General features: G+C 65.2%; 49 protein-coding genes and 3 tRNA genes. 33 read left to right on the plus strand and 19 right to left on the minus strand.

Annotated features, from left to right (window positions below):
- The first annotated feature begins 114 nt into the window (after positions 1-114).
- Entirely contained in the window at positions 115-375 is a 261-nt protein-coding gene (locus EKH81_RS08855; protein ID WP_132059403.1) for a hypothetical protein, read from the plus strand.
- A 44-nt stretch (positions 376-419) separates the two neighbouring features.
- On the opposite strand, the gene EKH81_RS08860 is transcribed toward EKH81_RS08855, so the two are convergent.
- Positions 420-1,388, minus strand: a complete 969-nt coding sequence (locus EKH81_RS08860; RefSeq protein ID WP_132059402.1) for an aldo/keto reductase — start codon at positions 1,386-1,388, stop codon at positions 420-422.
- Between the two features lie 143 nt (positions 1,389-1,531).
- Positions 1,532-1,828, minus strand: a complete 297-nt coding sequence (locus tag EKH81_RS08865) for a DUF8028 family protein (protein WP_132059499.1) — start codon at positions 1,826-1,828, stop codon at positions 1,532-1,534.
- A gap of 363 nt (positions 1,829-2,191) precedes the next feature.
- Between EKH81_RS08865 and EKH81_RS08870 the strand changes: the two genes are divergently transcribed.
- Positions 2,192-2,452 (plus strand): hypothetical protein, encoded by a 261-nt coding sequence (locus EKH81_RS08870; RefSeq protein ID WP_132059401.1) that lies wholly within the window; start codon positions 2,192-2,194, stop codon positions 2,450-2,452.
- A gap of 50 nt (positions 2,453-2,502) precedes the next feature.
- On the opposite strand, the gene EKH81_RS08875 is transcribed toward EKH81_RS08870, so the two are convergent.
- Positions 2,503-2,653, minus strand: a tRNA-Met gene (locus tag EKH81_RS08875).
- Positions 2,654-2,830: 177 nt separating this feature from the next.
- On the opposite strand from EKH81_RS08875, the gene EKH81_RS08880 reads away from it, so the two are divergent.
- Positions 2,831-3,967 carry a DUF7115 domain-containing protein gene (locus EKH81_RS08880; RefSeq protein ID WP_132059400.1) on the plus strand — a complete coding sequence of 379 codons (1,137 nt, stop codon included), beginning with the start codon at positions 2,831-2,833 and terminating at the stop codon, positions 3,965-3,967.
- Here the strand turns inward: EKH81_RS08880 and EKH81_RS08885 are convergent.
- The 8 genes from EKH81_RS08885 to EKH81_RS08920 all read right to left on the minus strand — a co-directional run bounded on the left by EKH81_RS08885 (position 3,951) and on the right by EKH81_RS08920 (position 10,676).
- Positions 3,951-4,364, minus strand: coding sequence for a DUF5830 family protein (locus EKH81_RS08885; RefSeq protein ID WP_132059399.1), 414 nt, complete (start codon positions 4,362-4,364; stop codon positions 3,951-3,953). The two genes, EKH81_RS08880 and EKH81_RS08885, sit on opposite strands and share 17 nt — an antisense overlap.
- A gap of 449 nt (positions 4,365-4,813) precedes the next feature.
- Entirely contained in the window at positions 4,814-5,449 is a 636-nt protein-coding gene (locus tag EKH81_RS08890; RefSeq protein ID WP_132059398.1) for a reverse transcriptase-like protein, read from the minus strand.
- Positions 5,450-5,617: 168 nt separating this feature from the next.
- Positions 5,618-6,841 carry an HD domain-containing protein gene (locus EKH81_RS08895; protein WP_132059397.1) on the minus strand — a complete coding sequence of 408 codons (1,224 nt, stop codon included), beginning with the start codon at positions 6,839-6,841 and terminating at the stop codon, positions 5,618-5,620.
- A gap of 98 nt (positions 6,842-6,939) precedes the next feature.
- Positions 6,940-7,182, minus strand: coding sequence for a hypothetical protein (locus EKH81_RS08900; protein WP_132059396.1), 243 nt, complete (start codon positions 7,180-7,182; stop codon positions 6,940-6,942).
- 80 nt (positions 7,183-7,262) lie between these two features.
- A complete protein-coding gene (locus EKH81_RS08905; RefSeq protein ID WP_132059395.1) occupies positions 7,263-8,051 on the minus strand; it encodes a 7-carboxy-7-deazaguanine synthase QueE in 789 nt (262 codons plus the stop codon).
- 1 nt (position 8,052) lies between these two features.
- Complete coding sequence (locus EKH81_RS08910) at positions 8,053-8,469, minus strand: 6-pyruvoyl trahydropterin synthase family protein (RefSeq protein ID WP_132059394.1); 417 nt, start codon at positions 8,467-8,469, stop codon at positions 8,053-8,055.
- A gap of 367 nt (positions 8,470-8,836) precedes the next feature.
- The gene (locus EKH81_RS08915; protein WP_132059393.1) at positions 8,837-9,121 is read right to left on the minus strand and encodes a DUF3006 domain-containing protein; all 285 of its coding nucleotides are present in this window, start codon (positions 9,119-9,121) and stop codon (positions 8,837-8,839) included.
- On the minus strand, positions 9,111-10,676 hold the full coding sequence (locus tag EKH81_RS08920; protein ID WP_202935097.1) for a lamin tail domain-containing protein: 1,566 nt from the start codon (positions 10,674-10,676) through the stop codon (positions 9,111-9,113). Before EKH81_RS08920 ends, EKH81_RS08915 begins: the two co-directional genes overlap by 11 nt.
- Before the next feature lie 212 nt (positions 10,677-10,888).
- On the opposite strand from EKH81_RS08920, the gene EKH81_RS08925 reads away from it, so the two are divergent.
- Positions 10,889-11,779 (plus strand): DUF7982 domain-containing protein, encoded by an 891-nt coding sequence (locus EKH81_RS08925; protein WP_132059392.1) that lies wholly within the window; start codon positions 10,889-10,891, stop codon positions 11,777-11,779.
- A 30-nt stretch (positions 11,780-11,809) separates the two neighbouring features.
- Here EKH81_RS08925 and EKH81_RS08930 read toward each other — a convergent pair whose 3' ends face one another.
- Positions 11,810-12,085 carry a DUF8044 family membrane protein gene (locus EKH81_RS08930; RefSeq protein WP_132059391.1) on the minus strand — a complete coding sequence of 92 codons (276 nt, stop codon included), beginning with the start codon at positions 12,083-12,085 and terminating at the stop codon, positions 11,810-11,812.
- Positions 12,086-12,258: 173 nt separating this feature from the next.
- Here EKH81_RS08930 and EKH81_RS08935 point away from each other — a divergent pair, with 173 nt between their 5' ends.
- From EKH81_RS08935 to EKH81_RS08945, 3 genes are all read left to right on the plus strand, one after another.
- Complete coding sequence (locus EKH81_RS08935; protein WP_132059390.1) at positions 12,259-13,320, plus strand: DUF1616 domain-containing protein; 1,062 nt, start codon at positions 12,259-12,261, stop codon at positions 13,318-13,320.
- 223 nt (positions 13,321-13,543) lie between these two features.
- The gene (locus EKH81_RS19315; RefSeq protein ID WP_202935098.1) at positions 13,544-14,698 is read left to right on the plus strand and encodes a polysaccharide lyase; all 1,155 of its coding nucleotides are present in this window, start codon (positions 13,544-13,546) and stop codon (positions 14,696-14,698) included.
- Between the two features lie 193 nt (positions 14,699-14,891).
- Complete coding sequence (locus EKH81_RS08945; protein WP_132059389.1) at positions 14,892-16,982, plus strand: glycosyltransferase family protein; 2,091 nt, start codon at positions 14,892-14,894, stop codon at positions 16,980-16,982.
- A 50-nt stretch (positions 16,983-17,032) separates the two neighbouring features.
- Here the strand turns inward: EKH81_RS08945 and EKH81_RS08950 are convergent, their stop codons facing one another.
- Complete coding sequence (locus EKH81_RS08950; RefSeq protein ID WP_132059388.1) at positions 17,033-17,593, minus strand: metal-dependent hydrolase; 561 nt, start codon at positions 17,591-17,593, stop codon at positions 17,033-17,035.
- Between the two features lie 411 nt (positions 17,594-18,004).
- On the opposite strand from EKH81_RS08950, the gene EKH81_RS08955 reads away from it, so the two are divergent.
- The 5 genes from EKH81_RS08955 to EKH81_RS08975 all read left to right on the plus strand — a co-directional run bounded on the left by EKH81_RS08955 (position 18,005) and on the right by EKH81_RS08975 (position 24,019).
- A complete protein-coding gene (locus tag EKH81_RS08955; RefSeq protein WP_132059387.1) occupies positions 18,005-19,405 on the plus strand; it encodes a nucleotide sugar dehydrogenase in 1,401 nt (466 codons plus the stop codon).
- A gap of 1 nt (position 19,406) precedes the next feature.
- On the plus strand, positions 19,407-20,537 hold the full coding sequence (locus tag EKH81_RS08960) for a glycosyltransferase family 2 protein (protein WP_132059386.1): 1,131 nt from the start codon (positions 19,407-19,409) through the stop codon (positions 20,535-20,537).
- Positions 20,534-21,655 (plus strand): DUF354 domain-containing protein, encoded by a 1,122-nt coding sequence (locus EKH81_RS08965; protein WP_132059385.1) that lies wholly within the window; start codon positions 20,534-20,536, stop codon positions 21,653-21,655. Before EKH81_RS08960 ends, EKH81_RS08965 begins: the two co-directional genes overlap by 4 nt.
- Positions 21,652-22,512, plus strand: coding sequence for a polysaccharide deacetylase family protein (locus tag EKH81_RS08970; protein ID WP_132059384.1), 861 nt, complete (start codon positions 21,652-21,654; stop codon positions 22,510-22,512). The genes EKH81_RS08965 and EKH81_RS08970 overlap by 4 nt, the downstream gene beginning before the upstream one ends.
- Before the next feature lie 73 nt (positions 22,513-22,585).
- A complete protein-coding gene (locus EKH81_RS08975) occupies positions 22,586-24,019 on the plus strand; it encodes a hypothetical protein (RefSeq protein WP_132059383.1) in 1,434 nt (477 codons plus the stop codon).
- Between the two features lie 42 nt (positions 24,020-24,061).
- Here the strand turns inward: EKH81_RS08975 and EKH81_RS08980 are convergent, their stop codons facing one another.
- Positions 24,062-25,528: a flippase gene (locus EKH81_RS08980; RefSeq protein WP_132059382.1), complete on the minus strand. Its 1,467-nt coding sequence runs from the start codon at positions 25,526-25,528 to the stop codon at positions 24,062-24,064.
- A 434-nt stretch (positions 25,529-25,962) separates the two neighbouring features.
- Here EKH81_RS08980 and EKH81_RS08985 point away from each other — a divergent pair, with 434 nt between their 5' ends.
- Complete coding sequence (locus EKH81_RS08985; protein ID WP_202935099.1) at positions 25,963-27,036, plus strand: GNAT family N-acetyltransferase; 1,074 nt, start codon at positions 25,963-25,965, stop codon at positions 27,034-27,036.
- Positions 27,037-27,050: 14 nt separating this feature from the next.
- The gene (locus EKH81_RS08990; RefSeq protein WP_132059381.1) at positions 27,051-27,767 is read left to right on the plus strand and encodes a class I SAM-dependent methyltransferase; all 717 of its coding nucleotides are present in this window, start codon (positions 27,051-27,053) and stop codon (positions 27,765-27,767) included.
- 15 nt (positions 27,768-27,782) lie between these two features.
- Here EKH81_RS08990 and EKH81_RS08995 read toward each other — a convergent pair.
- From EKH81_RS08995 to EKH81_RS09005, 3 genes are all read right to left on the minus strand, one after another.
- A tRNA-Glu gene (locus EKH81_RS08995) sits at positions 27,783-27,857 on the minus strand.
- A gap of 103 nt (positions 27,858-27,960) precedes the next feature.
- Positions 27,961-29,181: a helix-turn-helix transcriptional regulator gene (locus EKH81_RS09000; protein WP_132059380.1), complete on the minus strand. Its 1,221-nt coding sequence runs from the start codon at positions 29,179-29,181 to the stop codon at positions 27,961-27,963.
- Positions 29,182-29,323: 142 nt separating this feature from the next.
- Complete coding sequence (locus EKH81_RS09005; RefSeq protein WP_132059379.1) at positions 29,324-30,478, minus strand: metal-dependent hydrolase family protein; 1,155 nt, start codon at positions 30,476-30,478, stop codon at positions 29,324-29,326.
- A gap of 171 nt (positions 30,479-30,649) precedes the next feature.
- Between EKH81_RS09005 and EKH81_RS09010 the strand changes: the two genes are divergently transcribed.
- The 18 genes from EKH81_RS09010 (at position 30,650) to EKH81_RS09095 (ending at position 49,209) form a co-directional block, all read left to right on the plus strand.
- Positions 30,650-31,249, plus strand: a complete 600-nt coding sequence (locus EKH81_RS09010) for a DUF7500 family protein (RefSeq protein WP_132059378.1) — start codon at positions 30,650-30,652, stop codon at positions 31,247-31,249.
- A gap of 151 nt (positions 31,250-31,400) precedes the next feature.
- On the plus strand, positions 31,401-31,961 hold the full coding sequence (locus tag EKH81_RS09015) for a chemotaxis protein CheW (protein WP_132059377.1): 561 nt from the start codon (positions 31,401-31,403) through the stop codon (positions 31,959-31,961).
- 91 nt (positions 31,962-32,052) lie between these two features.
- A complete protein-coding gene (cheY, locus tag EKH81_RS09020) occupies positions 32,053-32,415 on the plus strand; it encodes a chemotaxis protein CheY (RefSeq protein ID WP_132059496.1) in 363 nt (120 codons plus the stop codon).
- Positions 32,412-33,449 carry a chemotaxis-specific protein-glutamate methyltransferase CheB gene (gene cheB / locus EKH81_RS09025; RefSeq protein ID WP_132059376.1) on the plus strand — a complete coding sequence of 346 codons (1,038 nt, stop codon included), beginning with the start codon at positions 32,412-32,414 and terminating at the stop codon, positions 33,447-33,449. Before cheY ends, cheB begins: the two co-directional genes overlap by 4 nt.
- Before the next feature lie 6 nt (positions 33,450-33,455).
- Positions 33,456-35,636 (plus strand): chemotaxis protein CheA, encoded by a 2,181-nt coding sequence (locus tag EKH81_RS09030; protein WP_132059375.1) that lies wholly within the window; start codon positions 33,456-33,458, stop codon positions 35,634-35,636.
- Positions 35,637-35,688: 52 nt separating this feature from the next.
- Positions 35,689-36,300, plus strand: a complete 612-nt coding sequence (locus tag EKH81_RS09035; protein WP_132059374.1) for a chemotaxis protein CheC — start codon at positions 35,689-35,691, stop codon at positions 36,298-36,300.
- Positions 36,297-37,466, plus strand: coding sequence for a chemotaxis protein CheC (locus tag EKH81_RS09040; protein ID WP_132059373.1), 1,170 nt, complete (start codon positions 36,297-36,299; stop codon positions 37,464-37,466). The genes EKH81_RS09035 and EKH81_RS09040 overlap by 4 nt, the downstream gene beginning before the upstream one ends.
- A gap of 2 nt (positions 37,467-37,468) precedes the next feature.
- Positions 37,469-37,975 carry a chemotaxis protein CheD gene (locus tag EKH81_RS09045; RefSeq protein WP_132059372.1) on the plus strand — a complete coding sequence of 169 codons (507 nt, stop codon included), beginning with the start codon at positions 37,469-37,471 and terminating at the stop codon, positions 37,973-37,975.
- The gene (locus EKH81_RS09050; RefSeq protein WP_132059371.1) at positions 37,972-38,796 is read left to right on the plus strand and encodes a CheR family methyltransferase; all 825 of its coding nucleotides are present in this window, start codon (positions 37,972-37,974) and stop codon (positions 38,794-38,796) included. The genes EKH81_RS09045 and EKH81_RS09050 overlap by 4 nt, the downstream gene beginning before the upstream one ends.
- A 118-nt stretch (positions 38,797-38,914) precedes the next feature.
- Positions 38,915-40,270: a FlaD/FlaE family flagellar protein gene (locus EKH81_RS09055; protein WP_238392149.1), complete on the plus strand. Its 1,356-nt coding sequence runs from the start codon at positions 38,915-38,917 to the stop codon at positions 40,268-40,270.
- On the plus strand, positions 40,254-40,709 hold the full coding sequence (locus EKH81_RS09060; RefSeq protein ID WP_132059370.1) for an archaellum stator protein ArlF: 456 nt from the start codon (positions 40,254-40,256) through the stop codon (positions 40,707-40,709). Before EKH81_RS09055 ends, EKH81_RS09060 begins: the two co-directional genes overlap by 17 nt.
- Positions 40,710-41,162 (plus strand): archaellum stator protein ArlG, encoded by a 453-nt coding sequence (locus EKH81_RS09065; RefSeq protein WP_132059369.1) that lies wholly within the window; start codon positions 40,710-40,712, stop codon positions 41,160-41,162.
- Positions 41,159-41,926 carry an archaellum protein ArlH gene (locus tag EKH81_RS09070; protein WP_132059368.1) on the plus strand — a complete coding sequence of 256 codons (768 nt, stop codon included), beginning with the start codon at positions 41,159-41,161 and terminating at the stop codon, positions 41,924-41,926. The genes EKH81_RS09065 and EKH81_RS09070 overlap by 4 nt, the downstream gene beginning before the upstream one ends.
- An 8-nt stretch (positions 41,927-41,934) precedes the next feature.
- Entirely contained in the window at positions 41,935-43,716 is a 1,782-nt protein-coding gene (locus EKH81_RS09075) for a type II/IV secretion system ATPase subunit (protein ID WP_132059367.1), read from the plus strand.
- Positions 43,717-43,989: 273 nt separating this feature from the next.
- The gene (flaJ, locus tag EKH81_RS09080) at positions 43,990-45,717 is read left to right on the plus strand and encodes an archaellar assembly protein FlaJ (protein WP_132059366.1); all 1,728 of its coding nucleotides are present in this window, start codon (positions 43,990-43,992) and stop codon (positions 45,715-45,717) included.
- A 69-nt stretch (positions 45,718-45,786) separates the two neighbouring features.
- The gene (locus EKH81_RS09085) at positions 45,787-46,641 is read left to right on the plus strand and encodes a CheF family chemotaxis protein (RefSeq protein ID WP_132059365.1); all 855 of its coding nucleotides are present in this window, start codon (positions 45,787-45,789) and stop codon (positions 46,639-46,641) included.
- A gap of 101 nt (positions 46,642-46,742) precedes the next feature.
- A complete protein-coding gene (locus tag EKH81_RS09090) occupies positions 46,743-49,028 on the plus strand; it encodes a PAS domain S-box protein (protein WP_132059364.1) in 2,286 nt (761 codons plus the stop codon).
- Positions 49,029-49,124: 96 nt separating this feature from the next.
- A tRNA-OTHER gene (locus tag EKH81_RS09095) sits at positions 49,125-49,209 on the plus strand.
- 715 nt (positions 49,210-49,924) lie between these two features.
- On the opposite strand, the gene EKH81_RS09100 is transcribed toward EKH81_RS09095, so the two are convergent.
- Positions 49,925-50,872 (minus strand): polysaccharide deacetylase family protein, encoded by a 948-nt coding sequence (locus tag EKH81_RS09100; protein ID WP_132059363.1) that lies wholly within the window; start codon positions 50,870-50,872, stop codon positions 49,925-49,927.
- 78 nt (positions 50,873-50,950) lie between these two features.
- A complete protein-coding gene (gene glmS, locus EKH81_RS09105) occupies positions 50,951-52,771 on the minus strand; it encodes a glutamine--fructose-6-phosphate transaminase (isomerizing) (RefSeq protein WP_132059362.1) in 1,821 nt (606 codons plus the stop codon).
- Positions 52,772-53,183: 412 nt separating this feature from the next.
- On the opposite strand from glmS, the gene glmU reads away from it, so the two are divergent.
- Positions 53,184-54,398 (plus strand): bifunctional sugar-1-phosphate nucleotidylyltransferase/acetyltransferase, encoded by a 1,215-nt coding sequence (gene glmU, locus EKH81_RS09110; RefSeq protein WP_238392151.1) that lies wholly within the window; start codon positions 53,184-53,186, stop codon positions 54,396-54,398.
- The last annotated feature ends 131 nt before the right edge of the window (positions 54,399-54,529 follow it).

Genomic DNA, 54,529 nt, shown 5'->3' on the forward strand with positions numbered 1-54,529 from the left:
CAAGGCCGCCGCCCGTTCCGCCCCCGACCCCCCCCCCCCGGGGCGCCCACCCGGCGGGTCGTCGCCCGACAATTCTCCACAAGGGCTATACGCTCCCCACCGACAGCACACCCGATGGCCGATTGGAACACCGATTCGACGAGGTCGCCGACCGAGCGCGGGTCGCGCGCGCAGCGCGACCCGCGCGGTCCGGGCCGTCCGCACGTTCCGCGCCGCCTGTCCGCTCCGCGAACCGAAGCCGCGTTCGCTATCGGGGGCGGCGCGGTCGCGGTGAACAGTTCGCTCTACTTCTTCGGCGTCGAGGCGCTGTCGCACCCCGTTCTCACCGTGGTCGGGGTCGCGCTGCTGGCGGCGCTGTACGTCGAAATCGAGTAGCGAGCGCGTCGAAATCCGTAGCGTGCGACGGCCGAAAAGCGGCGCTACTTCGCGTTCGCGAGTCGGTCGAACTGCTCGTCGGTGAGGTCGATTTCCGTAGCGACGAGGTTCTCTTCTAACTGTTCGACCGTGCGCGCGCCCACGATGGGCGCGGTGACCTGCTCGTGGTGGGTCAGCCACGCGAGGCTGACCTGTGCGGGCGTCGCGTCCACTTCCTCGGCCACGGCTTCGGCGGCTTCGAGCGCGTCGAAGTTCTCCGGGGTCAGATACGAGTCGCGGAACTGCTGGTCGGTCGCGCCGCGGGTCCCCTCCGGCGGTTCCTCGTCGCGGCCGTACTTGCCCGTGAGGAAGCCGCCCGCGAGGGGACTCCACGGGACGACGCCCACGTCGTAGTCGGCGCACATGTCGAGGTAGTTCCCCTCGATTTCGCGGTTCGCGAGGTTGTAGCGCGGTTGGGCCAGCGTGAACGGTTCGTAGCCCCGCCTGTCCGCGATTTCGTTGGCCTTCGCGACCTTCCACGCGTTGGGTTCGAGCGTCGAGGTGCCGAGATAGTTGACCTTGCCGTCGCGCACGAACTCGTTCAGGGTTCGCATGAACTCCTCGGCGGGCGTCTCGTCGTCCCACCGGTGGATGTAGAGCAGGTCCACGTAGTCGGTACCGAGTCGGTCCAGAATCTCGTCGAGGTTGTTCCGGAGGTGCTTGCGCGAGAGGCCCCCGCCGTTCGGGTGGTCGGCGGTCGGCCAGTAAATCTTCGAGGCCACCACGAACTCCTCGCGGTCGCGGTCGGCGAGCCAGTTCCCGATGTACTCCTCGCTCCGGCCGTCGCCGTACATATCGGCGGTGTCGATGAAGTTCCCGCCCGCCGCGGCGTAGGCGTCGAGGAGTTCGTGGGCGCGCTTCTCGCGGATTTCTATCTCGCCCGCGTCGTTCTCGTGGCCGAATCGCCACGTCCCGAACGCGATTTCGCTGACTTGCGTGCCGGTCGGTCCGAGCGCCACCGTGTCGAGTCCCATAGTCCGATTTTCTCGGACCGGAGGGTTAAACGCGTCCATCTTCGAAAGCCGACCGGAACGGAGGACTCGAATCGGAGTCCGAGGAAATGGAGGGACGAAGGATTGAGACGACCGAAAGATTCGGCCGGGAGGGCCGAGCAGGCTCAGTCGCGGTTGTAGCCGTGACCGGCCAGCAGCGCCGCGACGTTGAGCGCGAGCAGACCGAGGAACGTAACGAGTTCGGCCTCCGAGGAGATACCGGTCGCGAGCAGCGGGAGGTAGAGGAACGGCAGCGCGACTGCCGCCCAGAAGCCGACGGCCTCGACCGGCGTCGTGAGCGCGTGCTCGTGGTACCGGTCGAACAGCGCTGCGAGCTTGTGACGCCCTGCGGTCGCTTCACCGGCGTCAGCAGGGGAACCAATGGCGGAGTTGTTTTCGTTTTGAAGGGACGGTTCGGACATCGTGGCGGTCACCTCGTCTTCAATCACTCGTTACACGGCAGGGGACATATAAGCGGGAGAGCGTTAGCGCAATTTCAAATCAGTTCATCCGAAACGCCGATTTTCGAAACGTTTCAAAAACGCCTTAGGGAGGGCTATAAAATTTAAAACCGGTTTTGAGGGTTTTTCCCGTCTTCTCGGTGGGTGTTTAAATATTGTCTCTCGCCTGCTCCAAGCGGGGTAATCAGGCGTTGCTTTCACTCGAATAGGCCGCGATACCGAACTGCTCGGAGCCGATTCGACTTCCCGTCGGGGGCGTCCGACGCCCCGGCGAACGGTTCTCCCGAGAGAAAAGCATGAGTGCGCTCGGCGGCAAGGGCACGTATGCGCGAGGGGGCGAACTGGATGCATCCGGAGGACGACCACCTGCTCGCCCTGCTACGTACCGAACGAAAGGACACGTTCAACACCATCGCCGAGCAGTTGCCGCTGACCGACGACCAAGTCGCCGAGCGGTGTCGGACGCTCGCGGACCACGGGCTCGTCGAACACCTCGGAAGCGACATCTACACGATTAGCTCGCTCGGAAAGCGGTATCTGGAGGGCGAGGTGAACCCGAGCGAACTCAACCGGGAAGAAGGATGACTCGACCCGTGGAAGGGAGCGTCGTAACTACCACGACAAATTTCGAAGAATGCCCGGGGAGGGCTCCGAACCCTCGATCTCCGCATGTCCCAGGTTCGAGGCTCGGCAGTCCTCGTCGGACATGGGGAGGCTTCCAAGGCCTGAGCACCGAATCTCAGAACCCTATGAGTGCGGCGCTATGTCCAGCTAAGCCACCCGGGCTCGACTTACCGTAGACGCGAGGTAGCCTTTAAAGTTCTCATCTCGACGCGGTGGGCCACCCGGTCCCACGGTAATTTCGGTCGGCGAAATCGCGGTGCGTCGCCGCCGCCGACCGTCGGATTCGAACCGGGGGCCGCACCCGGCGGATTTAAGCCGAGGGGATTAACATACCTGAGCATGAGCGTTCCCGGTATCGTGCAGTCCCGACTCGACGGCGAACAGGTCGCGGCCCAAGTCCCTCTCGGGGGCGAAGACGTGCTCTTCGTCACTCCGAGTCGAACTCTCATCTACCGCGCAGACGGCTTGCTCAGCGACGAGTCGGTCGAGGAGTACTCCCACGACGCGGAGCGAATCGAAATTTCCGACGGACGCCGGAAAGCCGCCGTCCAACTCGATTTCGGCATCGACGGCACCGAGAAGTTCAAGGTTCCGTCGAGTCGCCTCTACGAGGCGCTCCACCCCGTACTCGCTGGCGTCCTGAACGCCGCGGGCGTGACCGGTCCCGACGAGACGGTCACGCAGACCTACCAGTTCAGCGAACTCACGCTGGTCATCACGAGCGACCGCGTCGTCAAACACGTCGGCGCGGCGGTCTGGGACGAGGATTACGAGGAGTTCCGATTCGAAGACGTGACCCGCCTCGACGTGGAGGAGGGGAACGTCTCCTCCCAGATAATCATCGAGAGCGCGGGCCGTCCGCAGCGAATCAAGACGCCGAGCGACCAGACTCGCGAGGTGCGCGAGCGCATCGAACGCGCGCTCCTCGACTATCACGGCGTCTCCTCGTACGAGGAGTTCGCCCGCGAAGTTCGGGACCCCGAGACCGAGTCGGACGCCGAAACCGAGGGCGAAGTCGAGTCTGCGAGCGGCGACGACCGGGCCGACCCGCTCGCGGGCGGCGTGGACCCCATCGAAGCGAACCCGCCCGAACTCGACGACGACGGCGCGATTATCGACGACGACGCGGGCGTGACGACCGGCGAGCGACCCGGCGATGAACCGACGACCGACCCGACACCGAGCGGAGAACCGGTCTCGGCCGAGGCGGACTCGGATGATGCGGTCGCGCACGCCAACGAGACTGAGAGCGCCACAGCAGACGCGAGCGTGGACACCGACGGCTGGAGCGAGGAGACGACCGCCAGCGGCTTCGCGGACTCGGGCTTCGAACCCGCGAGTTCGGAACTCGAAGCCGACGACACCGACGTCCGTCTCGAAGCCCTGACCGAAGCCGTCGAGCGACAGAACGAACTGCTGGCCGCCCAACAGCGAACCCTCGAACAGTTGGTCGAGGAACTCAGTCGCGGCCGGTGACCTTCCGGATGCACTCCGGGCCGAACGCGCCGTGTTCCCCGGCGTCTAATTTGATGAAGTAGCCGGTCGAGATGCCCGCGCCGCATCGCCGACACGAGAACTCGCCTTCCTTGGTAACGACCTCGCTCTGGAAACTGACGTAGCCGCCGCCTTTCGGTCGAATAATGCCTTGCTCGCGCTCGATGACCCCGCGCTTTTCGGCCTCGTCGAGAATCGTCCGCGTGGTCGCGGGGTGGGTCGTGACCGTCTCGATGCGGTCTACCGCCTCCGCGACCGATAGCTCTGGGTCTTCGAGCTTCGAGAGGAGTTCGACGCCGACCTCGACGGGGTCCGGGTCGGCGGTCGAGTCGGCCGCTTCGCGCGTGCGGTCGGCCGCCCCGGGAGCGTCGTCTGCCATCGACTCGGACTCCCTCGTGCGACGAATTAAAGCTTGCGCGCAGACCGTCGGAGCGGTTCGACGCGGGCACGGAAGCGACCCCGAGACCTCGCGAACATTTAAATACAAAAACGGGTCCAACTCGGGGCGTGACGACCGCTCGTTGGCGAGCCTCGGTCCTGTCGCTCGTTCTCGTGGCGTTTCGAGGACAACGGCTCGCCCAAGCTTTACGCCGGTTCACGGCGTGGTTCCTCGCATGGGGGACCACCAGCGATACGTCTGCGAAGCGTGTGGGGACGAGTTCGAGACCGAGGCAGAACTCGAAAAACACGTCTACTGCGTGGGTCTGGTCGACTAAGCCGCCGCCGCGTGACTGTCAGGTGCCAGTGGGCGACTGATAGCCAACCGCCGTCGAGCGGCTAGTACATCTGTGGGGAACCGCCACCCGCGAGCGACTGACCGCGATGCGGTCAGTCGCTCGCACGTCGGTCTGCGCGCGACGGTGGCGGAATCTGGGCCTCGCTCGACCCGGAGTCGTCCGGTAAGACGCATCGCTCGGTCTCGGCGTTGACGTGGGCGTACTCGTCGGGCGCGTTCGCGAGCGCGTGGGCGGGGTTGGTATCGCTCGCCACGACCGCCGCCCGAACCTCCCGAAATCCACAGATTCGCGCCCGGATTCCGCGCCAGTGGTGTCGATTCGCGTCGGGAACGCGGAGCGTTCGCGGCGGGACGCGGTCGCTTCGGCGGGTCGCCAGCGACGCGCTGTTGACGTTCGCGGCGAGGTCGTCGTGGTCCACCACGACGCCGACGCGGGCGTCTGGCGGGGCGCGAGCCGTCAGCACGTCGAGTCCGAGATGGAGCGCCCGATACTCGGCGGCGTTGTTGTCGGCGACGGTGTCGTCGGGGAGGGCGAGACGGGCGACCCGTCGCCCGTCTCGCGTTTCGATGATGACGCCGAGACCGCCGTCGCCGGTGTTGAGGCTGTACGAGCCGTCTGTGGCGACGTAGAAATCTCGGTGGTGGGTCCGAGGCGGATGGGCGATGTGCGGCGTCGGCGATTCGTCGAACAGTGCCCGGAGTTGAGAGGGACGGCCGTACACGGCCATATTCCCCGGTTCGCTCCGGGTGGACTTAAACGTACGGCCGTTTCGAAACGCTGGGATTCATAGTGATTGCTGTGAGTATTTTCAGCATCCTTCAGAAATTTCGAGGTATCGAGGGGTGACTTCGTCGGTCTGTGACCGCTTGGTGGTACAGAGTCACAGCAATCACTATCAGAACTCGTCCAGCGTCGTCCGGGTCCCCGGCGACCGAACCTCGCTGACGAGCGCGCCGTCGGTTTCGAGTTCGAGTACCGACTCCGCGGCGTGACCCACCGCGTCGGTGGCGTCGGCGGGCGCGTACACCCCGAGTCGCCACTGCTCGCGCTGGACCTGCCGGAGCGCCGAGACGAGCGTGGACTGCTGGCCGAGTCGGCGAATCTCGCCGTTGACGATGACTCGCGTCGCGGATTCGGTCATGCTGGGCCTGTCGAGTACGTCCACGATGACCTCGTCGCCGTCCACTCCGGCGTTGACCGCGATTTCGGCCTCGTACTCGCGGATGTCGTCGTGGCCGGCGTCGATAATCTCTTCGGGCACGTCGTCCATCTCTGCCCAGACTGCGCGCTTGTAGAGGTCGCGGTCGCCGAGTCGCCGGGCGAACTCCCGCGTTTCGGGCGTGGCTCGGAGCGCCGAAAACAGGTCGTGGTCGTCCATCCGCCGGAGTTGCTCGGGTGCGACGTCCCCGTCGGCGAGCAGGCGCTCGCTCGCACGCTGGAGGATTCCCCGACAGATGCGGGTGACGTGGTGATTGTAGACTGTCGGATTCATAAGTGCTCGTGCGAGCAGGAGGCTCTCGGCGGTCGGGACGTTGCCCTCCGCGAGGACGAGTTCGCCGTCGATGAGCGTGAGTTCGCGCACGAGCCGCGCGTGGTCGATAGTGCCGTACGGAACGCCGGTGTGGTGGGCGTCGCGCACGAGGTAGTCCATCCGGTCTACGTCGAGTTCGCCCGCGACGATTTGGCCGAGGTTGGTCTCGCCCGCGATGAAGTCGGCGATAGTGTCGGGGTCGAGGTCGTGGTCGGCGAGCACGCCGCCGACCGTCCGCTCGTCGAGTAGGTCGTGAACGTCGTCGTGGTACTTTCCGGTGTGACGGTGAATGACCTCCTCGATGGTGTGGCTGTACGGGCCGTGGCCCACGTCGTGGAGGATGGCGGCGGCTTTGACTCGCTCGGCGCGCTTGCCCTCGATTCCGAGGTGGTCGAGCGCCTCGCACGCCAAGTGGTAGACGCCGATGCTGTGTTCGAATCGGGTGTGATTCGCGGACGGGTAGACGAGATGTGCGGGTCCGAGCTGCTTGATGCGGCGGAGTCGCTGGACTGCGGGCGTATCGAGGAGCGCGCGAGCGACGCCCTCGACCTCGATGTGGTCGTGGACGCTGTCCTTGATAGTCTTCATATTCCACAGTTCGGCGTCTTGGTATAAAAACCGCCGGACGACGGGACTCGGGGACTCAACTGGGAAGAGGGTGTCGCGCCCGGTGGCGCGAGTCGCGCTCAGTGTCGCGAGACGTGATAGAGGACGCCCCAGACGAACGCCAACCCGGTGGCGATGAACACCTGTCCGACGAACTCCGGGGCGAACTCGACACCGGTCGTCGTGACGAGTACGTCGCCCGCGAGTCGGGACATTCTCGCGAACGACGGCGCGGCCTCCCAGACGTACTTCGAGATGATTGCGGCGACGACCATGCTACCGAACGCCGAGAACGAGTGGGACCCGCCGGATTTCACTGGCATCTGTTACGTTCCTCCCTCGTACTACTCCGAGGGAAGTGCGCCCAATTAAATGTATCGCAAATCGGAGATATTCGGGGCGGCTACGTGCCCGGCGCGTCGTTCCACAGCGTGACGTGGAGCCGAGGCGTGTACCGAAAGCCGAACTCCTGGGCGAGTTCGGCCGCGACCGGTCGCGTCTCTTCGAGTCGGTCGCGAGTCGCGCCCTCGGGCATCAACAGCACGCTCGCGTCGGGAATCTCCGCGTCGGACACCTCCCGGAGTCGCTCGACGAGGCCGATGATTTCGTCCATCTCCGTCCGGTCGGACACCACGAACTTGAGTTGGAAGTCGTAGGCTTCCACCAGCGCCGCGAGCGCGTCGAGGTCGATGCGCCGGTCGTCGTGGCGCTCGGCCCACTCGCCCTCGCCTTTCGGGTCCGTTTCGGGCGTGGGCGTGCTCGACGCGAGTTTCGGGCTGACGCTCGCGAGGTCGATTGGGGCGTCCCGGTAGACGGTTCCGTTCGTCTCGACCGTCGTGTGATACCCCCGTTCCGACAACTGTTCGAGGAGCGAGACCACCGAGTCGTGAATCAGCGGTTCGCCGCCCGTGACGACCACGTGGTCCGCGCCGAACGACTCGACTTCCGCGAGAATCTCCTCGACGCCCATCGTCGCGTGGGTCGGCTCCCACGAGGTGTGGTACGAGTCGCAGAACCAACACCGGAGATTGCACCCCGAGGTTCGGACGAAGACGCTCGGCACGCCCGCGAGTCGGCCCTCGCCCTGCAACGATTCGAACAGTTCGTTTATCGGGAGGGAGTCGCGAGCCGGGTTAGCATCGCGGGTCGCGCCGGCGTCCTCGGTTGCTTCGACGTCACTGTTCACCGGCATCTCAGAACTCCGACCCGCCGCAGAGTTCGGCGGTCTCGCTCACCTGCACGCGAATCTCGGAGACGGTGTCGGGGAGCGCGTCGGCGAGTCTGCGCTCCAACACGACGCTCATCATCTCGGCGGTCGGCGGGGCGTCGAGAACGACCAACGAGTCGCCGTCGCCGCTCGACTCGAACGCCTCCACCAGCGGGTCGCCGTCCTCCAGCAGGAACATGTGGTCCCACTCGGATATTATCGAGGTAATATCTCCCTTATCCACGACCCACCCTTCTTCGCGGAGTTCACCTTTGACCTTCACGGCGATTTCGTAGTTGTGACCGTGCGGACGGCTACACTTCCCGTCGTGGTGGAGGAGTCTGTGGCCCGCGGAGATGCGAATCGGACGGTCTCGGCCGACGTAGAGGGTTCGCTCAGTCATACCTGAAGATTCTCTTGGGCGTACTTAAATTCGTTCGAACGACCTGATGCCCAGAGTGTATCCAGAAAGTATCGACTGCTTCGAATCGCAGGCGACAGAAGCAGAACTACTTCGAAAGCCCCCGCGCGTTCACGGTCGCTGACGCGGGATATTCGGCGTCTCTCGGCGCCGGAAGACAAACCGCGTCTTCCGAGGTCACACTCGCTTCGCTCGCGTGACCACCGCCCGACGCCGAATAGTGGCCCGCGCAGGCGACCACGCAAGCGTGATCGCGCGGCCCCTTTCATTCCACCCCCACGGCGGTCCGTCTCACCGGCGGTTTCCCGGTGGTCTGTGTCACCGGCCACAACGGAATCGGAACACGGCCTCACTCCTCGGAATCGTCGTCGGGCCTACGGGCGAGCCTATCGAATCGGCTCTGCGCCTCGGAGCGTCGGCGCTCGGACTCGTCGGGGTCGTAGCTCGCGCCCACCAAATTCCCGTTCTGGACCGTCACCCGGAGAATCGCGTCCTGATGGCGGGCGTCGTCGGGCAGACGACCCTCTCGCACGGCCATCTCGCCGACCGTCTCCTCGCCGTCCTCCACGAGCAAAACGGCCCGCTCGCCCTCGAACCGGTCCACGACCGCGGTGTAGCGTCCGTCAGGAATCATAGCTCTCCTCCGCCACGAGTTCGCCTTCGGCGGTCCGGACGAAAACCGTGTCGCCGTCGTTGTTCCAAATCGGCGTTCCCGACCCCCAGTAGTAGTCGCCCCCGCCGTCGGTTCCCGACCCGGTGTAGAGCGTGAGGCTCTCGCCGGGGTCGAGCGCGGTGCCCTCCGGGAACGCGTAGCGGTGGTCGGCCTCGTCGCCGACGGTCCACCCCGAGAGGTCGAGGGTTCGGTCGCCGCCGTTCCGGAGGACGACGTACTCGTCGTTCAGATTCTCGCGGTCGTCGCCCGCCGCGTCGGCGTGGACCTCGGCGACTTCGAGCGCCGCGGCGCTCGAAGTCGCCGAATCGGTTCCGCCGTCGGTGGCGGCCGTGGTGGTCTCCGAATCCGTGGTTTCCTCGGCGCTCGTCGCGCTACCCGCGCCGGTCACACCAGTACCTCCCCGCGCGGGGAATCTCGCTCGCGGTTCGAGCGGGTCGTCGCTCCCCGGCGCGATTTCCGGGGCGTCGCGGAGTCCGAGCGGGTCGGTCGCGGCCGCGCGCTGCGTTCGAACCGCGAATCGCTCGCCGTCGGTTTCGAACGCCACCGACCCGTGGACCCCGGTCCAGTAGGTCGGCACCTCACGGTCGGTGAGGCGTTCGAGGAGTTCGCGGTGCGGGTGGTCGTACGGCGAGTCGTAGGCGCTCTGAATCACCGCGACCTGCGGGTCGCTCGCGGCGAGTAGCCCCGGCCCGGTGCTGGTGTTGCTCCCGTGGTGGCCCGCCGCGAGGACCGAGGCGTCGAGTCGGTCGCTCGCGGTTTCGAGGAGGTAGCGTTCTCCGTTTCGCTCTGCATCCCCGGTCAGGAGCACGCTCGCGTTCCCCCGTGCGACCCGGAGGACCAGACTGTTCTCGTTGCGGTCCTCGCCCGAGAAGTACCCCTCTGGCGGCGAGAGGACGCCGACCTCCGCGCCCGCCATCGGAATCGAATCGCCCGCCTGCGCCCGATAGAGCGTCACGTCGTGTTCCTCGACGGCGTCGAGGTAGCGTTCGTAGGTCCGGGTCGCGGCCGCGATTCCGGGGTCGTACACCGCGCCCACGCCGTCGGCCTCGGTCTCGAAGTGGTCGATGACGGCGGCGTGGCCCCCGATGTGGTCGGCGTCGGCGTGGGAAGTGACGAGGTAGTCGATTCGGGTCACGTTCCGCGCCCGGAGGTAGTCGATGACGTGCGCGCCGTCGTCGTTCCAGTTGCCGGTGTCGTAGAGGAGCGTCTCACCGGTCGGCCCGACGACCAGCACGCTCGCGCCCTGCCCGACGTTGACGAAGTGGACCGAGAGGTTTCCGGCGGCTCGCGTCTCGGTCGAAGTCGCTCCGCCCGTCGAGTCGTCGGTCGAAGTCGATTCACCGGCCGAAGTCGAATCGTCGGCCGGGACCATTTCGGTCGGCGACGCGGTTTCTTCGCCGGAGGGCGAGTCAGTGAGTGTGCCCGACCCGCCGAGGCATCCGGCGAAAAGCACCGACATGACGACGACTGCCAAGACTGCGCGGACGACCGGACAGGACCGAAAGCGGGCGCTCATCGGTACGTTCGAGGGCGCGCCGGGACAACACTCCTTCTCAAAATAATATGACACGTGCGCGCGGAAGAATCCCGAGGATGGCGTTCCCCGGACCGGTAGGACGACCGAACTTCCTGAACGACCAATAGCTTGAACTTCCGGACCGCCGTCTATCCTGGCGATGGGGGAGACGCCTCACTGCCGAGGAGCGGTCGAACCCCTCGGAGGAACACATGCGTAGCGACACCGAGACCGAGCGCGAGCCGCCCGAGGTCGCGGCGGCCGCGACCTCGGACGACAGCACCGAGAGCGCCGACCGTCTCGCCGACGAGAACCGGCGGCTCCGCGCCGAGCCGTCTCGCGGCCGACGCGCCACCTACCGGTACACTGCGCTCGGTCTGTTCGGTCTCGGCGTCGTCGCGGTCCTCGGTGCGGTCGCGTTCCCCGACTCGCGCGACGTGCTGTTCGCGCTCGGCGGTACCGGACTGTTCGCGGGGGTGCTGACCTACTCGCTCACGTCCGAGCGGTTCGTCACCGCGACCGTCGCCGACCGGATGTACGCCCCGCTCGCCGAAACCGGCGCGGAACTCGCGGCCGAGCGAGACCTCACCGACCGGCGCGTATACGCCCCGGCGAGAATCGACGCGCCCGGGTTCGCACCCGTCAGGCTGTTCGTTCCCCGACACGCCGACGACGCGATTCCCGACCCCGACGAACTCGACTCGCTGTTCGTCACCGACGACGGTCGCGAGCGGGGCGTCGCGCTCCCGCCCTCCGCGGGCGCGCTCTACCCGGAGTTCGAGCGCGAACTGGTCGATTCGGTCGCTGAGCGACCGTCCACGCTCGCAGTGCAGTTGACCGACGCGCTGGTCGATGGGTTCGAACTCGCGTCGAGCGCGACCCCGGACGTCGAACGAGGCCGCGTCACGGTCGAAATCGAGGGAAGCGCGTATCCCGACCCCGACCGATTCGACAATCCGATTCCCTCGTTTCTCGGCGTCGGATTCGCGGCGGGTCTCGACGCGCCGGTGACGACCGCAGTCGCGGTCGGCGACGGTGCGACGGATTTCGTCGTGACCTGCGAGTGGGACCCCGACGAGACTGGAACCGAAGCGACCGCGTGAGACGACGCCGCCTGAAGTCGGTTCGAGCGGTCAGAGCACGCCCGGCGGGAGCATCCCGACCATCCGGCGGGCGACTACGAGACCGAACGCGGCGAGTCCGGCGAGGACGACCCACCGGACCGACCCGTGCCACCCGGCCGAGACCGTCGAGGACGCGACCACTTCGAACACGACCAGCAGGCCGACGACCGACGCGCCGAGGAACAGTTCGAGCGCCAGCGCGTCGAACAGCGTCAGCACGACCACGACCGCGAGGAGCAACGCGACGAGGACGCGGACGAATCGAAGTCGGCGCGACGTTTGCATGGCGACGACGTACGTCGCCGACCGATTAGAAGGGCACGCATCGTTTCTCGACCGGAGAGACCGGACGCCCGAGCCGAGCGTCCGGTCCCGATACCGGTGGAGTGAGTATGCGGTCCCTACTCCCCGAAACTGCCGATTCTTTTTTGGTCGTCACCGAGGTACGTGCGACGAGAATGGGACCTGTTCGACGGACACGAGTAGCCGTCTCGCGGTTCGTCCGGAATTTTCCCGCCGACCTCGCCGCGACCGTCGCGCTCGCGGTGCTGGCGGGGGGTGCAGTCACGCTGCCGGGCGTGCGCGAGACGCCGGTCCCGTTTCTGTTCGCGTTCCCGTTCGCCCTGTTCGCGCCGGGATACGCGGTGGTGGCCGTCCTCTTTCCCGAGCGCGGCGGCGTGGAGTGGGCCGACGAGCGCGACGCAATCACCTTCCCGCACACGAAACGACGAATCGGCGGTCTCGAACGCGCGACCCTGTCGGTCGCGGTGAGCGTCGGCGTCGTCCCGGTCCTCGGGATACTCCTCGTGCTGACCGGCGCGGGTCTCACGCTCGTCCCGGTCGTCGCCGTCGTCGGAGGGTTCACGCTCGTCACGTCGGTCGCCGCCGCGATTCGTCGCTCGCGGCTTCCGCCCGAGAATCGGTTTCGAGTCCCGTACCGACGGTGGGTCGCGTCGGCTCGGACCGCACTCGGGCCGGGCGACAGTCGGACCGACACGGCGCTGAACGTCGTCCTCGTGCTCTCGGTTCTGGCCGCCGCGAGCAGCGTCGGCTACGCGGTGGCGGTCCACGAGCAGGGCGAACCGTTCACCGAGTTCTACCTCGCGACCGAGAACGGGACCGGGGCGCTCGCGGCCGACGGCTACCCCGCGAACGTCACGCTCGGCGAGACGCAGTCGGTGGTCGTCGGCATCAGCAACCACGAGCGCGAGGCGACAGATTACTCGACTGTGGTGCTGTTACAGCGGGTCGCGCCGGAGAACGGGTCGGTCGTCGAATCGAATCGACTCGACGGATTCGACGTGCGCGTCCCGGCCAACGAGACGGCTCACGTCACCCACGAGGTGCGACCGAACGCGACGGGCGACCGCCTGCGCCTCCAGTTCCTCCTGTATCGGGGCGACCCGCCCCAGGACCCGACGCGTGAGAACGCGTATCGCCGAACGCACGTCTGGACAGACGTGCGTTCGACCGCCGAAACGTGGAGGTGGCGACCCCGCCGAAACGTGACTCGAACCTAACTGCTTTTGTCACGGTCGAACCCCGAAAACCGCGCTCATCGACCGTCTCCGGGAGAGTAATCACGGCCTACCGGATATTCAATGTAAGCTTAATAGACTAAAAAGAGACCAAAATAGATATAAGCTATCGGTATCGCATTGAGATTGCGTAGGGTCGGGCGAACCGCGACCCGCCCGACGACGGCAGCACAGTGGCTGACCACCAGCAGTAGACACATCTACGATGACAGCGAACCACCCATACCGAACCCCAGACGAGGGGACCGAGAATTGGCACGTCCCGCTCAACGAGAACTTCGAACAGCTCGACACCGACGTCGAAATCAGAGACACCGCCGACAAGCGCGACTCGTACGAACCCAAGAACGGCGCGAAGTTCCTGGCAATCGACACGGGAGCGACGTTCGTCGGCGACGGAAACGAGTGGTCGAGAGCGCCCGTTCAGCCCCACGGCCACGACAAGCTCCGGATTCCCGTGAAGTCTTCGGACCCCGCCGAGGCCGCGGTCGGCGAAATCTGGTACCGCGGCGACCAGAACGCGGTGAAGGTCCAGACCACGAACGGCCCGGCGCAGTTGCAGGTCGGGTCGGCGGAGTCGCCCGACGACGGTGACGGCTCCGACGCCGAACCCGACGTGTCCGACGCGTACACGACGATTCCGTTCGACAGCAACGACTACACCGACGCGTTCACGAACCTCGATTCGTACGGTACTCGACGCATCGTGGACCAGACCCGAAGCGGGTCGGACCTCGACCGAACTGCGCTTCGCGTGGACCTCGACCAGGGTGATTTCTGGGGCACCATCCTCAAGTACGACTTCACGAGCGAGGGCCACGACGAACCCGAGGAAATCTACGCCCGCTACCACGTCTACTTCCCGAGCGGCTTCGAGGCTGGCGGCACCGGCGGAAAGCTCCCCGGTCCGGCCGGACCGTACGGGAGCACCGGGCAGGCCGGAAACGCCGCGGACGGCACCAACGGCTGGAGCGCACGGGGCGCGTGGCGAGCGGCCGACTCGTCGAGCGACCCGCGAAGCGTCCCCATCCGCCCGGAGTACTACGTCTACCACGCCGACATGAGCGGCAGTTACGGCGACCGACCCAAGTGGGATGTCGAGTTCGAGCGCGACCAGTGGTATCAGGTCGACCAGCACGTGAAGATGAACACGCCCGGCCAGCGCGACGGCGTGGTCGAGGCGTGGGTCGACGGCGAACAGGTGTTCGACGAGACCTACCGCTTCCGGAACGACGGCTACGACGACATCAAGATTCAGAAGTACTGGTTCACGCTGACCTACGGCGGAAGCCAGACCTCGCCCTCGGACAACTCGGCGTACTTCTCGGACCTGACGCTGTCGCCGTCGCCGTTGCTGTAAGCTTCGATTTCGGGTTTTCTTTCGGCGCGCAGACTGCTCGCTGTCGCTAACGTACTGTCGTCAGTACACCGTCTCCAACAGCGGTCGTTCTGGCGGTAGGGAGCGCCTACTCCGGTTCGGACTCCGGCTTCCGTGTCGAACAGTGCGGCTTTTTTATCACGGTCGCCCCCGTCTGACCGACGACCGTTCTTCGATGGTTTCGTTCGAGATTCCCCAAGCCGCCCGCCGACGCTTCAGCTTCGGCCGCGTCGGAACGCTTCTCCTGTACGCAGTGCCGACCGCCGGACTCGCCGGACTCGCGGTTCCGTACCTCCTCGGATTCGAGACGCTGGCGATTCTGGCCACCTACATCGCGGTCCCGTGTCTCGTCGCGCCGGTGCTCTACTACTACGCGACCGGAACCCCGGCGCGATACGACTCGGAACCACACCGGTCTGAGCGACGGGGCGAGACCGCAACGCGAGGGCACTCCGACCTCCGGACCGAGAAACTGTTGGCGTCGGCGTTCTTCGTCCTCCAAGCTATCGCGGTGTTCCTCCTCGTCTCGACGCCGGTTCGGCCGTACAGCTACTACGTGGTGGTCGCGCTGTCGGCTGGCGTCGTCCTCGCCCAGATTCTGTTCCTGTCGTCGTCGCACTGGCGCGCGATTCGGATTCTGTCTCAAATCGCCCTGCTGAACCTCAACGTCCTCTGGGGGGTCACGTTCAAGTACAACTTCTACATCGGGCGCACCGACATCCTCGGCCACGCGTGGCTCGTCCAGAAGATTCTCCGGGCCGAGACGACCGTCGGGCAGTTCTCGGGGTTCTACCGGTCGTTCCCGCTCTGGCACGTCCTCGGGTCGATGGAACACTTGCTCGCCGGGTCGCCGTGGAAACCCCGGATGACGCTGTTCGCCATCAGCGGCCTGCTGTTCTGTTTCGCCGCAATCGGCGTCTTCCTCACCTCGATGTACGTGTTCGGTTCGTACAAGGTCGGACTGGTCGCCGCGCTCCTGACGTGTCTGCACCCCAACGCCATCGCGAACGGGATGTACGCGATTCCCCGGAGCGCGGCGTCGTTCTTCTTCGTGATACTCCTGTTGCTCTGGGTCAAAAACGACAGGCGGTCGATACTCCTGTTCGCCGCGCTCACGATGGTCGTCGCGGCGTACCACACCGCCTCGCTCCCGTTCGTGTTCCTGATTCTGTCGGTCGAGTACGGGATTCGGAAGGTGGCCCTGCCCCGGGCCGACGACGTGGGGACCACCTATCGAGTGCTGGTGCTCGTCGCGGTAATTCAGGCGTTCTACTGGGTGTTCTTCGCGGACTACCTCATCAGGCACGTCCTCGGTGTGATGTTCCAGTCGAGCACTCCGGGCGCGATAAACTCGGGTATCATCGGCCAGCCGGTGACCGAACTCCTCAACTATCTCCATCACAGCATGTTTCTGATTCTCATCCTCGTCGGGGTGCTGACCGCGCTCACGACCGACCGACTCCGGGGTCGGGCGAAGGTCGTGATGCTCTCGGCGCTCTGTCTCGCGGCGGTGACGTTCCCCGGCCCACAGCTCCTGCTCGGAAAGCTGGCCGAGTCGTTCAACATCCTCCGATTCGCCCAGTACACCTACCCGTTCATGGCGATGGCTGGCGGCTACGGACTGGTGGCGCTCTACCGACGGACGGCGTCGGCCGGGCTGACGGGCACACAGATTCGCGCCATCGCGTTCGCCGTCTTCCTCCTCCTGTCGATGTTCACCGTCTCGAACGACTTCACCGCGTCCGACAATCCGCTGGTCGAGCGCCAGTTCTACACCTACTACGTCGCCGACTCCGAGGAGGAGAGCATGCAGACCATCGCGGGGATGAGTTCGGGTAACGTGCTGTCGGACTACGTCACCGAGCGGTATCTGTCCGCGTCACCCTACGAGCGGAAGGGTCGCGTGCTCGGGGTGAACGAGGACGCCGACCGGATGTACCTCGGGGGCGACGAGAACGTCGTGTTGGTCCGAGAAGGGGAACTCGAACGCCGGTCGGTCCAGTTGCGCCAGACCGACCGCTACCGCGACGATTCGGACTACCTCGGGTCGCTTCGGTACGTCGCGCCGACCGCCCCGGTGTGGAATCAGACCGACGACCTCGACCGGGTGTTCGATTCGGGGAGCGTCGTGGGCTACAAGCAGTCCCCGGTGGTCGGGCCGCCCCGAAACGCGACGGTCGAGTCGTCGGCCCGAAATTCGACCGCCGAAAGCGCGCGACGAGACGCCGCTGGCGTCTCGTCGCGCGCGGTCGTGAACGCTCCCTGAATCGCCTGCGAACCTCCTGACCGCCTGCGAACTTCCCGACCGCCCGGACCCTACTGCGACGAGAGTCGGTGCACGACCCAGTTGTGAACCGTCTTGAGAACACTCACTCCGGGCGTCCCGTCGAGAACCCAGAGACCGACCACCGCGAGCGCGCCGAGCAGTTCGACCCCGGTGAACGCCGTCACCGAGAACGACCGCAGATGGCCGACGAAGGACGGTCTGGTGGTGTACTCGATTGCGGGCACGACCGGCCACAGCAGAAATCCCAGTTCCCCGTACTCGCCCGCGAGGAGCGGAAACACTGCGTCGCCCGCGATGTGAGTGAGGTAGCCCACCGCGAACGCGTCGGCGACCGCCGTCCGATTTCGGCGCCGGAGGACCAATCCGACCGCACCCACGACGAGCGCGGCCACCAGAAGCGAGTGTGTCAGCGACCGGCCGTTCGGCAGGACGCCGAGCGTCCACGCCAGCGGCTTGTCCACGAGGTCGGGAAACTGGGTTCCGAACGCGAGCGCGACGGTCGGCAGGCTCTCGGGCGCTCGTCGCGTGCGCACGCGAACCAAAATCGAGTACGAGAGATACCCCACGGCCAGATGCCCCCACGGCCACATGAGGACTCGTTCGCGGCGTACGCAGTTAGTCTCTGGGGGGCTGAACGCTCGGACCGGAGTCCGAGTCGCTCGACCCGCTCCGCACGCGGAGCGGGTCGAGCGTCGTCCGGACTTACCGGCGCGTAATCCGGCTTACCGCCGTTTCCCGGCGTTTTTTCCGGCCTTACCGGAATCGTAGGCGGTGACAGTCGAATCTCGGGGACACCCTAACTCCGAACGCGGGAATCGTAGGCGAACCGTACCTCTTGAAAAGTACGTGGGATTATATTGAACATTCCTGCGTTTATATCCGAGGCTCCGATGAACGACAGTCCAGCTTATGACGGCTGTCTCACAGCACGCTCGAACCGGCAGTGACCATTATCCTCGGCCTGAATCGCGTTCGAACGCAATCCTTAACGGAGGCGTAAAATGAGCGAGGAACGCGACCGAATCGGCGAGCGCGGAGGCGACGCTCGCGGTTCGCGCGTAAACTGCGTCGTCGGACTCGGGTACGTAGGCCTGACGGTCGCGGTCGCGCTCGACCGCGCGGGGTATCCGACCGTCGGCTACGACATCGACACGGAGAAAATCCGCGAACTGAACGCCGGTCGCGACCCGACCGGGGAGTTCGGCGACGACGCCATCGCCGCGAGCGACATCTCGTTCACCGACTCCCCGACGGACATCGAGCGCGCGAAATACGTTCACGTCGCCCTCCCGACGCCGATTGACGAGACGGCGAGACCCGACCTGAGCGGACTCGAAGTCGCGAGCGAGACCATCGGACGCCACCTCGCCGACGACGCGGTCGTCGTGTACGAATCCACGCTCTACCCCGGCGCGACCCGCGAGCGATTGCGGCCCGCGCTCGAACGCGGCGCGACAGCGGGGAACGGCGCGACGTTCCGGGTCGGCTACTCGCCCGAGCGAATCGTGCCGGGCACCGCCCGAACCACGACCAACGTCACGAAGGTCGTCGGTGCTGAGGACGACGAGACGCGCGCCGAACTCGAAGTCCTGTTCGACGATATGGTGGGTGGCGACGTCTACCCGGTCGAGAGCATCGAAATCGCGGAGGCCGCCAAGTGCATCGAGAACGTCCAGCGCGACGTCAACATCGCGCTGATGAACGAGTTCGCGCAGGGGTGTCGCGAACTCGACTTCGACCTCGACCCCCACGCGGTCCTCGACGCCGCCGGTACCAAGTGGAACTTCCACCGGTACGAACCCGGACTGGTCGGCGGCCACTGCATTCCGGTAGACCCCCACTACCTCCGCCACAAGTTCGAGCAGTCGGGCTACGTCCCCCAGCTAATCCGGTCTGCCCGAACCGTGAACCAAGGGATGTCGGGGTACGTCTGCTCGCTCGTCGTCGACGCGCTCGAAACCGCGCGGGCCGAGACCCGACTCGTCGAGAGTTCCGGAATCGCGGAGGGGTCCGGCACCGCGAGCGCGGCGTCAGAAGCCCCGTTCGGGGCGCGAGCGCTGCTGCTCGGATTCACTTACAAACCGAACGTCGGTGACGTGCGAAACTCCGCGGTTCAGGACGTCGCGGAGGGATTGAGTCGGCGCGGCATCGAAGTCGTGGGCCACGACCCGCACTTCGACGCCGAAACCGTCCCGGAGACGTTCGACTTCGAGGTGCAGTCGTCGGTGGACTTCGACGACGTAGACTGCGCGGTCGTGCTGGCCGCCCACGACGAAATCCGCGACTACGACCTCGAACGGATGGCCGACGAGATGGCCGACGACCCTGTACTGGTGGACGTCGGGAACGGATTCGACCCCGACGAAGCGACCGCGCACGGATTCACCTACCGGAGGCTGTGACGTGTACCGAGAGCACACCATCGGGGTCGTCGTCCCCGCGTACAACGAGGCGTCGTTCGTCGGTGGCGTCGTCCGCGACCTGCCGGATTTCGTGGACCGAATCTACGCCGTGGACGACGCTTCGACCGACGCGACGTGGGACGCGATTCGCCGCGTTTCGGCCGAGGTAGCCGAGACGGAGAGCGAGTCGAGACGCGACGGCGCCGACCGAATCGCGGTCACCGACGGCTTCGGTCGCCTCTCGGCCGACCGCCACGTCGCGGCGTACGAGACCGAGGGCCGCGTCACTCGCATCAGACACGCCGAGAACAGGGGCGCGGGCGGCGCGATACAGACGGGCTACCTCGCCGCGCTCTCCGACGACATCGACGTGATAGCGACTATCGACGGCGACGGACAGATGGACGCCAGCCTCTTGCCTCGCCTGCTCGACCCCATCGTGGCGGGGCGGGCGGAGTACGCGAAGGGGAACCGATTCGCCGACACCGCGCGGGTCGTGTCCGAGATGCCGCCGTTTCGGCTGTTCGGCAACGTCCTCTTGACTGGTCTGACTCGCGTGGCGACCGGGTATTGGGGACTGTCGGACCCCCAAAACGGCTTCACCGCCGCCTCGCGCGAGGCGCTCCTCGCGGCCGACGTCGAGAGCCTCTGGGAGTACTACGGCTACATGAATCAGCTGATGGCCCGACTCAACGCCGAGGGCGTTCGCATCGCCGACGTGCCGGTGCCGACCACCTACGGCGACGAGGAGAGCGGCATCGACTACTCCCAGTACATCCGAAAGGTGTCGTGGCTCCTCGTCGCCTCACTGGCCGCGCGACTCCGACCCGGTCGGGGCGACCGACTCGTCTCGCCGGTCGCGGTCGGCTATCTCGTCGGGACGCTGGCGACCCTCGCCGGAGTCGGGCGGACTCTCCGGTTAGCGGGGCGAAACGGCGGCGGCTCTGGCGAATCCGGACGCGGCGGACGTCGATTACTGCTCGCGGGTCTGGTCGGATTCCTCGCGGGGGTCGCGTTCGACACCGCCGAGGGTCCGGTCGTCGTTGACGAACCCTCGGGTGCGGCGAGCGAAGCACCCGACACCGGGGACGAACCCCGGTCGGTCGCCGCGACCGACGGAGGGCGCGAATGACCGTCGAACCGACCGAGTCGGTCGAACCGACCGACTCGGCCGCGGGGCGCGCCGACAGGGCCGACCCGCCCACGGTCACGTTCACGGTGACCCATCCCCACGACGCCCACCTGTTTCGCCACGCCATCGCGGAACTCTCGGCCGCGGGCTACCGAATCTACGTGTTCGCCCGCGAGAAGGAGATGGCGGTCGAACTGCTGAAGGCGTACGACATTCCGCACATGGTGCTGTCGGGCGACCACACCTCGAAGGGCGGTCTCATCAAGAGTTGGCTCACGTTCGAGTACAATCTGCTCCGGCAGGTCCGGGCGCTCGACCCCGACCTGATGGTCGCCGAGGTCGGGGTCGCCACCTCGCAGGTGTCGGCCATCCTCGGCGTGGACAGCCTCGTGTTCGTGGACGCCGAACACGCCACGCTCCAGAACCGACTCGCGTTCCCGTTCGCCGACCGCATCTGCACCTCGCGGTGCTTCTGGGACGAAATCGGCTCGAAGCAGGTCCGGTACGACGGCTATCAGGAACTGGCGTACCTCCACCCCGACAGATTCGACCCCGACCCGGCGGTCCTCGACGAGGCGGGTCTCTCCGAGGACGACACCTTCGTCGTGCTTCGAGCGGTGGGATGGAACGCGGCCCACGACATCGGTGGGAGCGGGTTCGACGGTCTCGAAGCCGTCGTCTCCGACCTCGAATCGACCGGCGCGGAGGTCGTCATCACGTCCGAGGAACCGCTTCCCGACCACCTCGAACCGTATCGGGTATCGGTCGCGTCCCACCGGATGCACGACCTGATGTACTACGCCGACCTCTACGTCGGCGAGAGTCCGACGATGGCGACCGAGAGCGCGGTTCTCGGCACGCCGGCCATCTACGTCTCCACGATTCGGATGGGGTACACCGAGGACATCGAGGAGCGGTACGGCCTGCTGTTCAACTACTCGGGCGAAGACCGCCAGATGCGCGCGCTCAGCAAGGCGAAAGCGATTCTGACCGACTCCGACCCCGAGGAGTGGGCCGAGAAGCGACGCCGACTCCTCGCGGACAACAGGGACACGACGGACGTCATCGTCGAACAGGTCCGGGAGATGGTCGGCGACACGCGGGGTGACGACTCGTGAAGCCAGCGCTGACGGCACCGACGCCGACCGACACGGCGTGCATCACGCTCGACCTCGAAGACAACTGGGACTTCGAGTCGCCCGACCTCCGGTATCTCGTCTTCGACCACCTCGACGAGTACGTCGCGCTGCTCGACCGACTCGACGTGCCGCTGACCGTGTTCGTCGTGGGGCAGGTCCTCGAAGACCGGCCCGAAGCCGTGCGGCGACTCGACGACGAACTCGACGCGGAGTTTCACCTCCACTCCTACCAGCACGACATGCACAACGAGGTCAGCCTCGAAGCCGAGGTTCGGAAGGGGACGCGGGCGTTCGAGGAGGTCCTCGGGCGCGACCCCGACGGCTACCGCGCGCCCCGATTCATCGTGAACGACGGCGACCTTTCGACGCTCTCGGACGCGGGATTCGCGTTCGACAGCAGCATCTGCCCGTCGTACCGACCGGGGGTGTACAACAATCTCGACCTGCCGACGCGACCGTACTACCCGGCGGAAGCTCCCGGCCTGCTCGAACTCCCGGTCTCGGTCCACCCGCGACTCAAGATTCCGTTCGAGCAGAGCTACCTCCGACTGTTCGGCGAACCGTATCTGCGACTCCTGGAGCGGTCGGCGCTCCCCGACCTGCTCGTGTTCAACTCCCACCTCCACGACTACTTCCACACGGCGGCCCACGACAATCTGGGTCGGATTCGCCAGTTCGCGTTCAAGCGCAACATCGACCGGTCGCCCGAGACGTTCGAGCGATTCGTGGGCCTGCTCAGGGAACGAGGCTACCGGTTTCGAAAGCTCGGTGACGTGAGCGACGAGATACGAACGCCCGACTCCGCCGCGAGAGCAGAGTCGGCTCCGGTCGAATAGCTCGGCTTCCGGCGGGAACTGTCCCCGTCCGAACGCTTTACTTCGTGAGTAGCGTACCAGTTCCGGGGAGTGGATGTCACCTGATATTACGCGGCGTGAGCTACTGGGGTACGGAGTCACTGGCGGGGTCGGGGTCGGTCTCGTGGCGCTCGCGAGCGCCCAGCTCGGCCAACAGTCGGACGGTCCGACGACTGGAAACGGTACCGAAACGACGGCCGGGGGCGGCAACGAAACGACGACTGCGAGCGAAACCACGACCGAGAGCGTCGATGCTCCCGAGATTTCTGTCGAAGAGGTCGTCCGAGTCGGCGAATCGAGATACGAGGTCACGTTCGGCTACGCGATGCCCGAAGATGCCACGGTCGAGCGAAGCCGGTTCGTCTCCGGAAACGCGTCGAACGACCCGCCTCAAGCGTTGGAACCGGGACGTCACACCTTCACCGTCGAGTGGAAACTCAACGGCGACAACGAGACGCTCGCGTGGGAGGTCCGACTCCGTGAGGGCGACGATGCGTTCCGAGCCAAGACACCGACGGCGGCGGTCGTCCGCGACAACTGGACGCTGAGCCTCGACCAGTTGCAGGCGAGGTTCGACCAGTTCGCCCCGACCGACATCACCGTGGTCACCGACCCGGGGATGAAACAGACGATGCGGATGGCCAACGACCGAGGCAAAGCGGCGTTCACTGTCCGAGAGAGCGGTCGAGTCGTCTACGAGGAGAACGGCACGTGGTGGGACGTTGGAGCGAGCGCGAGCGAGATGATGCCGCCCGAGATGGGCGGCGCGGACGGGTTCGGCGACGGCGACGAGAACGACCAGTACACGTTCACCTTCTCGAACTCGCCGTACGACGGGAGCCAGCGGATGACCCACATTTTGAACGAGGGGGAGCACTGGGGCGCGAACGTCTTCTACTACTTTCCCGAACACGACCAGGGCGGTGCCGGACTCGACTCCGCCCAACCGGACGAAGTGTACAGCAGGATTCGGGTTCGGTTCGAGTCCGACTGGGTGCAGCGAAACGACGGTGACACGTGTAAAATATACTGGGCTGGCTGCAATCTGAGCGCGGGTCGCGCAGGGAGCGCAGGCTACGCGCCTTCCGGCGACGACGGCTGGAGCGTCAGAATCTACACTCGCGGTCCGTCCGACGACGGGACGGTGTCGCTCGGGTCGTACGTGTATCACTTAGACCAGAACGGGAATTTCGGGTCGCTGTGGGACTGGTCGTCCGAGGCCGAAATCGGCGAGTGGCACCAGATAGACACCTACGTCAGACTCAACTCCGTGACCGACGGGTCGGCCGAGCGCGACGGTGTCGTCCGAATGTGGCTGAACGGGTCGCTCGAAGACGAGCACACCGACGTTCGGTGGCGGACCACGGAGGACCTCGGCTTCGACAGGCTCGGGCCGGGGTCCTACTGGGGCGGGTCTGAGGTCTCCCCGCGGAACAACAGGGTCAAGTACAACGATTTTCAGGTCAACGTCGGGTCGGAAGGCCTGTAATTGGGTCGTTCGTCGAGCGCGAAAACGCAGTTCCTCCGCGAGTCAGGTGATGTACGACCCGACGGTTCTGACGTCGAGGAGTCCGAGCAGAATCGCCAGTGCCGCCCACACCGCGCCGCCGAGCAGGACGACGCCAGCCAGCGTGACGAACCCCGAAACGAACGCCGCCGACTGGACGACGACTGCGCTCATCGCGCCCGTAATCCCGAGTATGAGGACGAAGTCTCGCGCGACCGTGCGAACCTCGATGGATATCTCGGTGTGCATGACGTACACGGTCGTCAGCGCGTAGGCAGTGTGGGTCACGGCCTTGGCTATCGCGGCCCCGACGACGCCGAGCGCGGGGACGAGGACGACGATGAGCGCGACGTTCGCGAGCGCGGTCGAACCCTTCGCTATCGACCGGGCGCGCGCTCGTCCGAGGAAGTCGAGCGCGTTCTCCGAGACCTCCTCGATGGCCTGCAGGCCCGCGACGAGTGCGAAAATCTGGAGCACGTCGGTCGCGGGCGCGTACTCGGGACCGAACACGATGGTTATCATCGGACGCGCGAGCAGAATTAGTCCCGCCGTCGCCGGAACGTACAGCAGGAGCGTGTGGACCAGCGTGGACCGGTAGATGTCCGAAACGCGGTCGAGTTGGTCGGCCGCCTTCCGGTCGCCGAAGTACGGTCCGACCGAGAAGCCGAGCGCCGACGCGGGCGCTTGGAGCAGGTGGACCGCCTGCTTGCTGAGCGCGTAGTAGCCGACCGCGACCGGCGCGAGAAAGAACCCCACGAGCGCGGTGTCGAGCGTGTTGTCCACGACTTTCGCGCCGCGAGTGGCGAACAGCGGCACGCTGTACCGGAGCACGTCGGTTCGCGTCTCGGCGTCGAGGTCGCCGTCGGTGTCGAGGCCGCGGTAGACGCTCCGGTAGAACAGCACCACGCCGACGACCGCCGCGAGTCCGAACCCGACGATGTACCCGGCCATCGCACCGACCCCGCCGAACCCGAGGAGGACGAACACGACGACGAAGCCGAACCGACCCACGCCCTCCGACGCGTAGACGGCGGCGCTCCGGTCGATGCGCTTGAACCCCTGCAGGAGCTTCCGGAAGTAGCGATACAGCGCCCGGACGACGATGACCGCCGAACCCACGAGCAGGAGCGTCCCGAGTCCGGGGTCGTCGAACACCGACGCGAGCGGCGCGTGGAACACCGCTATCGCGAGCGCGACGACGGTCGAACTCACGAGGATGAACCGAAACGAGAAGCCCACGATGGGACCCAGACGCTCGGGATTGCTCTCGCCGTACTCCGCGATGTACGTCGCGGCTGAGTAGGGGACTCCGAGGTCTGCGAGTAGCTGTGCGCCGGTCAGAATCGACAGCGCGAGGAAGAACAGCCCGTACACGCCGGGGTCGAGGGCTCGCGCGAGAAATAGTAGCGTGGCTCCCGACGTCCCGAAGTAGAGGATTCGGCCGACCATCTCCGCTCTGAACCCCTGTGCGATGTTGTCACCGATATCCATGTTGGTGCGAAATTTGCAGTCCGAACGCCCGGTCGTCGCGGGTCTCGTCAGTAGCCTGCGACTGGATGCCCATTTGTTATTGAGCGTCTTTCCGCGAGTAACGGGTGGTTACGGGCTTCTCCGTGCGAACGGGTGGCGCACTCTGTACGCACAGGGCCCTTCCCTACGGAGGGTCGGAGCGCGCTCCGCACAGGCAGGAAGGCTCGCCCGCACGAGCGGGGCCCCGCTCGTGCGGGCGAAGCCGACCGTATCGCGCATTACTTTCCGGGCGGGACCTCGGGACCGTTCGATACGCGGCTCCTAACAAAGTACCCCGGTATCGGTAGTGGGGGTACCGTGATTCGAAGTACGAGAAACCCACTTGCCGATAGTTTCGTCGCCGCCCAGTACCGCAATTCGCTCGACTCGGTCGTCCCCTCGAACTCCCGATAGCGATGGCGGGAGAGATGCACACCGAGAGCCGACTCGCGGTCGAACTGTGCGAGGACCCGGATGCGTGGGACTCGTTCGTCGAGCGAAACGACGGCCCGGCGTACGCGACTTGGGGGTGGGGTGACGCGGTCGAATCGTACGGCCACGACAGGTGGTATCTGGTGGCGCGCGACTCCGGGACCGACATCGTCGGCGCGCTCCCGCTGTTCCACGTCGAGAGCAGGCTGTTCGGCTCGAAGCTCCTGTCGCCAGCGTTCGCCGAGCGCGGGTCGGTCGTGGTCGGCGACAACCGCCGGGACGAAGCCGCGAATCTCCTCCTCGACCGCACGAAGGCGCTGGCCGACAGGCTCGATGTCGATTTCGTGAGTCTGCGAGGCTCGCAAGTCGAAGGTACCGACGACTACGTCGAGAAGAACAGATACGTGACGTTCCGAGTCTCGACCGACCGGGACGCCGAATCGGTATGGGCCGACGTGAAAGACAGCCGCCAGCGCCAAATCGAGCAGGCCGACGACGACGAGTCGCTCACGTTCGGCGTCGGCGACTCGCTCGCCGACCTCCGGGAGTACTACGACCTCTACCTCGAATCCATGCGAGGTCACGGAACTCCCGCCCACTCGTTCGAGTTCTTCCGGATTCTCTGGAATCGACTCCACGACGCCGGAAACCTTCGGCTCAGCACGATTCACCGAAACGGCGAGCTGATAAACGGCATGATAGACCTCTCGCTCGGTTCGACGGTGTACCAGTGGGGGGTCGTCAGCGACTACGACCACCGCGACCTGAACGGCGGGAGCCTGCTCCTCTGGAAGTCGCTGGAGTGGGCCGCCGAGAGCGGCTTCGACGCCTACGAGTTCGGTCGCACTCGCGAGGGGTCGGGCGTCTACATGTTCAAAAAGAGCTTCGGCGGACAGAAGACGTGGTACGACGACCTTCACTACTTCCCGGGCGGGTCGGCGAACCTCCCCGACCCCGACGACGACAAGTACGACCGCGCGAAGGAGGTGTGGCGGCGACTTCCGATTCCGGTGACCCGCGTGGTCGGGCCGCAGGTTCGGAAACGCATCGGGCTGTGAACTGACCCGAAATCATGAAACTTGCCGACCTCGTCCCTATCGACCTCTCCTGCTTGGGCGCAGCCAGCTTGAGCCATCGAAAGCGAGAGACCCTCGAACTCCTCTCGGACAAGTCGTTCGACGCGGTCCTCGACGTCGGTTGCGGGGACGGCCAGTTGACGAACATGATTGCCGACGCGTGTAACGCGGCTCACGTATGCGGAATCGACATTTCCGAGGAGTTGGTTTTCCACGCCGCAGAGCGGGGTGTGTCTGCGGAGGTAGTGAATCTCAACGAAGACGAGTTCCCGTTCGCAGACGCGGAATTCGACCTCGTGTACTGCAGTGAAGTCGTCGATTATCTCTGGGACGTTGACCACTGCTTCTCCGAAATCAGACGGGTCCTACGAGACGGAGGGATATTCGTCGTGTCCACGCCCAATCTCGCGGCCTTCCACAATCGAGTCGCACTCGCGTTGGGAAATCCACCGCTCCCCGTCCGGCGTTCAACCGACGTGTTGTCGGGCGAAGACGACCGGTCGCCCGTCTCGAATCGGAACACGCTGTTCACCGTTTCGACGCTCGAAGAGACGCTCGGAAATCACGCGTTCGACGTCGAAACAGTGGTCGGTTCCACCAGTTATCGGGAGAAGTACTCGCCGTTGGTCAAACTGGCCGACCGAACGCTTGCCCACTTTCCCGCACTCAGTTATCGAATCATCGTCGTTGCACGGAAAACGGCTGAAAACTGACCTCTTGGGAAGAAGTGCTCCGTCAGGGATTCGAACCCTGGTCCTTGCCGTGAGAGGGCAAGATGATTGGCCGGACTACACCAACGGAGCGTGTCTGCACTCATGCGTAGTCCGACGGACTGTTTAACAGTTGCGCTTTCCGACCGGAGTGTCCCGGTTTCGCATATCAACGGACTAATCGAATCGAAGGCGGCTACTCTTCGAGCGGCGACCCGGCGGCGTCGGGTTCGTGGCCTTCGAGGCTGATGATGTTCTCGCGGCCGACCCGGAGTTTGCTGATGTCGCCGTCCTCTTCCATCTCCGAGAGGAGCATGCTGACCTTCGATTTCGACCAGCCGGTCTCTTCCACGATGTTGACCTGCTTCATGCGGCCGCCGTTCTCGTCGAGGAGTTTCTTCACTCGCGCCTCGTCGGTCAGCAGCTCCTCGTCGCTGACCGACGGCGCTGGCGAACCGGTGTCGGCGCTCGCGGCGGCCGCCCCGCCGCTCCCGCCGCCGGGGTTGTTCTCGTTCCCGGTCAGCGAGCCGAAATCGCCCTGTCGCCACGCGAACGCGGCCGCGAGGCCGAGGAGGACGACCACGGCCGCGACGAACAGCATCAGCGGCGACCCGTCGTTCGACGTGGACTGACTCGCCGCTCCCGGTTGCGTGGTGTTGGTCGTCACGGTCGATTGGCCGCCGGTCTGCGTGGTCGTCTCCTCCGTCGTTTCCTGTATGGGTTTGAATTTCACGCGTGGCCGCTGGTCGGTGAAATCGCGCTCGCCTTGCCACGTCACGGATTCGCTGTTCTCCAGCGTGTCACCGGAGATTTCGCTCGTGTTCGGGTCGGCCGATTCGAACGTGAGTCCCGGCCCGGTGTGGACGACCAGCGACTGATTCGGGCCGAGATACAGCCCGCCCTCGAACACGTCGCCGATGATAATCGTGTCGCCGTCGTTTTCGGAGGAGCCGAAGCCGGTCCACTGGAACGACATCTGGACGACGCCCCGATTCTCGTTGACCAGACCGCCGACCTCGGCTTGCTTCGAGAAGCTCTCGGCCTTCATGACGCGGTCGGTCGAGTTCTGTCCCACGCTCGTCAGTCGCTCGGCTTGGTCCTGGAAGTCGTCGTACAGCGCGGTCGAGTTGTTGTTGAACTCGGCGGCGAACTGCTCGAACTGCTCGCGCTCGGTATCGTTGAGCGTCCGCTGATACATGAACGTCCACTCCGCAGTGCCGTTTTCGTAGGCCGTGATGTGGAACTCCACGGTATCGAAGTTCTCGGTGACGCCGAGCGTCTCCGTCTCTGCGGACGTGTTCTGCGCGGGCGGGGACGTGTCCTGCGCCGACGGAATACCCGGGGTAGCCGCCCCGGGTATCACTCCCACTCCGACGAGTAACACGATTACGAGGCCGACAGCCAGCCGCCGTCTCATGTACGTTATTCCTCCATCGTTGCGTATAGTATGTTCGTTGTTCGGGACCAATCGCGGTTCCCAAGGACCCCTCGATTGCCACCCGTTCGGCGTACGTTATTCCTCCATTGCCCGGTATAAAAGACCTTGTGACGTGGGACTGTCACCGAACAACGTTTCCAGCTACCATGACCTGTGCTGGCGATTGCCACGCCGACGCGTCGTCGCGGGGATTCCCGTCGAGCACCACGAGGTCGGCCCGATACCCCTCGACGACCCGTCCTACGTCGGACAGTCCCAGCAAATCCGCGGCGTTGACCGTCGCGGCCTCCAATGCCATCTCGGGCGAGAGACCGTGTTCGACCATCAGTTCGACCTCCCCGGCCGCGTCCGCGAGGTGATTGAACGGGGTCCCGGCGTCGGTCCCCATCGCGATGGGAACGCCAGCGTCGAGGGCGTAGTCGAACGCGTCGTCGAACGCGTCGGCGGCCTCCTCGGCTTTTCGCACCGCGAACTCCGGAATACCGCCTTCCGTTCCGGCGTCCACGATGCCGTGAAGCGCCTTCGCGGTCGGCACCCAGTAGGTGGCCCGCTCGGCCATCAATTCGGCGGCTTCGCGGTCCATGAAGGTGCCGTGTTCGACGCTCGAAATCCCCGCCTTCGTCGCGTTTTTGATTCCCGCCGCGCCGTGGGCGTGGGCCGCGGTCGGAACCCGTTTGGCGGAGGCGGCGTCCACGAGCGCCGCCAACTCCGCTTCGTCCAACTCGGGCGCGCCGGTCAGCGCGCCCTCGGTCAGGACGCCGCCGGTCGCCATGCACTTCACCACGTCAGCGCCGCGTTTCAGTTGCTCTCGGGCGGCTTTCTTCACCTCGGGGACGCCGTCTGCTTCCCTGCCGAACCAGTGGCCGTGCCCGCCGGTCATCACGACGTTTTCCCCGCACGCGAGGACGCGCGGCCCTTCGACCACGCCCTGCTCGACTGCCTTTGCGGCGTCGAGCGCGACCGAACCCGACGCGCCGAGGTCTCGGACCGTCGTCACGCCAGCGTCGAGCGCGGCGTCGAGATTCGCGGCGACTCGATACGCCAACGTCGCGTCGGAATCGTCGCGGTTCGAACTCGGGTCCGGTCGGCCGTCCATCATGAGGTGGACGTGCGAGTCCACGAGACCCGGCGCGACGAACTGTCCGGTCGCGTCGAGGTCGTCGTCGCCGTCGGGGACGTCGTCGCCGACCGCGACGATTTCGCCCGCTTCGACGGCCACGTCTGCCTCGCGCGCGCCGTCCGCGTCTACCACCGTTCCGCCTCGGAGTACGAGCATGGTCTCGTGATTAGCGCCCCGGACCCTAAGTATCGCGGTCGCGGAACTTCGGTGTTCAAGTGCTGATTCGACGACGCTCGACGGCCCACCCGGCACGACCTCGCACGAACGCGGGCGGTTTCACCCGAACAGGCGGTGGGTTTATGTGAGGTCGAACGGTATCAGTTCCCAATGTCTCGGATGCCGGACGACGGTGGAGACGCCGACGACCGGTCGGCGCTGGCCCCCGACGAACTCGACATCGAGAACGACGAGAACGTCGTCTCGCTCGACGAGGGCCGGTACGTTATCGGGACCGACGAGCGGCCCACGGTACCCGAGTCGGCCGAGGAGGCCGACGACGAAGGGACCGAGCGCGGCGATTCGTCGGCGAGGGAGTCGCCGACTCCCTCGCCGCCTGCCCCCGCGGACTCCGGCGCGGTCAAACAGCGGTTGGAGGAGGACTTAGAGGGTTCGAGCGCCCGGTACGGCTTCCACGTCTCCGCGAAGTCCGAGGACGCGGTGAGCCACCAGCAGATGTTCTCCGACGACGTCGGAACGGTCTTCGACAGCCTCCTGCGGTGGTACGCCCAGCAGTTGACGACCGAGATGCCCGCCGAGGACGTGCTCGGCATCCTTCTCACCGAGTCGAACGTCCGGGTGCGCTACTCGCCGTCGTGTCTGCAGGCCATCCTCGAAGCGTACGACCTCGGCCCCGACGACACCATCGCCGACCTGTACGAGGCGGTCCGGGACGACCGCGGGATGGTGTTCCCGCCCGAGAACGTCTGAGAGTGACTGCTGTGGCTCTGTTACGAGCAGTGTCGTACACCATCGTTTCGTGGGCCAAAACTATCCCACCGGCTCTCTCCGCGATTATCATCTCCGAGAGCCGGGGGTGGGTTTTATGTCCTGGCGTTCGATGTTCGAAATAGAAAGTCACATGGAGGTACAGGAGTCGACCGAACCGACCGACGAACCCGGAGCGCCCCGCGCCGAGGAACCCGCGAAGGAGGACCTCGAAACCCGACAGGTCGTGGAGTTCCGACTCGGCGAGGACTACTGCGCAATCGATATCGGCGAAGTGGACAGCATCGTCGAAATAAAGAAAGTGACCCGCATCCCTCGAACGCCCGACTCCATCGACGGCGTGATGGACCTCCGGGGCGAGACGACAGCTATCATCGACCCTCGGACGTTCCTCGGGGTCGAGGGCGAGTCGCCCGACGCCGACGAGCAGAATGTCCTCGTCCTCGACCGTCCCGACGACAAACAGAAAATCGGCATCCGCGTGGACGAGGTGCGCGAAGTCGCCACCTACACCGAGGACCGAATCGACACCGACGACGACCTCTCGAATCTCGACACGCAGGGGATTTCCGAGCGCGTCTCGCGGGGCATCATCCGGAAGTCCAACGGTGGCGAGGACGACGCCGCCGACGGAGACGACCTCAACCTCGTCGTGTGGGTCGATATCGACGCGGTCATCGGACAGTTAAAATGAGTTGTGCTTTCGAGCGACCGAACATCAGTGATGATAATCGCGTGCGAGCATTTATTTCGCCCCACTTTCAATCCCCCGGTAGGTGACTATCATGGCAAACGACGTACTCATCGTTGACGACTCGGACTTTATGCGGAATCTGCTCCGGGAGATACTCGAAGAGGAGTTCGAAATCGCTGGCGAGGCCGAAAACGGGGTCGAAGCGGTCGAACTGTACGAGAAGAACGCGCCCGACCTCGTGATGATGGACATCGTGATGCCCATCCGCGACGGCATCGAGGCGACGACCGAAATAAAGGACGCCGACCCCGGCGCGAACATCATCATGTGTACCAGTATCGGGCAGGAGGAGAAGATGAAGGCGGCCATCAAGGCGGGTGCCGACGGCTACATCACCAAACCGTTCCAGAAACCCAGCGTGATGGACGCCATCGACGACGTTATCTCAGCATGACACGGGCAGTCGTCGTCGACGACTCCCACTTCATGCGGACGGTTATCTCCGATATTCTGGAGTCCGACGGCATCGAAGTCGTCGCGCAGGCCGACGACGGCGAGACCGGCGTCGCCGCGGTTGCCGACCACGAACCCGACGTAGTCACGATGGACGTGGAGATGCCCCGGATGAACGGCATCGAAGCCGTCGAGGAGATAATGGCGACGAACCCCACGCCCGTGCTGATGCTCTCGGCCCACACCGACGAGGGCGCGGAGGCGACGTTCGAGGCGTTGGAGAAGGGTGCGGTCGATTTCCTCGCCAAACCCGGTGGAGAGGTCTCGACCGAAATATCGGCTCACCGCGACGCGCTGGTCGAGAAAGTCCGGTCGGCCGCGCGGGCCGACCCCGAGACGTTCGGCGAGGTGGACACGACCGACGACGCCATCGAGACCGACCACGCGTACATCGAGAACCCGACGCTCGTCGTCGGGGCTTCGACCGGCGGACCGCGGGTGGTCGAGCGCGTGCTCTCGGACCTCCCGCGGAACGCCGACTTCAGGGTGCTCGTGGTCCAGCACATGCCCGACGGCTTCACCGCGCGATTCGCCGACAGACTCGACCGTCGAAGCGAGTACGACGTGTCCGAGGCCGAAGACGGCATGCGAATCGGCGGCGGCGAGGCCGTCGTCGCGAAAGGCGGCTACCACCTAGAAGTTGCGGGCTACGGCAACGGTCGGCTCCGGCTTCGACTCCAGCAGGAGGCCCAGCGTCACGGCGTTCGGCCCGCTATCGACGTGACGATGGAGACCGCGGCCGAGAAGGTCACGGGGCCGCTCACCGCGGTCGTCCTCACCGGCATGGGCAAGGACGGCGCGGCGGGCGTCGAAGCCATCTCGTCGGTCGGCGGCGCGACCCTCGCCCAGAACGAGGAGACCTGCTCGGTGTTCGGCATCCCGGCCCGCGCGATAGAGACCGGATGCGTGGACCGGGTCCTCTCGGTTGAGGAGATGGGCAAGGCGATACTTTCCACGATTCGAAAGAGTGAGTGATAGAGTATGGAAGATTACTTACAAGAGTTCATACGAGAGAGCGAGGAGAACATCACCGAGTTGAACAATTCCCTGCTCGAACTCGAAGACGACCCCAACGACGAGGCGGCGATGGATTCGATATTCCGGACCGCCCACACGCTCAAGGGTAACTTCGGCGCGATGGGCTTTCAGGAGTCGAGCGACCTCGCCCACGCCATCGAGGACCTGCTCGACGAGATTCGGCAGGGCCGGATGGAGGTTTCGGCCGACATCATGGACCTCGTGTTCGAGGGCGTGGACGAAATCGACCGCGCGCTCGACCAGATAGAGGAAGACGGCGAGGCCGACATCGACCCCGACGACATCATCGCCGAGATTCGGGGGACCATTCAGACCGGCGGGTCGGCCTCCGGCGATTCGAGCGACGAAGCCGACGCGGGCGGGGATGCCGACGGGGACGCTGACGGTTCGGCCGACGAAGCCGACCCGGACGCTGCTGTGGCGGACGCGCTCGCGGAGTTCGCCGACCCCGGGGCGTTAGCGGACCCCGGTGGCGACGTGTTCCACGTCGCTGTGGATATGGGCGACCCCGAGATGAAGGGCGTCGATGGGATGTTCGCGCTCGAAGGCCTGAACGACGGTCTCGACCTGCTCGGGACGGTGCCCGACGTGGACGCGGTCAACGACGGCGAGTACGACGACGGCTTCGACGCCTTCGTGGTCGGCGAGAGCGCGGGCGCGGTCGAGTCGGCCGTCGGGTCGGTCGGCAAAATCGCGGGCGCGACGGTGACGCCGGTCGATGCCGACGACGTGGCCGCGGCCGCCGACAGCGCCCCCGACCGGGCGGGCGCGGACGGCGAAACGAGCACCGACGGCGAGTCGGACGTGGATGGCGAGACGGGCGCGAGCGACGAAGATACGGCGGAGGCGGACGCCGCGGCGTCCGCCTCCGCGGGCGAAAGCGGGGGCGAAGCGTCCGCGAACGACACTTCCGACACCGGCGATTCGTCCGGGAGTTCCCGGTCGTCCGAGTCGGACGCGTCCGACTCGGACGACACCACGAAAATCGAGGAGATACAGTCGGTCCGGGTGGACGTGGACCAACTCGACGACCTCCACGGGCAGGTCGAACAGCTCGTGACGAGCCGAATCAAGCTCCGGCGGTCGGTCGAGCAGGCCGAAATCGACAGCGCCGAGGACCACCTCGACGAACTCGACAAAATCACGTCGAGCCTGCAGGACACCGTGATGGACATGCGGCTGGTGCCGCTCAAGAAGGTCGTGAACAAGTTCCCGCGACTCGTTCGGGACCTCGCTCGGTCCCAAGAGAAGGAAATCGACTTCGAGATGGAGGGCACCGACATCGAGTTGGACCGCACCATCCTCGACGAAATCAGCGACCCGCTGATGCACCTGCTCCGGAACGCGGCCGACCACGGTATCGAGGACCCCGACGCCCGCGAGGCCGCGGGCAAGCCCCGCGAGGGGTCGGTCACTCTCCGGGGGTCGCGCGCCAGAGACCGCGTGACCATCGAAGTCGAAGACGACGGCAGCGGTATCGACCCCGACGCGCTCCGGACGAAAGCGGTCGAGGAGGGCGTGCTGACCCGCGAGGAGGCCGACGACCTCGACGACCAGGAAGCACAGGAACTCATCTTCCACGCGGGCTTCTCGACCACGGAGGAAGTCACCGACGTGAGCGGTCGGGGCGTCGGGATGGACGTGGTGAGCGACACCGTCTCGCGCCTCGACGGCGTCATCGACGTTGACAGCACGCCGGGCGAGGGTACGACCATCAGCCTCTCGCTCCCGGTCACGGTCGCCATCGTGAAGGTGCTGTTCGTCCAGTCGGGCGACGAGGAGTACGGCATCCCCATCAAGAACGTGGACGAAATCCGCCGGATGGACGAGCCGAAAACCGTCGAGGGCGAGGAGGTCGTGACTCACGACGACACGGTGTACCCGCTCGTCCGACTCGGGGAAGCCCTGAACGTCCCCGGCGAGACCAAGAACGGCGACGGCATGCTGGTCAGAGTCAAGGAGTCCGAGCGCCAGGTCGCCATCCACTGCGACGCAGTGAGCCGACAGGAAGAGGTCGTCGTCAAGCCGTTCGAGGGCATCCTGTCGGGGATTCCGGGGCTGTCGGGTGCCGCGGTCCTCGGCGAAGGCGATGTCGTGACGATTTTGGACGTGGAGACGCTATGAGACGACAACCACGAGGACCGGGCCGAGGAGAACCGAGTCGAGGAGGAGACACATGAGCCGAGGTGACACTGAAAACTTGAAAGTAGATATTCGAAAGCTGAATCTGTTCAATCAGATGGCGAAGGAAGGCGCCAACACCGTCGCGTCCCACCTGAACCAGATGACGGGGATGGACACCGAGATGGAGATAACCAAGACCAACTTCCTCGACATCGACGACATCAAAACCCACGTCGGCGACGAGAAACAGGTCGGCATCCACATCGAACTCACCGAACCGCCTCACGGCTACATCCTGTTTCTGTTCAGCGCCCGGAGCGCGAAGACGCTCGCGTCGGGGATGCTCGGCGGCCAGTCCTCGGGCGGAAAGGGCTTTTCCGACATGGAGAAGTCGGCGGTCCAGGAGATAGGCAACATCATGACCAGCGGTTTCATCGACGGGTGGGCGAACGTCCTCAACACCACCATCGACATCTCCACGCCGAAGTTCACCTACGGCGCGGGGTCGCGGACGGTGGACAGTCTCGTCGGCTCTCGGCCGGGCGAGATGGCGCTCGTGTTCGACTCTCGCGTCCACGCGCGCGAGGCGGACGTGGAGGTCAAAGTGTACACGTTCCCCGAACTCGCGGAACTGGTCGAACTCATGCAGCAAATCGAGATATGAACGTCGATGTCGAGTCGCTGGGAAGCTTCAGCAGGACGGCCCACGAGGGGGCCGAGCGCGCGGCCGGGAACCTCACCGGCATGACGGGCATCGAAACCGCGGTGGACGTGACCGCGGTCACGCTCGCGTCCGCGGAGGCGCTCGTCCGCGACGACCGCCGGGTCGGCGTCGTCGTGGACTTCGAGGGCGAAATCACGGGAACGAGCGTGCTGTCGTTCCCGCCTGAAGGCGTCGAAACGCTCCTCGACGCGCTGCTAGCTGGCGACGGACTCGACGAGAGCGCGGTCCGCGAGGTCGGTAACGTGGTCACCAGCGGCTTCATCGACGCGTGGGCCGACCGCCTCGAAACCACCATCGACATCGCGCCGCCCCGGTACGTCCCGGACATCGGCGCGAACTCGCTCGACGAAATGACGCTCGAACGCGACTACGGTTTCGTGTTCCGGAGTCGGGTGAGCGCGGTCGGCGAGGAACTCGATTTCTCGTTTCACATGTTTCCCGACCCCGACTCGATGCAGGCGATGCTGACCGACGGGGGCGACGAGATTCCGGTCGAAAAGCTCGCGACCCTCCGGGAGATGGCCCAGTCGGGCGCGACCACCGCCTCCGAGAGCGTCTCGGCGATGACCGGCATCGAAACGACGGTCGATATCTCCAACCTGAGCTTCGTCCCGGTCGAGGACGTGCCGGCCGAACTCACCGACCGGAGCCACGTCGGCACCGTGCTCGGATTCGGCGACGAACCCCAGGGGTACGTCCTGATACTGTTCGACGAACCCTCGGCCCGCGAAGTCGTCGCAGCGCTCGTCCCGGACGCGGACGCAGAGACGTTCGACCCGATGGCTCGGAGCGCGATACGCGAAATCGGCAACGTCATGACGAGTAGTTTCGTAGACGGGTGGGCGAACGTTCGGGATACCACCATCGAGATTTCGACGCCGCAGTTCGTCCACGACATGGGCCGAGCGGTCGCGGACTCGGTGGTCGCGCGCCTCGGCCAACGCCAGGCGTTCGCGTTCGTGTTCGACGCCACCCTCCGGGCCGACGACCGGGCGTTCGACTGCCAGATTTACGCGCTTCCCGACGAATCGGAGCTTCGGGCGATGCTCGAAGATATCGACCGCGGTGCGACGGCCGAACGCACAACCAAGGCGGGTTCGCTGTGAGCATGAACACTGACGGTCTTCCGCACAGCGGCGACCCTCCCGACCGAGTGCGAGTCGGTGTCGCGGAGTTCGGCGTCGCGACCGGCGAGACCCGACTCACGACCAGCGGCCTGGGGTCCTGCGTCGGCGTCGCGCTCGCGGACCCCGATGCGGACGTCGCGGGTCTCGCACACGCCATGCTCCCCTCGGGCGACGACGACCGCGCGCGGCCCGCGAAGTCGGTGCCACAGGGCGTCGAGCGACTGCTGGCCGCGGTCGAGTCGGCGGGCGCGGACCCCGACCGAATCGAAGCCAAAATCGCGGGCGGCAGTCGGATGCTCGACTTCTCCGGCGTCGGCGAGGGCGTCGGCGACCGAAACGTCGCGGCCGCTCGCGAGACGCTCGCCGAGTGCGGGGTCCCCGTGGTCGCCGAGGACGTGGGCGGAAGCCACGGCCGGTCGCTGTCTGTCTGTCCGCGGACGTGGACGCTCACGGTGACGAGCGCCCACGACGGGGAGGTGGAACTGTGAGCGACGACGCGGCGTTCGAGCGCCTCCTGCGGTACGTCGAGGACGAACTCGGGTTCGTGACGAGCTACTACGACGACTCGTATCTCGACCGGCGAGTCTCCTCGCGAATGCGCCGGACCGACGCCGACGACTACGAGGAGTACGACGCGATTCTGCGCGACGACGACCGCGAGGCCGAGGCGCTCCTCGACGCCCTCTCGGTCAACGTCACGAGCTTCTTCCGCAACCCCGACGTGTGGGAGGAGGTGCGGTCGGTACTCCGGTCGCTCTCGGAGAACAACCGCCGGGTTCGGCTCTGGAGCGCGGCCTGCTCGGACGGCCGCGAACCGTACTCGCTCGCGATGCTCGCGCTCGACGACCCCGAAGTGGACGAGTCGAAAATCGAGATTACCGCGACCGACATCGACCGCGAGATTCTGGCGGCCGCCCGGCAGGGCGTCTACCGGAGCACCCGGACCACCGACATCTGCGAACAACTCTCGCCCCTCGCGGACTCCGGGCGGTACGTCGAACAGGACGACGACCAGTTCGCGGTCACCGACGCGGTGAAGGACCTCGTGCGCTTCGAGCGCCACGACCTCATCAGCGGCGACCCGAAATCCGACTTCGACCTCGTGGTGTGTCGGAATCTGTTCATCTACATCGACGCCGAGCACAAGCTCCCCATCCTCGAAACCGTCTCGAAGTCGCTTCGGGACGGTGGCTACCTCGTCATCGGGAAGACCGAGACGCTTCCGGAACTCCTCAAGCCCGCGTTCGACCCCGTGGCGCGCCGACTCCGCATTTATCGGAAAACCGACAGCGTATCTGTCGAGGGGTGAGCGCGGAAAACGGCCACGAGAGCGCGCGTAACGTCTCTTTACTCGCGTCAGACGGCGAGTATCAACACTGATAACTCAGGGGGAAGATTAATGTGCCGGAAGTTCGCTGTTGTCGGTAATGAAACTTATCGGTCTCAGCGACCAGTTCGTTCACCTCCTCGGGACGAGCATGGTCGCCATGGGAATCATGGATTTCATGGACGAAGAGGAGGGTGAGAGCGCGGACGCGGATGCAGACGGCGGCGACGACGACCTCTTTGGCGACGGGATGGGCGGCGAGATGGACGACGACTTCGGCGAGATGGACGACAGCTTCGGCGGAATGGACGACGGGATGGGTGGCGAGATGGACGACTGGGGCGACGGCGGGGGGGACGACGAGTTCGGCATGGGCGGGGGTGGGGCGACCCAAGAACTGGAGAACCGAATCGACGAACTCGAAAACGAGGTCGCCGAGATTTCCTCGACCGTCGGGACGGTCCGGAGCGAGAACGAGCAGATAAGCGCGAAAGTCGACGACACCGAGGAGAACGTGCGCAAACTCCTCGAAATCTACGAGATGGTGACTCGCGGCGTCAACCCCTTCGTGGACGACGTACAGGAGGGCGGCATGGGTGGCGGCGGGTTCGGCGACGGCGGCGGGGGCGGCTTCGGCCTGTTCGAAGACGACGAGGAAGAAGAGGAGGAGGCCGACCTCGACTCGGACGTGACCGAAGCGGAGGCCGAGAGTTTCTTCGACGACGACTTCGAGGACGAGGAGGAGGACTTCGACGACTTCGGGGAGGCGGAAGACGATTTCGAGGACGATGCGGCCGAGGACCTCGGCTTCGACGCTCCCGACGAGGGGCTAGACGACGACACTTCCGTAGCGGACGACGAGGACGAAGACGACGGTGGGCAGGCCGGTGGCTCGACGTTCGCGGAACTGAAAGAGGAGTACGAGTCGGGCGACGCGGACTGGGCCGAGGGGGAGGGCGAGCCTCCCGACTCGGAACCCGACCCCGAACCGACGGCCGAGGATGCGGACGTCGAGGGCGAGTTCGAGTTCGAAGCGCCTGCGGAGGCCGAACCGGTCGAAACCGAACCCGCGACCCCGACAGCCCAGTCGGGCCTCGACAGCAAGCCGTACCTCGCACAGCTTCCGAACGGCTACGTCTCGGACCTCGTGGTCATGGAGTGGTTGGAGTTCCTCGTGACCGAGTTCGGCCCGGACGACGCGGTTCGGACCATCACCTACTACGGCGACATCGAGTGGATAAGCGAGTCGGTCGAGGAGGAGTTGCTGGCGTACGTGAGCGGGTTCGCCGAGGTGGACGAGGTGGACCCCGAAGAGACGGGTCCGGCGACCCTCGCCATCGACGACCACATCCAGAGTCTCACCTTCCTGAGCCAGCTGACCGGCGACGCTGTTCAACGGAAAATCGTCGAACACTGCGCACAGATACGAGGTGGGCGCGATGGGATTCAGCGTTAGCGGCGCGACGGTCGTCCTGTTCCTCGGCATCTTCATCAGCTTCGGGATGGCGTACACGGCGGGGAACAACGGCGTCGAGGCGATACACGCCGCCTACGAGGACAGCACCGACGACGAACTCGACCGCCAGAACACCGCGGTCAGCATCGCCACCGCGAGCGCCGCGAACGACGACGGAGACGTGACACTGAACGTGGCGGTCGAGAACACCGGTTCGACGACGCTGTCGGTGAATGACACCGACATTCTTATAGATGGAAATTACACGAGACACACGAGCGATAATATGCTAACGTTGGAAGTCGACGAAAACGACGCGACAGACCTCTGGCTCTCCGGCGAGACGCTCCGCTTCGAGATTTCGCTCGACTACGAGCCGTCGCGGGTGAAGGTCGTGACCGGTCCGGGCGTCTCGGCCGCCGCGGAGGTGAGCGACTAAATGGCGAGTGTCTCTTCGACTCATCTCATCCTGTTTATCGCGAGCCTCCTCATCGCCGCCAGCGTCGCCGGAACGTTCACCCAGGGGGTGCAGCGTCTCTCGTCGGCGTTAGGCGAACGGAGCCTCGACGTGTCTCAGGACGTTCGGACCGACGTGGAAATCATCAGCGACCCCGGAGGTGACGCGATGTACGACTCCGAGAGCGAGAACCTCACAGTGTTGGTGAAAAACACCGGCTCGGAAAGCCTCGACGCCGACGCCAGCCAAATCGACGTGTTAGTCGATGGTGAGTATCAGACCGGCGTTTCGGTGAACGTCATCGGTGGCTCGGCGTGGACGCCCGGAAACGTCGTCGAGGTGGAAGTCGATCTTCTCGAACCGCTCACCGGCAGCGACCATCGCGTGAAAGTGATAGTGAACAACGACCACGAGGTGCTTCAGTTCCGAACATGACACGAGACAATCTCTACTCGCTCGGCTTGCAGGACCACGACAGACTCAATCACGAACTCGGTGGCGGCATCCCCCGCGGCTCTATCGTCCTCATCGAGGGTGATTACGGCGCCGGAAAGTCCGCGATGAGCCAGCGGTTCAGTTACGGTCTCTGTGAGACCGACCACACGGTCACGCTCCTCTCGACCGAACTCACTATCGGCGGCTTCATCGACCAGATGCACTCGCTGTCGTACGGCGTCGAGGACCACCTGCTGAACGAGCAACTCCTGTTTCTCCACGCCGACGTGGACACCGGCGGCGGGCGGCGACTCACCGCGCCGAGCGAGGAGGAGGAGGGCAACCGCAAGGAACTGCTGAATCGGTTGATGAACGCCGAGGCCATGTGGCAGGCCGACGTTATCATCATCGACACGTTCGACGCCATCCTCCGGAACGACCCGATGTTCGAGGCGCTCATTCGCCAGAACGAGGAGCGCCAGGCCGCCCTCGAAATCATCTCCTTCTTCCGCGATTTGGTGTCGCAGGGGCAGGTCATCGTCCTCACCGTGGACCCCTCGACGGTGGACGAGGAGGCAATCGGTCCGTTCCGAGCCATCGCCGACGTGTTCATGGAACTCCAGATGGTCGAGGTCGGCAACGACGTGCGCCGGAACATCTCGGTCAAGCGGTTCGCCGGGATGGGCGAACAGGTCGGCGACACCATCGGGTACTCGGTCCGTGCCGACGCCGGAATCGTCATCGAGAGCCGTAGCGTCGCGTAGGGACTACCATGACCGAACACGGGACCGCACAGATTCAAGACGACCTCCGGGAAGTCGCTATGCGACGGCCCCACCTGCGGGACTATCTCAAACGGTTCAAGCAGTTCACCGGGGAGTTCCCGCGACTCATCGACGAACCCGGCGGCGAGTGGGAGGCCGACAAACCCAACGTCATCTACCCCGTGGGCGGCCCGATATACTGTCACATCTACGGCGACGTGGGCCAAGACACCGAGTACTACGCAGTGGAACCCGACCTCTCGGGCACCGAACAGGAGCTTTTCGGGAAGGTCCGGAGCCAGATTCTAGAGCGGAGCGTGAACAAGCCCGCGCCCGAGAACGAGGCGGAGTACGACGACCGCATCGAGGAACTCCTCGACGAGACGGTCGCCATCGACGACGGCAACGGGTCGGGTCGGCCCAACATCCGAAACCTCTCTCCCCAGCAGGTGATTCAATGGGTGAAGGACGTGTCGTACAACGACTTCAAACAGGGGGTCCGGGGCGTCTCGACCGAGGAAATCGTTCGGACGGTCAAAGACTACACCAACATCGGCACCTACGAGGTGTCCGAGCAGACCTACGAGAACATCCGGTATCGGTTGAATCGCGACATCGTGGGGTTCGGGCCGCTCGAACCCATCATGCGCGACCCGGCGAACGAGGACATTCACGTCATCGGACCCCACGAGACGTACGTGGACCACGGCACGTTCGGGATGCTCGGCACCAGCGTCGATTTCGGCACCCCCGAGCAGTTCGACAACTGGCTTCGGAACATGGGCGAGCGAATCGGCGACCCCGTGAGCGACTCCGACCCCATCGTGGACTCCACCCTGCCCGACGGGTCGCGTATCAACATCATCTACTCCGACGACGTGAGCCTGAAGGGGCCGAGCCTCACCATCCGTCAGGGCGAGGGGACGCCGCTCTCGGTCGCCCAGATTACCAAGTGGGGAACGCTGTCGCCCAAACTCGCGGCGTACCTCTGGCTCTGTCTCGAAAACGAGCAGACGGTGTTCGTGGTCGGGGAGACCGCGTCCGGGAAGACCACGACGCTGAACTGTATCATGTCGTTCATCCCGCGCGACTCGAAGATTTACACCGCGGAGGACACCGCCGAGGTGCTGCCGCCCCACGACACGTGGCAACAGCTTCTGACTCGTGAGGGCGGCGGCGAGGACAGCACCGACGTGGACATGTTCGACCTCGTCGCGGCCGCGCTCCGTTCGCGCCCCGACTACATCATCGTGGGTGAGGTCCGTGGCGAGGAGGGTCGGATGGCGTTCCAGGCGGCCCAGACCGGCCACCCCGTGATGTTGACGTTCCACGCGAGCGACATCGTCTCGATGATTCAGCGGTTCACGGGCGACCCCATCAACATCCCCGAGACGTTCATGGACAACGCCGACGTCGCGCTGTTCCAGAACCGAGTCAAGCAGGGCGACGACGTGCTTCGTCGCGTGACCTCCGTCCAGGAGATAGAGGGCTACTCGAAGGAGATGGGCGGGGTCGTGACCCGCCAGTCGTTCTACTGGGACCCCGTCGAGGACGAAATCGTCTTCCAGGGCATGAACAACTCCTTCGTCCTCGAAGAGCAGATTGCGACCCTGCTCGGCTACGAGAACACCCGCGACATCTACGACGAACTCGACTTCCGCGCCGAACTGTTCGAGCGCATGATAGAGGAGAACATACTCGGTTACCACGAGGTCAACGAGACCATCGAGGCGTTCCAGCGCGACGGCGTGGACGGGCTTCCGTTTAACATCCATCGGTCGTTCGACTGATAGGAACGTCGTTCGACTGACGAGTGTGCGCGCGACTCCGATTCCGTCGAGACCGAACCGCCCTGCCGGTCGGGGGGGGGGGGGGGGGGGGGGGCCCCCCCCCGCCCCCCCCCCCCCCCCCCCCCCCCCCCCGGGGGGGGGGGGGGGGGGGGCCCGCCCCCCCCCCGCCGCGAGACTCCGAATCGACGCCGATTCGGGGGTGTAATTTTCGGCTTGCAAGATTTATGAAGGTGGGACGTAAACCCCGCGAACACCAGCCCTCCATCGAGCATCATGGCAGAAACCGAACAACCGGCACAGAGCGCGAAAGACCTCTTCGCTGGCTTCGCGTCCTCGACGATAGAGTCCTACCGGCAGATGGAGACGCCGGTCTCCCGGTACTTGGCCGCGGTCGTGGTGCCGTCTATCGTCTTTTTCGTGGTGACTGTCGCGGTGTTCGTCGTCACGGACTTCCCGCTTCTAATCGCGGTTCCCATCCCCTTACTCGGTCTGCTCGCGCTGGTCGTGGCGGTCGTCTACCCCAAAATTCTGCGCGACCAGAAGCGCAAGGAGATAGAGGACCGCCTTCACCTGTTCATCACCCACATGACCATCCTCTCGACCGCGAACATCGACCGAGTGGAGGTGTTTCGCACCCTCGGCGAAGAAGACGAGTACAAGGCGCTGGCCGAGGAGATGCGCCGCATCACGCAGTTGGTCGATACGTGGAACCAGAGTCTCGACGATGCGTTGCGAATCCGAGCGAACAAATCGCCGAGCAAGCCGTTCGCGGACTTCTTGGACCGACTCGCGTACACCATCAACGCCGGACAGGAGATAGAGGACTTCCTGCTGAGCGAACAGGACGTGGTGATTCAGAACTACGTCACCATCTACGAGGGGTCGCTTCAGAACCTCGAGGTCATGAAGGACCTCTACCTCTCGATGGTGCTGTCGGCGACGTTCGCGCTCGTGTTCGCGACCGTTCTCCCGATTCTGACCGGGACCAACCCCACGACGACGGTCGGTGCGGTCGTCGTGATGTTCGCGTTTATTCAGGTCGGGTTCATCCTCCTGATTCGCAGCACTGCTCCCTACGACCCGCTGTGGTACCACCCGCCGAGCCAGACGACGTGGTCGGAGTGGCGAATCCGCATCTCGGTCGTCGTGGGCGTGTTTCTCACCATCGCGGCGATAGCGGCCTCTCTGCTCGTTCTGATGGGCCAGACGTCCATCGACCCGGACTCGATTCCGCTGCCGTTCTACGCCGCGATTCCGACCACGCCGCTGTTGATACCCGGCGTCGTCGTCCGCAGGGAGGAGGAGAAAATCAAGGAGCGCGACGAGGAGTTCACGAGCTTCATCCGGGCGCTGGGCGCGACCGAGAGCGCAAAGCAGAGTACGACCACCAAGGTCCTCGAATCGCTCCAGGGCAAGAACTTCGGCGCGCTGAGCAAGAACGTCAGCGACCTCTACAAGCGACTCAACATGCGCATCGAACCCGGTATGGCGTGGCGACACTTCACCGCGGATTCGCGGTCGTACCTCATCCAGAAGTTCAGCGAGATGTTCCTCGTCGGCCGCCAGATGGGCGGCGACCCGAAGAAGCTCGGCGAACTCATCGCGAGCAACATGAACGAAGTGATTCAGCTCCGCGAGCGCCGCACCCAATCGACCGTGACGCTCATCGGTGTCCTCTACGGGATTACCGCGGCTTCGACGTTCGCGTTCTTCATCGGTCTCGAAATCGTCGAAGTGCTGGCGGGAATGGACGTGAACCTCGACACCGACCAGTTCGACTTCGGCACCATCATCTACACCGAGGTGTACGACATCGACACCATCGAGTATCTCCTGATACTCATCATCCTGCTCAACTCCGTGCTGTCGTCGCTGATGGTCCGCATCGCCGACGGCGGCCACAAGGTGAACTCCTACCTCCACTTCGTGCTGTTGACGTGGATTTCGAGCGTCATCGCGGTGTTCACTCGCATCGTCGTCGGGTCGTTCCTGAACGTCTGATACACAGGACCGAAAAAATATGTACCCCCTCTGTGAACCACCGGTAAACGAACCACTTCCCCGAAAACTATGTCCGAAAAGGTCATCGCCGATTTCGTGGCGCGGTTCACGGTCGAAACGTTCGAGACGCCCGACCCCGTGAGCGGCCGAATCGTCCTGAGTCGGCGTCGTCTCGTGCTCGCCACATCGGACTCGAAGACGACCATTCCCCTCTCGGCTATCTTCGACATCAACGTGGGTCAGGTACCCGGCGACCTCGACGAGTTTTTCCAAGACACGATTACCATCGCCTACGAGGTGGACGGCACTCGACGCGTGGCGGTAATCGAGGCCGGAACCGAGGAGGTCACCCGGTTCAAGACGGTGCTGTTCAAGGCCCAACTCAGCGGGAGTCAAACCAGAATCAAACACCCCGCGCGAGTGGGCGGTCGCGTGACCGACTCGACGTTCCGCCCGGCGAAACTCCGGATTCGACCGGGCGTCGTGCGGTTCGTCTGTTCGGACCCCGTCACGGTGAATCTGGCGAACGTCACGTACTTCGAAAAGGCGCGCCGGGAGGTCGGAACCGTGGTCGCGGTCCGACACGCCGACGAGGGCCAATCGGTGACCTCGGAGTTCGCGCTCGAAAACGACCGAAAGCTCAATCTGCTCGGGAGATACCTCCGACTCGAATACTCCGAACTCGCGCAGGCGGCCGAGGAGGTGGACGTTTCCGAGGGCGAAGTCGAGGCGCTGGTCGCCATCTACTCGGGAGGTCGGAGCGGCGACCTCGCCGGGATGCTCGGCGTGGATTCGAGTCGAGTCACGATGTTGCTCAACGACCTCCGTGAGAAGGGTCTCGTCGACGAGGGGCAAAAGGGCCTGTCGCTGACTGCGCAGGGACAACTCCTCGTCAGCGACCGCATCGAGACGGTGAACACCTGAACACCTCGTCGCTCCGAACTCTCCAGTAAATTTTTTCACATAATATCACCAGTAAAATTCCTAAGCGTTTTTATATTATACTTGGTAACATTCGACAAGCAATGGGGAACGCCATCCGTGTTCTGTTGGTCGACGACGACACGGCCGTCGCGAAGTTGACCGCCACCTACCTGAAGCGGGCCAGCGAGGACATCACGACGACCGTCGAGACGGGTCCCGCCGACGCGCTCGCGCGGGTGACCGGCGACGAGTCGGTAGACTGCGTCGTCAGCGACTACGACATGCCCGAGATGGACGGACTGACTTTCCTCGACGAAGTGCGCGCGGTCGCCCCGGAACTGCCGTTCATCCTCTTTACGGGAAAGGGAAGCGAGGAAATCGCGTCGGAGGCCATCTCGTCTGGCGTGACCGACTACCTCCAGAAGGAGACCGGCACCGACCACTACACAGTGTTGGCAAACCGGGTCGAGAACGCGGTCGCCCAGCATCGCGCCGAGCGACAGGCCGACGAGGCGAACGAGCGGATTCGACGCATCTTCGAGCGCATCACCGACGCGTTTTACGCGTTCGACGACGACTGGCGCGTGACCTACGCGAACCAGCAGGCCGCCGACCACACCGACCGGTCCCAGCGCGAGCTAATCGGCGAGGACATCCGGAGGGTGCTTCCCGAATCCGACGGCCGGGAACTGTACGACTCGTTCGACCAGGCGTTCGAGACCCAAGAGCCGGTGACGCTCGAAACCGAGTCGGTGCTTCGGCCCGACCAGTGGATAGAGGTCCGGGTGTACCCATCCGAGGACGGCCTCTCGGTGTACTTCCGAGACACCACCGAGCGCAAGCGCGCACAGATGGAGCTTCGCGAGACGAAACAGAAGATAGAGGCGCTCCACGATGTGGCCGCCCGCGCGGTCGCCTGCACGTCCGAGCAGGAAATCTACGACCTTGCGGTCGAGACCGCCGAGGAAATACTCGAATTCGACCTCTGTACGGTGGATGCGGTGGAGGACGACCGGCTAATTTCGCGCGCGGTCTCGAAGGTCGTCGCCACCGACGGCTACTACGAGACGACGCCGATAGACGCCGAGGGGAATCTCGCGGCGCTCGCGGCCCGCGAGTGGGAGTCGTCGCTGGTCGAGGACCTCCGAGAGACCGAGATGGTTCCGGCCGAGAGCGAGTACCGCTCGGTGCTGACCGTGCCAATCGGCGAGTTCGCCGTCTTTCAGGCGGTCTCGAAGGACCTCGGCGGCTTCGACGAGGCCGACCGCGACCTGACCGAACTGCTCGCCGCACACCTCGACGAGGCGCTCACGCGGGTCAAATCCGAGACCGAACTCCGGGACGAGCGCGACCGCTTCGCCGCGCTGTTCGAGAACGTCCCGAACGCGGTAGTGCGCTACGACAGCAGCGACGACGCCGCAATCTGCCGGTCGGTCAACACGGCGTTCGAGGAGGTGTTCGGCTGGACCGCCGAGGAGATGGTGGGCGAATCGGTCGACGACTACATCCTCCCCGACGACGAGTGGGAGGCCGGAAAGTCGCTCAACTCGCGGGTCCGTCGGGGCGGACGAATCGAGGGCGAGGAGGTCCACCGCCGGACGCGCGACGGCGGTCGGGACTTCCTGCTCCACACGGCCCCTTCGCGCAACCGCGACGACAGCGAGGCGTTCGCCATCTACGTCGATATCACCGACCAGAAGGAGCGCGAGCGAAAGCTCGCCCGGCAGAACGAGCGACTCGAAGAGTTCGCCAGCGTGGTGTCTCACGACCTCAGAAACCCGCTCAACGTCGCGTGCGGACGGTACGACCTCTTGGCCGACGAGTCCGACGCCGAGCACCTCGAACCGCTCGGACGGGCGCTCGACCGAATGGACGCGCTGGTCGAGGACCTGCTCGCACTCGCCCGGCAGGGACAGGTCGTGGACGACTTCGAGCAGGTGTCGCTCGCGAGCGCGGCCGAGACCGCGTGGGAGACCGTCGAGACCGAAGCGGCCACGCTTTCGCTCGACGAGGACGCGGTGATTCAGGCCGACGAGCCCCGTTTCCGCGAACTCCTCGAGAATCTCTTCGGCAACGCCGTGGAGCACGGCGACTCGGACGTGGCGGTCGAAGTCGGCCCGCTCGCGGCGGGCGACCGGACCTGCTCGTCGGAGGGCCGCCCGACGCGGGGGTTCTACGTCGAAGACGACGGGTCGGGCATCTCGGAAGCCAACTCCGAGAAGGTGCTCGAACACGGCTTCACGACCACCGACGACGGCACCGGTTTCGGTCTCGCCATCGTGTCGTCCATCGCGGAGGCCCACGGTTGGCGCACGTCGGTCTGCGAGAGTGATGCGGGCGGCGCGCGCTTCGAGTTCACCCGGGTGGCGATTCGAGAGAAACCGTAACCGATTCGTCGGCCGAGGACGTATCGGAACCAGACCGCGGCTACGGTCGCTCACGGGCACCATAACAAAGATGCGTGCGGCCCACTCGTAAGACGAGGAAGGGTAGCTCAGTGGTAGAGCGCCACCGATTCTACGGTGGCAGCCTGACAGGCTTCGCGTGGTTCGACTCCCGCCCCTTCCGCTCCGTTCGGTTTTCTGCGAGGCGTTTCATCGCCGAGCAATTGCTCCGAACGGAGCGGGGGACGGCGCGGAGTCGAGCAAGCAAGTCGCATGCCCGGACGCGCAACGAACGAAGTGAGTGAGCATCCCGGAACGTCTTGCCCGGTTCGACTTCCGCCCCTTCCGTTTTCTGCCGACACACTGCGAGGCGTTTAGCGCCGAGCATACGCGTCGGCAGAAAACTGATTCGGAAGGGAGTCGAGCAGACGAGTCGCACGCCCGCGCAGGGAGCGAAGCGACCGAGCAGGACCGTCTCGGCGAGTTCGACTCCCGCCCTTCTGCTTTTGCGACGAACTACTCTGCTCGCTGTGAGTCGTCGCTAACAGAATCAATTTCAGCCAGAAAGCCCCCGCGCTCGCAGTCGCTCCGCGTGATATCCCGTGCGTGCAGTTCTGCTCGCACGTCACCTGTGAGAACCGCACCGCAACCGCGACAGCCACACGCCTCCCCAACCGACTGCGGTCCTCGACTGCTCGCTCTGCTCGCAGTCTGCGGTCCTCATCCCTCGCGCGCTTTGGGCGCGACCACTTGCGGGTCGCGCCAGCGCGCGCCGGAAGACAAACCACGTCTTCCGAGCCTGCGGTCGCTTCGCTCCCGCAGACGCCGGGGTGATTGTCCCACCGAGCGTCGCATCTCGGATATCATTCTGCGTCTCGCTCTCCCAGAAAAAACATCGACTACCGCGGTCCAATCGGCTCGCGCGGGAGCGGTTCGTCGTCCTTCAAATCGGCCGCGATTTCGCCCATCGTCTGCACCTTAAGTGGCGTCCGGTCCCGAACTTCCGCGAGGTGGGAGAGGATGGCGCGCATGCGGTCGAAGTCACGGTCGTCGGTCAGATTGTTCGGGTGGAGCCACATGTGGAACACGCCCTCCTCGCTCGCGGCGCGGTCGATGCCTCGCTTGGCCATCGTGACGACCGGGTCGCCGGTCACGCCCTCGACCAGCGACCGGGCGCGTCCCTCGAAGCAGAACAGGTAGAGCGAGGCCGGGATGTTCACCAGACCGTACTCGTCCACCTCGGGCGTGACCAGCGTCGGCGACACGAGACCGGTCGGCCACCCGAGGAGCTTCGCCGCCGACCCGAGCAGGCCACGGTCGTACCACCGCCGGGGCTGGACCCCGCGGTAGGACTTGACGCCGTAGGCCGCGAGCACGTCGCGGTGGCCGACGTAGTTTCGCGGGAAGACGACCGAGTCTACCGTAAGGCCGCGGTCTTCGGCGATTTCGACCGCCTCGCGCATCTCTGCGGCCGCGATTTCTCGGGTGGTGTGGCCGAATTCGACGTGCGAGAAGGTGTGGCTCCCGACCTCGTGGTCGGCGTCGGCCCCTTCGATTGCGTCCACGAGCTTCGACCCGTACCACTCCTCGTCCCGGCGCTCCCACGTTCCGGGGTCGCGGTCGAACCACCCGTCTTCGGTCGGGTGGTCTCGGTGGTCTCCGTCACAGTCGTCGAGCATGAGGTGGCCCACGACCGCCCACGTCGCCGGAACGTCGAATTCGTCGAACAGTTCCAGCAGGCGGAGCCACGACTCGCGCGCCGACGACACCCGTTCGTCGGGGAGGTCGGCGTGGTCGTGGAAGCCCCACGCGAGTTCCGCATCGAGCGAGAGTACGACAGAACCCATCGTCGCGAAGCTATGGGAGCGTCGGCGAGTAAATCGGTCAGACCGTTCAGCAGCGTTCTCCACGGTAATCGGGTGTTTCTACTCGACGGTCACGCTCTTTGCGAGATTTCTGGGTTTGTCGATGGGGCGGCCGAGCAGGTCGGCCGCGTGGTACGACACCAACTGCAACTGGACGTTCGCCAGCACGCCCGCCACGTCGGGGTGGGTCTCGGGAATCGTGAGCACCTCGTCGGCGTGCTGGTACACCTCATCGTTGGCGTCGCTCGCGACAGCGACCACGGGCGCGCCCCGCGCCTCGGCCTCTTTGACGTTGCCGAGGGTCTTCTCGTCGTTCCGGCCGGTGAACACCGCGAACACGGGCGTCCGGTCGGTCACCAGCGCGAGCGGCCCGTGCTTGAGTTCGCCCGCCGCGAACCCCTCGGCGTGCTCGTAGGAGATTTCCTTGAACTTCAGCGCGCCTTCCAGCGCGACTGGTCGGACCGCGCCCCGGCCGATGAAGAAGTAGGCGTCGCTGTCGTGATACCGCTTCGCGATTCGTCGGGCGCTCGTGTAGTCGAGTATCTGTTGGACGTTGCCCGGAAGGTCAGAGAGCGCGTCGAGTCGCTCGCGGGTCTCCGGCGAGCGCGTCCCGGTCACGTCACGGACGAGGCGCTCGCCGAGGAGCGCGAGCGAGACTACCTGCGAGGAGAACGTCTTGGTCGCGGCCACGCCGATTTCCGGCCCGGCCCGGATGAACAGCGCGTCGTCACACTCGCGGGCCGCGGTCGAACCCACGACGTTGGTGACCGCGAGCGTCTTCGCCCCGCTGGCGTTCGCCCGCCGGAGCGCCGAGAGGGTGTCTGCGGTCTCGCCGGACTGGGTCACGCCGACCACGAGCGTCTCGTCGTCCACCGGCGGCTGGCCGGTGGCGTACTCGCTCGCGAGGAAGGTCTGTGCGGGAACGCCGCTGTCGGAGAGGAACTGCGCGCCGACGAGTCCGGCGTGGTAGCTCGTGCCACACGCGACGAACTGGACGCGTTTCACGTCCTCGAACGTTCCGGGCGGGAACTCTTCGAGGTGGATGTCGCCGGTCGTGGGGTCGGCGCGTCCGCGGAGCGTCTGGCGGAGCGCGGCTGGCTGTTCGTGAATCTCCTTGAGCATGTAGTGGTCGTAGCCGCCCTTTCCGGCGTCCTCGGGGTCCCACTCGACCGTCTGGACCGACCGCTCGACGGCTTCGCCGTCGGCGGTCGTGATGCGGTGGCCGTCGGGTCTAACCTCGACCACGTCGCCGTCGTCGAGGTAAATCACGTCGTCGGTGAAATCGAGGAACGCGGGCACGTCGCTCGCGAGGAAGTACTCGCCGTCGCTGACCCCAAGGACGAGCGGCGACCCGCGACGGGTCGCGTACACCGCGTGGTCGTGCTTGGTTATCATCGCGACGGCGTAGCTCCCCGAGAGCTTTTCGAGGGTCTCGCGGAACGCGGTCTCGGGGTCGGCCCCTTCGGCGAGCGACTCCTCGACGAGGTGCGGGATGACCTCGGTGTCGGTGTCGCTCGTGAACTCGTGGCCGCGGGCGAGCAGGTCGGCTTTGAGTTCGTCGTAGTTCTCGATGATGCCGTTGTGGACGATTGCGACGTCGCCCGAGCAGTCGGTGTGCGGGTGAGCGTTCTCGTCGGAGGGCGGGCCGTGTGTGGACCACCGCGTGTGACCGATGCCGAGGCCGCCGTCGGGAACTTCGTCGGCGAGGACTTCCTTCAGGTGCGAAATCTCGCCTTGGCGCTTGAACACCTCGGGACCGCTCCCGTTCTTCACCGCCAGTCCTGCCGAGTCGTATCCGCGGTACTCCAGATTTTCGAGCCCCGTGAGAAGCTCGTCAACCGCGCCGTCGTCGCCGCCAATACGCGCAATGATACCACACATCAGTTATCTACCCCCGTCGTGTTCGTAGCTATCATAATCGAACCTTGTTTTGCAGCGCTCGGGATGGCGTCCCACGGTCTGTCACGTAGCCACCGCTTAGGTGCCGGAGTTCGTCCGTCACACGTCGTGTCGTCCAGACCGTCCCGACCACCGGGGAGCGGGTGATGTCCGACTGAAAGCCGCCACTCCCCTTTGTTATACACCTACTGACGACCCGGTAGGGAAGAATACGCACCTCGTAAGCACGACCTATCCGGGCCGATACCGTCCGTATCGGCGAGTAGACACGGGTAAGTAGACCGGTCCGGGTTCGCCTTCCCCTCCCCGAACGACCGCCCACCGATTGGATACCACACACTTACACCCCCGCAAGGAGGTGGTAACAAAGTGTCCGGTCGGCGTACGCCGGGTAATGACAGCCGAGATGCCGCAGGCAACTGAGACGACGCAGGTAGTCGTCCTCGCTGCTGGCGAAGGGACCCGAATCCGACCGCTGTCGAGGTCGGTGCCGAAACCGATGTTGCCGGTCACCGACCGACCGCTCGCCGCCCACACCGCCGACGCCGCGATTCGTGCGGGCGCGGACGAACTGATACTCGTCGTGGGCTACGAGGCCGACACGGTCCGCGATTATTTCGGTGCGGAGTACGCCGGAGTCCCGGTCGAGTACGCGGTCCAGACCGAACAAGCCGGGACCGCCGACGCGGTCCGGGCCGCGCGCGAGTACCTCGACGGCCGGTTCGCGGTCCTCAACGGCGACAATCTCTACGACCCGGCGGGTGTGGAGTCGCTGTTCGCCGAGGGTCCAGCGGTCGGCGCGCGCCGGGTCGAAGACCCCTCGAACTACGGCGTCCTCTCGACCGAGGGCCGAACAGTCACCGACATCGTGGAGAAGCCGGCCGACCCGCCGACCGACCTCGCCAACACCGGCGCATACCTGTTCCCCGCGGAGGCGAGCGAGTGGCTCGACGTGCCCGAGAGCGAGCGCGGCGAGCGCGAAATCACCGACGTGCTCGCCCGCGTCATCGACGAGTACGAGGTAACCGCGGTCGAACTCGACCGGTGGCTCGACGTGGGGCGTCCGTGGGAACTGCTCGAAGCCAACGAGTGGAAACTCGGCGAATTGGAGCGCGACGTTCGTGGCGAGGTCCACGAGACGGCCGATTTGCGCGGGAACGTCGTGGTCGAAGAAGGCGCGACAGTCGATGCAGGTGTGGTCGTCGAGGGTCCCGCGCTCGTCCGGGCGGGCGCGAGCGTCGGCCCGAACGCGTACGTCCGCGGCGCGACCCTCGTCGGCGAGGACGCAAAAGTCGGTCACGCCGTCGAAGTCAAAAACAGCGTTCTCATGCGGGGAGCGACCGTGGGCCACCTGAGCTACGTCGGCGACAGCGTGCTCGGACGCGACGTGAACTTCGGCGCGGGGACCACGGTGGCGAACCTCCGTCACGACGACGAAGCGGTGAAACTCAGCGTGAAAGGCGAGCGCGTCTCGACCGGCCGACGGAAGTTCGGCGTCGTCGCCGGCGACGACGCCAAGACCGGAATCGACGTGGCACTCAACGCGGGCGTCAAACTCTCGGCGGGTGCGCGCGTGCCACCGGGTGAGACGGTGACTCGCGACCGATAATCGTCACGAATCGGGGGAGGGAAAACGCGGTGAACGGAGAACGGCGTCGTCCGGTCGCGGGGGGGGGGGGGGGGCCCCCCCCCCCCGGCCCCCCCCCCCCCCACCACCCGGAAATTATGTTGGGGGGTGGC

Source organism: Halorussus amylolyticus (genome assembly GCF_004143485.2).
Classification (GTDB): Archaea; Halobacteriota; Halobacteria; order Halobacteriales; family Haladaptataceae; genus Halorussus; species Halorussus amylolyticus.

Coding starts and splice junctions, on each gene's coding strand:
- EKH81_RS08955 (WP_132059387.1), top strand. CDS start 18,005: ATGAGCGAGGAACGCGACCGAATCGGCGAGCGCGGAGGCGACGCTCGC.
- EKH81_RS08895 (WP_132059397.1), bottom strand. CDS start 6,841: ATGAAGACTATCAAGGACAGCGTCCACGACCACATCGAGGTCGAGGGC.
- EKH81_RS08985 (WP_202935099.1), top strand. CDS start 25,963: ATGGCGGGAGAGATGCACACCGAGAGCCGACTCGCGGTCGAACTGTGC.
- EKH81_RS09085 (WP_132059365.1), top strand. CDS start 45,787: ATGTCCGAAAAGGTCATCGCCGATTTCGTGGCGCGGTTCACGGTCGAA.
- EKH81_RS08870 (WP_132059401.1), top strand. CDS start 2,192: ATGCGCGAGGGGGCGAACTGGATGCATCCGGAGGACGACCACCTGCTC.
- EKH81_RS09040 (WP_132059373.1), top strand. CDS start 36,297: ATGAACGTCGATGTCGAGTCGCTGGGAAGCTTCAGCAGGACGGCCCAC.
- EKH81_RS08860 (WP_132059402.1), bottom strand. CDS start 1,388: ATGGGACTCGACACGGTGGCGCTCGGACCGACCGGCACGCAAGTCAGC.
- cheY (WP_132059496.1), top strand. CDS start 32,053: ATGGCAAACGACGTACTCATCGTTGACGACTCGGACTTTATGCGGAAT.
- EKH81_RS08880 (WP_132059400.1), top strand. CDS start 2,831: ATGAGCGTTCCCGGTATCGTGCAGTCCCGACTCGACGGCGAACAGGTC.
- EKH81_RS09005 (WP_132059379.1), bottom strand. CDS start 30,478: ATGCTCGTACTCCGAGGCGGAACGGTGGTAGACGCGGACGGCGCGCGC.
- EKH81_RS09090 (WP_132059364.1), top strand. CDS start 46,743: ATGGGGAACGCCATCCGTGTTCTGTTGGTCGACGACGACACGGCCGTC.
- EKH81_RS08935 (WP_132059390.1), top strand. CDS start 12,259: ATGGGACCTGTTCGACGGACACGAGTAGCCGTCTCGCGGTTCGTCCGG.
- EKH81_RS09035 (WP_132059374.1), top strand. CDS start 35,689: ATGAGCCGAGGTGACACTGAAAACTTGAAAGTAGATATTCGAAAGCTG.
- glmS (WP_132059362.1), bottom strand. CDS start 52,771: ATGTGTGGTATCATTGCGCGTATTGGCGGCGACGACGGCGCGGTTGAC.
- EKH81_RS09045 (WP_132059372.1), top strand. CDS start 37,469: ATGAACACTGACGGTCTTCCGCACAGCGGCGACCCTCCCGACCGAGTG.
- flaJ (WP_132059366.1), top strand. CDS start 43,990: ATGGCAGAAACCGAACAACCGGCACAGAGCGCGAAAGACCTCTTCGCT.
- EKH81_RS19315 (WP_202935098.1), top strand. CDS start 13,544: ATGACAGCGAACCACCCATACCGAACCCCAGACGAGGGGACCGAGAAT.
- EKH81_RS08865 (WP_132059499.1), bottom strand. CDS start 1,828: ATGTCCGAACCGTCCCTTCAAAACGAAAACAACTCCGCCATTGGTTCC.
- EKH81_RS08980 (WP_132059382.1), bottom strand. CDS start 25,528: ATGGATATCGGTGACAACATCGCACAGGGGTTCAGAGCGGAGATGGTC.
- EKH81_RS08965 (WP_132059385.1), top strand. CDS start 20,534: ATGACCGTCGAACCGACCGAGTCGGTCGAACCGACCGACTCGGCCGCG.
- EKH81_RS09055 (WP_238392149.1), top strand. CDS start 38,915: ATGAAACTTATCGGTCTCAGCGACCAGTTCGTTCACCTCCTCGGGACG.
- EKH81_RS09015 (WP_132059377.1), top strand. CDS start 31,401: ATGGAGGTACAGGAGTCGACCGAACCGACCGACGAACCCGGAGCGCCC.
- EKH81_RS08855 (WP_132059403.1), top strand. CDS start 115: ATGGCCGATTGGAACACCGATTCGACGAGGTCGCCGACCGAGCGCGGG.
- cheB (WP_132059376.1), top strand. CDS start 32,412: ATGACACGGGCAGTCGTCGTCGACGACTCCCACTTCATGCGGACGGTT.
- EKH81_RS08990 (WP_132059381.1), top strand. CDS start 27,051: ATGAAACTTGCCGACCTCGTCCCTATCGACCTCTCCTGCTTGGGCGCA.
- EKH81_RS08905 (WP_132059395.1), bottom strand. CDS start 8,051: ATGCCGGTGAACAGTGACGTCGAAGCAACCGAGGACGCCGGCGCGACC.
- EKH81_RS08945 (WP_132059389.1), top strand. CDS start 14,892: ATGGTTTCGTTCGAGATTCCCCAAGCCGCCCGCCGACGCTTCAGCTTC.
- EKH81_RS09100 (WP_132059363.1), bottom strand. CDS start 50,872: ATGGGTTCTGTCGTACTCTCGCTCGATGCGGAACTCGCGTGGGGCTTC.
- EKH81_RS09030 (WP_132059375.1), top strand. CDS start 33,456: ATGGAAGATTACTTACAAGAGTTCATACGAGAGAGCGAGGAGAACATC.
- EKH81_RS08915 (WP_132059393.1), bottom strand. CDS start 9,121: ATGATTCCTGACGGACGCTACACCGCGGTCGTGGACCGGTTCGAGGGC.
- EKH81_RS08910 (WP_132059394.1), bottom strand. CDS start 8,469: ATGACTGAGCGAACCCTCTACGTCGGCCGAGACCGTCCGATTCGCATC.
- EKH81_RS09065 (WP_132059369.1), top strand. CDS start 40,710: ATGGCGAGTGTCTCTTCGACTCATCTCATCCTGTTTATCGCGAGCCTC.
- EKH81_RS08930 (WP_132059391.1), bottom strand. CDS start 12,085: ATGCAAACGTCGCGCCGACTTCGATTCGTCCGCGTCCTCGTCGCGTTG.
- EKH81_RS08920 (WP_202935097.1), bottom strand. CDS start 10,676: ATGAGCGCCCGCTTTCGGTCCTGTCCGGTCGTCCGCGCAGTCTTGGCA.
- EKH81_RS09010 (WP_132059378.1), top strand. CDS start 30,650: ATGTCTCGGATGCCGGACGACGGTGGAGACGCCGACGACCGGTCGGCG.
- EKH81_RS08925 (WP_132059392.1), top strand. CDS start 10,889: ATGCGTAGCGACACCGAGACCGAGCGCGAGCCGCCCGAGGTCGCGGCG.
- EKH81_RS09060 (WP_132059370.1), top strand. CDS start 40,254: ATGGGATTCAGCGTTAGCGGCGCGACGGTCGTCCTGTTCCTCGGCATC.
- EKH81_RS09000 (WP_132059380.1), bottom strand. CDS start 29,181: ATGAGACGGCGGCTGGCTGTCGGCCTCGTAATCGTGTTACTCGTCGGA.
- EKH81_RS08975 (WP_132059383.1), top strand. CDS start 22,586: ATGTCACCTGATATTACGCGGCGTGAGCTACTGGGGTACGGAGTCACT.
- EKH81_RS08885 (WP_132059399.1), bottom strand. CDS start 4,364: ATGGCAGACGACGCTCCCGGGGCGGCCGACCGCACGCGCGAAGCGGCC.
- EKH81_RS08900 (WP_132059396.1), bottom strand. CDS start 7,182: ATGCCAGTGAAATCCGGCGGGTCCCACTCGTTCTCGGCGTTCGGTAGC.
- EKH81_RS08890 (WP_132059398.1), bottom strand. CDS start 5,449: ATGGCCGTGTACGGCCGTCCCTCTCAACTCCGGGCACTGTTCGACGAA.
- EKH81_RS08950 (WP_132059388.1), bottom strand. CDS start 17,593: ATGTGGCCGTGGGGGCATCTGGCCGTGGGGTATCTCTCGTACTCGATT.
- glmU (WP_238392151.1), top strand. CDS start 53,184: ATGACAGCCGAGATGCCGCAGGCAACTGAGACGACGCAGGTAGTCGTC.
- EKH81_RS09075 (WP_132059367.1), top strand. CDS start 41,935: ATGACCGAACACGGGACCGCACAGATTCAAGACGACCTCCGGGAAGTC.
- EKH81_RS09070 (WP_132059368.1), top strand. CDS start 41,159: ATGACACGAGACAATCTCTACTCGCTCGGCTTGCAGGACCACGACAGA.